Raw genomic sequence first — 55,528 nt, 5'->3', positions numbered from 1 at the left:
GAGGAAGAAGCAGGTCTCACCGGACCTGTTGACGCGCAATACCGGCCCAGCGACGGAAGGACGCAGCGATATCGCCGAAACGGCAAATGTCATGCCCAGGGGTCGTAATTTCCATTGAGATCCAGGGCTTCGCGGCGGCAGCGATGTGCCGCCCGTTTCGCCCGTCGATAAAAATGAATCGTTTCTTTCTTGACAAAGAGCGTCTTCTTTAGCAGATAACAGGACAGCAGATGTCATGTTTGACGGACTGAGCGAAGAATGCTTGTTTGTAGCTGTAATTACATCACCGACAGGGAAATCCGGGACGTCATCAACGAGTTCCTGGATCAGGACTGTTGGCAGCTCATCGTCCCCGCCAAGGTCTATCACGCCATGGAAAAGCGCGGCCGTTGCTGCGGCTGTTTCCCGAATGTCGTTGATATCATTATACAGACAACCGAAGATTATCATGCCCGTCGCCACTCGACGGAAGCCGAAATATTTGATTTCATGTCCCGCCTGAAAAAATTTCATGAAGACAACAGGAGAGCGGACATTGAAAGGCGACAAAAAAGTCATCGAGCGGCTTAACGAGGCGCTGTTTCTCGAGCTTGGCGCAGTCAATCAATATTGGGTTCACTACCGGCTTCTCGAGGATTGGGGCTATACCAAGCTCGCCAAGAAGGAACGCGCTGAGTCCATCGAAGAGATGCAGCACGCCGACCGTCTCGTCGCCCGCATCATTTTCCTAGAAGGACATCCGAACCTGCAGACGCTTGCGCCTCTGCGTATCGGCCAGAATGTCAAGGAAGTGCTGGAGGCAGATCTTGCCGGCGAATACGATGCCCGCACGGCCTACAAGAAGTCCCGCGACATCTGTCATGACGCCGGCGACTATGTGTCGATGAAGCTGTTTGAACAGCTGCTGATCGACGAGGAAGGCCATATCGACTTCCTGGAAACGCAGCTGGAGCTGCTCGGAAAGATTGGCGAAGCCAAGTACGGCCAGCTCAACGCCGATTCTGCCGATTCCGCAGAATAATCGATATATGAATCCGGCCGCCGATCGGTGGCCGGATTTCTTGGTTCAATCTTCGGCCTTCAGGCCCGCAAGATGCTCGAACTCGGCAACGACTTTTTCGTAGACCGGCCGCTTGAAGGCGACGATCAACTCGGGCAGCATTGCCATCGGCTTCCATTCCCAGGCATCGAATTCCGGCTCATGGCCGCCTGGCGGCGGGTTGATGGCGATTTCGCTCTCGTCGCCGTCAAAGCGGAAGGCAAACCAGCGCTGCGTCTGGCCGCGGTATTTCCCCTTGAGGCCGATGCCGATCAGCTGCGGCGGCAGGTCGTAGTTGATCCAGTCCTTCGCTTCCGCCAGCAGGGTCACGGTTTTCATGCCCGTCTCCTCATAGAGCTCGCGATAGGCGGCTTTCAGCGGGTCCTCGCCCTCATCAATGCCACCCTGCGGCATCTGCCAGAGCTGCGGCGAGCCGTCATATTCGGAATTGCCGATCGGAATGCGTTTGCCGGCCCAGACCAGACCATCGCGGTTCAGCACCATGATGCCGACGCAGGGACGGTAGGGCAGGTCTTCGGCTCGCACGGGCGCGTGGGGCTTGCTCATCTTCTTCTCCAGGGGATCATGGATGCTTGGGGTCTTCGGCCAGCGCCGAGACCGCGACGATTTCGATGCCGCGCATGGCGGCTTCCTCGCTCCATTTGCTGATGGCGTCGACGCTTTCGTCGAAGGCGGAGGCAACGCCGATCGCCGAACCATTGCGGCGGGCAATGCGCTCCAGCTCGTCGAGTTTCTTCAGGATGGCATCCTGCTGCAATTCTCCATCAAGCTGCACATCGGCAAAGGCGTGCGGCACCTCCAGCGTCTTGGCGAGGGTTCCGGACTTGGATTGGGCTGACGAACCGTCATCGAGGAAAAGCAGGCCGCGCTTGCCGACATCACGCAACACCGGCTCCATGGCGCCGGCATTCGACAGGAACCGGCCGCCGAGATAGTTCATCACGCCGGTGTAATTGGTGATCTTGCCCATTGCCTTGTGCAGGTTGTCGATATTCTTGGCGGCGGATAGCGAGGTCAGAAGCGTGTCGGGACCCGGATTGTTGCCCGGATAGTCGAAGGGTTCGAACGGAACCTGAATCAAGATCTCGTGGCCGCCGCGACGTGCATCCTGCATCCAGCGCTGCAGGCTGTTGCCGCTGGCTGCGAAGGCAAGCGTTATCTCTTCGGGAAGCTTCTCGATGGCGCGCTGCGTGCCGGTCTGGCTGAGGCCGAGACCGCTGACGACGATGGCGATGCGGGTGCCGCGGGCGCCGGACCAGGGTCGGGCATATTGATCCATCGGCCTCAGGCCGTTCGGCCCGGTGATCGGCAATTTGCCGAAGGGCGAATCCTCGAGCAAGCTGTCGTTCGGCGTTGCCGCCATGCGGGGATCCTGGCCGACCTGATTGGCATTGATCAGGACAGGCCCATTGCCGTCGCGGTTGCTCGGGCTGAACATGGTGACGACGGAACCGTCATCGGTGACGACGCGCGAGGTGTTGGCGCCCGACTGCGGATCGACCTGTGTCAGGCCCGCCTGGCTGTTTGCCGCCGGCTTCGTCTCGTCCGATGGGGCCGGGTCTTCCTTCTTCGCCGCTTCGGTCGGTTGGGTTTTCCTGAGGTCGTCGCGCAACAGCGCCGAATAGAGGGAAAAGCCGGCGATCGCGATCAGGCAGAGGCCGCCAAGAATGCGCCCGAAAGGCGGAAGTCTCCGCTGGCGGCCGGGCCTGCGGTTCTGTCCCAGCGGTGCATGCAAATCCGTTCCCAAAGTTCTCATCCACCCAAGCGGGAAACTGTGCTGGCTCCAGGCATCCCGCTCTCATCGAAGCGAAAAAGATAGCGCAGACTTAAACTGTCAAAACTGACGAAACAGGTTTCGAACAAGGCCGCATTCATCCGGCCGAGTAAAGCGGGACGATACACTCTACCCCGCTCCCTTTCTATTGAAAGTGAAAGCGCCGGGTCTGTTTCCAGCCCGGCGCCATTTCCTTACTTGGAGGAAACCGCTTTTTCCGGGTTCGGCGGGAAGGACGGATCCGTCTTGGCGCCGCGCAGCAGGTCAAGCGCGTAGTTGAGCTGGATGTCGTCCTTCGGATCCGGCGGCACGTAGGCCGAGGAGCCGGAGCCCTTGTCGGTTTCGCTCTGGCCCTTGATGTGGCCCGGAAGGCTGGATTCGCCCTCAGTCGTCAGCTTGCCCTTCAGATCATCCGGCAGCGGCTGGTCGACCTTGACGTCAGGTGTAATGCCGATGCCCTGGATCGAGCGGCCCGACGGCGTGTAATAGAGCGCCGTCGTCAGGCGGAGCGCGCCATTGCCGTCACCCAGCGGGATGATCGTCTGGACCGAGCCCTTGCCGAAGGACTGGGTGCCGAGCACGGTGGCGCGACGCAGATCCTGCAGGGCGCCCGCGACGATTTCCGAAGCCGAAGCCGAACCGCCATTGATGAGCACGATGATCGGCTTGCCATCCGTCAGGTCGCCCGGAGTGGCGTTGAAGCGGCGGGTCTCATCCGGGTTGCGGCCACGGGTCGACACGATTTCACCGCGCTCAAGCACATCGTCGGCAACGTTGATCGCCTGGTCGAGCAGACCGCCCGGGTTGAGGCGCAGGTCGAAGACATAGCCCTTCAGCTTGTCGGCCGGGATATCCTTCTTGATCTTGGCGATCGCGGCTTCAAGGTCTGGCGTGGTCTTTTCCGTGAAGGAGATGATGCGGATATAGCCGACATCGCCGCCTTCCTCGCGGGACTTGATGGCGGCAACCGCGATCACGTCACGAACGATGGTGAGCTCGATCGGCTTGTCGGCGCCCTTGCGCAGCAGTGTCAGCTTGATCGGCGTCTTGACCGGGCCGCGCATCTTCTCGACGGCGTCTTCCAGCTTCAGGCCACGTACGGACTGGCCGTCGATGGCAGTGATATAGTCGCCGGCAAGAACGCCGGCCTTGGCCGCAGGCGTGTCGTCGATCGGCGTGATGACCTTGACGAGATCGTTGTCCATCGTGACTTCGATGCCGAGACCGCCGAATTCACCCTTGGTCTGGGTGCGCATGTCTTCCGCATCCTTGGCATTCATGTAGCTCGAATGCGGGTCAAGCGAGGTCAGCATGCCGTTGATGGCGGCTTCGATCAGCTTGTCTTCCTGTGGCGGCGTCACATACTGGGCGCGCACGCGTTCAAAGACGTCGCCGAAAATCGACAACTCCTTGTAAGTGGAAGTACCCGCGGCTTCCGCCGGCGCGACCGCCGTATAGATAACGCCCATCGCGGTCGCACCCATCAATGCGCCAACGAGAACAAGAGAAGCCCTACGTATCATTGCGTGCCTTTCCAGTGTCTTTAGAGGTCCACCAGGGTCGAGAATCGACCGGCTTTCCATCTTTTCGGAATTCAATGTAAAGCGTTGGCCGATCCGTTTCCAGCGCCAATGCGGTCGCGCTCGCGACTCTTTTTTGGCCCATCGTGGCCAGCGGCTCGCCGGCGAAGACAAATCTGCCCGGACGCGTCTTGATCGCGTCCATTCCCGACAGCACCATGTGGTAGCCGTCGCCCGTGTCCAGGATGATCATCTGGCCGTAGCTGCGAAACGCGCCGGCATAGACCACGGTGCCGTCGGCGGGAGCCGTGACGAGCGCATCCGGGCCGGTCGCAACGGTCAATCCCATTGCCGTGTGGCCCGTGCCGTCGTCGTCGCCGAACTGGCGGAGAATATCGCCCGCCACAGGCAGCTCCAACTTCTGTTTAAGGTCGGAGAAGGCATATGCGGGCGTAATGCGGTTTTTATCGGGCACGCCGTTCTCGGCCAGAGCCTTTGCCTGCTCGCGTTGCTGGTCTGTCAGCTGCCCCCTGCGAGCCTCTTCCGCACGTGCGGCAGCTGCGGCATCGCGGACCGAACCGATCTGACTTTCCAGCGAAGCGACGAGGCCTTCCAGGCTGGTTGCCTGCCCGCCAGCTCCTCGGCGCGCTTGCGCTCGGCCTCGAGCTGGGCGGCATTTTCCTTGCTGTGCTTGTCGTTCTCGGCGACCAGCAGGTCCATGCGCCGCTCTTCCTCCATGCTGTTGGTCACGGTGGTAGTGAGGCTGGCCTTTTCGGCGGCGGCATCGGCATGCAGCTTGCTCAGATCCGTCAGGTCGGCGATGAGCTTATCCGTCTCCTTGCGCATTCCGGGCACGACGGCCCCGAGCAGGATGGCGCTGCGCACCGAGGCGAGCGCGTCATCCGGCGTCACCAGCAGCGCCGGCGGCGGATTGCGGCCCATGCGCTCCAACGCCCCCAGAACCTCGGCGAGCAAAGCGCGGCGATCATGCAGGGAGGCGCGGATCTTGTCTTCCTTGACGGCGAGATCCGTCAGCGTCTTTTCGCTCTGCTGAATCTTGCGGTCCAGATCCTTGCGGCGGGCGGCGCTGTCGATCAGCGCCTGGCGCAGGCTGGCGCTGCTCTTGTCGAGCGCTGCGATGCTGTCTTCCAGCTCTTTCGTCTTGTCGGAGGAAAGGTTGATCGTCTTCGACAGCGTTTCGAGTTCGGCGCGGGTTTGGTCGCGCTTGCGGGCGAGCTCGGCGGCCGGGTCGGGTGGCTGCTGTGCTGTTGGCGCCGTCGTCGAGGAGCGATCGTCGGGTGCTTGCGCAGTGGCATTGTTGGCTTCCTGCGCCTGCGCCAAATCTGTTGCCGAAAAAGGGGCTGCAATGTAGACGCCCGCGCCAAGGCACGCCGCCAGGGTAGGCAGCAGAAGGCGGGAAAGCATGGGCGAGGCTTTTCTCATCCAGTCGGTTCGGGCCTGGTCCCTTCAGATCGCGTGAAAACAAGCCGATTTGCCGCGATCACCTGGGAAGCATCATCAATTTTAAGGCGGGAATCAAAACACGCCTGTGTGAGCGTTTCGTTAACGCAAAAAGCCCGGAAGCCAAACTGTTTTCGAAGGAGCAGCCCACGGCGGCCCGAAGTCACACCCGGTGATAGGGGTGTCCGGACAAGATGGTGACGGCGCGGTACAGCTGTTCGGCGATGAGAATGCGCACGAGCTGGTGCGGCCATGTCAATTTGCCGAGGCATAGGGTCATGTCGGCCTTGTCGTAAAGGGATGGGTCGAGGCCGTCTGCGCCACCGATGGCAATCGTCAGATCGCGCTTGCCCTGATCGCGGAACGTGCCAAGCATGGCGGCAAAGGCTTCGCTGTCCAGAGCCTTGCCACGTTCGTCGAGAAGGATGAGGACGCCGCCTTCGGGATGCGCCTTTTGCAGCAGCCCGGCTTCCTCACGCTTGCGGGTTTCGCCGTTGGATGCGCGGCTTTCGGCAACTTCGGTCATGCGGGCCAGTTCCAGGCCGATAGCCGGCCCGGCTTTGGCAAAGCGGTCGAGATAGCGAGCCGCAAGATCCTTCTCAGGGCCGGTTTTCAACCGCCCCACAGCAAAAAGACCTATTCGCATTCCCGCTCCAAGCATATCCGCCATGATGGCGGCACAAAACAAAACCCTTGCCGGACAGTCATGTCCGGCGATTGAGAGCTGCCAGCCAGGGCCGGGAACGGCGCTTTTTGAGCATTTTCGCATTCCGGATGGAAAACCGCTGTGCGCTTTCCCAGGAAATGCGCGTCGCTCGGCTAGTGCAGCGTGCCTTCGTCGAGATCGGGTGCTGCCCACATCTTTTCGATGTTGTAGAACTCGCGGATCTCGGGACGGAAGACATGAATGATGATGTCGCCGGTGTCGATCAACACCCAGTCACCGCCATCCAGACCCTCGACGCGGGCATTGCCGAAGCCCTCGTCCTTGAGATCGGTCATGAGATGGTCGGCAATCGCCAGGACATGACGGCTCGATCGACCGGAGACGACGACCATATGGTCTCCGAGCGCAGACTTGCCAGCAATGTCGATGGTGACGATATTTTCGGCCTTGGAGTCCTCGAGGCTTACGAGGACGGCTTGCAGGGCGCGGGCAGCGGCATCGACGCCACGTTCCGAGCTCTTCGGGATAACGACAGGCGCTCTCCCCTTGGCGTGTACTGTTGTCAGTGCTCTTCCTTCCTTGAGTAACAGAACAGGCACATATGCGATCTGAGTCGATCACACCATAAAGATAGGCATCAAAGCATAAAGGTTTCAAGACGCAGGCGACGTTCTACAGGCCGCAAAGACAAGGATTTGTGTCTGAATGGGGCGCTTTCGCACCAGATATGGAGAATATTCGCACCGAAAGCCAAAAATCAGCCTTCCGGGCTCACTCCGTCGACAAGAATGAGGTTGCGGCTGAGGGCCTGATCGCGAACCTTAAGGGCAAGGGCATATTCCGGCGAGCGATACCAGATCCGCGCCTGCTCGATGTCGGGAAACTCGACGATGATGATTGCTCGCGGCAACCACTTGCCTTCCAATTGCTCCACATCGCCGCCGCGAACGAGATAGCGGCCGCCATAATGGGCTATGGAGGCGGCGGCGCGGCTTCGATAGGTCTGGAATGCTTCGGCGTCCTTGGCCGTGACGTCGGAGATGATATAGGCCGACATGGCTGCTCCCATCTACATGTTAGAGCATGATCTCGCATCGCTGTTGTTTCGGGCGTGGATGCGCGTGATTCTTCATGTCAGATAGGTCATCTGCGTCCCATGTACAGGCGCGCGAAGGCCGCGTATAGAAAAGTAGATCCAACATCCCAGATGCCATGACCGACACTCCGCAGCCATCGCTAAAGCCCATCCTTCGCATCCATTTTTCGGGGCAGGACCGACTTGGGCGCGGCAAGATGGAGCTTCTCGAGCATATTCGGGAGACGGGCTCGATCTCCGCTGCCGGCCGCGCCATGGACATGTCCTATCGCCGGGCGTGGCTGCTCATCAGCGAGTTGAACCACATGTTCCGGGAGCCGGTTGTCGAATCGCAACGCGGCGGCCAGAAGGGCGGCGGCGCGGCGCTGACGCCTTTCGGCGAGGAACTGCTGCGGCGCTTTCGCGGCATGGAGACGACGCTGCGCGCCGCCATAGCTGACGATCTGGATTGGCTCGAAGCCAATCGCAGTGCCGACGATACCCCGACCGAGAAGCCCTGATCCAACCCTTTATTGTTCGAGCGCCACGGTCTTTATGATCGCATGGACTGGCAGGCCAGCTCGCAGGCCCAGCCGCTCGGCGGAGAATTGCGTGATGCGCGCAAATACGGCGTCCCCGCCGCAATCGACTTTCACCTCCGCCGTTCCATCGGCCATCATGGCGATATCGCGCACCACGCCTTCGAGGATGTTCAGCGCGCTGAGGCCCTCGGGCCTTGCGGTTGCCAGCATGACGTCGCGGGCGGGGATATGGACACGCACTGTCTTGCCGACAGCGGCCGCCTGGCCGGGCACGAAGAGCCTCGCTGCCTTCAAGGCCACGACCGTCAAATTATGCCTGGTATCGATGTCCTCGACGCGGCCTTCCAGCAGCACGCCCGCCTCGCGCCTGTCGGCTGCCAGCGGGCCGGTAAGCTGGCTGAAGATGTCGGTCGCGGCGCCGATCGTTTCCACCTTGCCATCGCGCATGACGACGACGCGGTTCGCCAGCCGCGCCACTTCGGCGATCGAGTGGCTGACATAGATGATCGGTATCTTCGTCTCGTCGCGCAACCGTTCGAGATAGGGCAGTATTTCCGCTTTCCGGGCCTCATCGAGTGCTGCCAGCGGTTCGTCCATCAACAGCAGCCGGGGCGACGACAGGAGTGCCCGGCCGATCGCGACGCGCTGCTTCTCGCCGCCGGAGAGTTTGGTCGGCCTGCGGTCGAGCAATGGGCCGATGCCGAGAAGATCGACCACGCCGTCAAAGCTCTCGCTGCGCTCGCCTCTGGGTGCGAACCAGCGGCCATAGTTGAGGTTCTGCCGCACGGAGAGATGCGGGAACAGGCGGGCCTCCTGGAAGACATAGCCGAAGCGCCGGCGGTGGCGTGGAACGAAAACTTTTTCGTCGGTGTCGGCGAGCACGGCGCCGTCAAGGCTGATGCGGCCATGGTCGGGCCGGATCAGCCCGGCGATAATGCGGATGATCGACGTCTTGCCGGAGCCCGAGCGGCCGAAAAGGGCCGTCACCCCGCCCTCGGAGGTAAACACGGCCTCCAGCGAGAAAGCGCCGAGACGGTGGCGGATATCGACGGAGAGGGTCATTCGAAATCCACCCTCCGGCCGGCGAGATAGGCAAGAAATTCCGAGGCGAGCAGGGCGGCCATGGAAATGATGACGGCGACGATGGTCAGCCGCATCGCCCCGGCATCGCCCCCCGGAACCTGGGTGAAGGTATAGATGGCCGAAGACAGGGTCTGGGTCTCGCCGGGAATATTGGAGACGAAGGTGACGGTGGCGCCGAACTCGCCCATGGCTTTGGCAAAGGATAGGATCATCCCGGCGATGACGCCGGGCAGGATGAGCGGCAAGGTTACCGTCAGGAAGGTCCATGCCGGGTTGGCGCCGAGTGTACCGGCGGCTTCCTCCAGCTTGCGGTCGACGGCTTCGATCGACAGACGGATGCTGCGGACCATCAGAGGAAAGCCCATGACGCCGCAGGCAAGGGCCGCACCCGTCCAACGGAAGGAAAAGACGAGGCCGAGATATTGGTCGAGCAATGAGCCGATCGGCCCCTTGCGGCCGAAGAGGATGAGAAGGATGAAGCCGGTCACGACAGGCGGCAGGATCAGCGGCAGATGAATGATGCCGTTGAGGATCGATTTGCCCCAGAAGCGGCCGCGCGCCAGCAGATAGGCGGCTGCGATGCCGAAGGGCAGGCTGACCAGCATGGCGACGATAGAAACGCGCAGGCTCAGCTCGATCGCCGTCCATTCGTCGCTGCTCAAACCCAATGCGTCCAAATCCCGCCCCTTAAAACATCTCAGGCCCGCCATGGGTCGGCGAGCCTGATGGTTGAACTGTCATGCCTGATTTGCGGTGATGACGCTCACTGCTTCAGGATCGTGAAGCCCTCATGCTCGAAGAAGGGAACAGCCTTAGCCGATTTCAGATAGTCGAAATAGGCCTGGACGTCGGGGTTCTTGCTGCTGGCGGTGATGGCGATCGGGTAGACGATCGGCGGGTGGCTGTCCGCTGGGAAAGTACCGACGACGGCAACGCCCGGATCTGCCGAGACGTCGGTCTGGTAGACGATGCCGTAGGGCGCTTCGCCGCGCGAAACCAACGCGAGTGCGGCACGTACGCTTTCGGCGCCGGCGACCTTCTTTTCAACGGAAGCCCAGACGCCCAGCTTTTCCAGCGCCGTCTTGCCGTATTTGCCTGCCGGCACCGATTCCGGCTGGCCGATCGCCAGGCGGCCATCGCCGAGAAGGGCTGCCAGATCGAAGCCATGCTTGATGTCGACGGGCTTAGCCTTGTCCTTGGCGGCGACCAGAACGAGCTTGTTGCCGAGGAGGTTCACCCGGCTGTCGTCCTTGATCAGCTTCTTGCCGGCGACATAATCCATCCAGTTGGTGTCGGCGGAAATGAAGATGTCGGCGGCGCGCCGTTTTCAAGCTGTTTTGCAAGCGGTCCGCTTGCAGCATAGGAGACGGTGACCTCCTTGCCGGTTTCCTTGGTGAAGGCGGCATCGACATTATCGAGCGCGTTCTTCATGCTGGCGGCGGCAAAAACCACGATCTTGTCGGCGGCGAGCGCCGGCGTCGGGATGACCGACAGGCCGAGCCAAGCGGCTGATACTGCGGCGGTTGCAAGTTTGATCCATCGGCGTCTATTCGTAGCCATCTTATTTCTCCCCAAAGATGTCGACATGTTTCGAGAGATATAACGACGGGCGAAACTTGACTAGGGATGTGTTTGGAAAAATATATCGTGTCATGAATGCGTAACCCCACGAATTTTATGGGTTTTCTATTCTGCGGTGCATATTAAGGCGTCTAGATGCTGCAAAAACGCATGACTGGATTCGCCCACCGGATTGGCGAACGCTCACGAAACAACACGTAACGTTACGAACCGTGGGTTATCGCGATATTTGGTGGATGGCTCGATCATGAGAATGCGCCTCGAACGACGCGCGATTTGTGAAAGAAGCGTTTTTTGGGCAGAAATTTTTTGAAGCCATGTATCTAATGCATTGCTGCATTGCGCAATCGGCGATTTATTATTCGGCGGAAGCTGCTAAAACATAAGCATCGAAGCGGCGATCTCCTCCTCCCAATGCCGCTAGATATGGATCAGCAACTATCCTCCTCCCAGTTGCTGATCAGGATTAAAGCCCGACGGATCCTCCTCCCCCGTCGGGCTTTTCATTTTTAAATCTTCCTAAAAATTTCGTTGGTTATTGTCCTGCGCGCAAGGCTGTCGAGCTGAGTGTCGATCTTGGCCCATGGATGAATGTCCAGGCCGGCGCCTGTCTCTTCCAGAGCACGCGGGCGTCATCCTCGTCGACGCGCGCGTAGTGAAATGTCTTTGCCATCTTGGCGGAGAGGTAGGACAGCGTCGATCCTGGCCGGTCGATGACGGCGATGGGGAAGGTACGAGCGATCTCCTGCCATTTTTGCCAGCGATGGAACGTATTGAGGCTGTCGGCACCCATGATCCAGATGAAATGCACCCGGGTGTTGCGCGCCTTTATATGCGCCAGCGTATTGGCAGTGTAGCTCAGCCCAAGCGTCTGTTCGAACGCCGTCACCTTGATACGCGGATCGCGGGCGACCATTTCGCTGAGTGCAACACGTTCGGCCAGCGGCGCAAGGTGATTATGGTTCTTCAGCGGATTGCCCGGCGTCACCATCCACCAGAGCTGATCGAGGCCGAGTCGGCGAATGGCGATCTCGGCCACAAGCGCGTGGCCGCGATGCGGCGGATTGAAGGAGCCGCCGAAAAGACCGACCACCATGCCGCGCTCGGCATGGGGCATGCGCAGATAGCGTTGATCGATCTCTTCTTTCAGCACGTCAGGGCCGTATCTGTCCGGCGCCGCGCACGCGATATTTGAAGGATGTCAGCTGCTCGACGCCGACAGGGCCGCGGGCGTGCATCTTGCCGGTGGCGATACCGATTTCCGCGCCCATGCCGAATTCGCCGCCATCGGCAAATTGCGTCGACGCATTGTGCAGCAGGATCGCCGAATCGATCTCGGTGAAGAAGCGCCCGACGACATCGGGATCTTCGGCGATGACGGCCTCGGTATGGTTGGACGAATATTTGCCGATGTGATCGATGGCGCCGGAAATGCCGTCGACGAGGGCAACAGAAATGATTGCCGCCAGATACTCCGTCGTCCAGTCCTCTTCCGTTGCAGCCTTGATGTCGGGCTCAAGGCTGAGTACGTCAGCCGAACCCCGGATTTCGCAGCCCGCCGCGGCAAGTCCGTCGAGCAAAGGCTTCAGGTGGGTGGAGGCGACCTTCTTGTCGACCAGCAAAGTTTCCGCAGCACCGCAGACGCCTGTGCGACGCATCTTGGCGTTGACGACGATGGATTTTGCCATGTCCAGATCCGCCGAAGCGTCGATATAGATGTGGCAAATACCTTCGAGATGGGCAAAGACCGGTACGCGCGCCTCGGTCTGCACGCGACCGACAAGGCTCTTGCCGCCGCGCGGCACGATGACGTCGATATTGCCCTCGAGCCCGCGCAGCATGGCGCCAACGGCGGCGCGGTCGCTAACGGGCACGAGCTGAATGGCGTGTTCCGGCAGGCCAGCTGCCTTCAGCCCTTCGACCAGGCATTCATGGATCGCCTGCGAGGAGCGACGCGAATCGCTGCCGCAGCGAAGGATAACGGCATTGCCGGCCTTCAGGCACAATGCGCCGGCATCGGCCGTCACGTTCGGCCGGCTTTCGAAGATGACGCCGATGACGCCGAGCGGCGTACGGACGCGCTCGATCTTCAACCCGTTCGGACGATCCCAGGCGGCAATCGCTTCACCGACCGGATCGGCCAGCGCGGCGATGGCGCGGATACCTTCGGCCATCTCAGTGACGCGCTTGTCGTTCAGCGTCAGGCGATCGACGAAGGAGGCGAGCATATCGGTGCCTTCCACGTCTTTCAGGTCCTTGGCATTTTCGGCGAGGATATGATCCTTGCGAGCGAGAATGGCATCCGCCATGGCGGCAAGCGCCCTGTTCTTGCTTTCTGTCGAGGCGAAGGCCAACGGTCGCGACGCAGCCCGGGCCTTGCGGCCGATATCGTTCATCAGCGCGTCGATGTCGGGGCTTTGTGCGACAGTATCAAGCATGGGCTTCATCCTTATTCAATTTCTCGGCCTTCGCCTTGACGGAAGCGGTCATGACGAGGTCGTCGCGATGCACCATGGCGGCGCGGCCGGCATAGCCGAGGATAGCCTCGATCTCCGCCGACTTGCGACCGGTGATCTGACGCGCCTCTTCGGCGTCGTAGCCGGCAAGGCCGCGGGCGATTTCGCGGCCGGTAGGTCCGATGACGGCAACCGTGTCGCCGCGGCCGAAATGACCGACGACTTTGCGCACACCGGCCGGCAGCAGGCTCTTGCCAGCGCCGAGCGCGGTCACCGCGCCATCGTCGACATGCAGTTCGCCAGCCGGCTGCAGCTGCCCGGCAATCCAGGTCTTGCGGGCAGTAACAGGCGTGCCCGACGGTGCGAACCACGAGGAGCGTGCGCCGTTTTCAATCGAGTTCAGCGGTCGGTCGGTCTTGCCGGAAGCGATAATCATGGCGCAGCCGGCGCCGGTGGCAATCTTGCCGGCATCGATCTTGGTGCGCATGCCGCCACGCGACAGTTCCGAAGCGGCGCCGCCGGCCATGGCCTCGATCTCGGGCGTGATTTCGGCGATGGTATCGAGGAATTTCGCCTGCGGATCGAGATGCGGCGGGGCGGTGTAAAGCCCGTCGATGTCAGACAGCAGCACCAGAAGGTCGGCGCCGGTCATGGTGGCGACGCGGGCGGCGAGGCGGTCATTGTCGCCATAGCGGATTTCGCTTGTGGCGACGGTGTCGTTCTCGTTGATAATAGGCACGGCGCCGATTTTCAGAAGCTGGTTGATCGTGGCGCGGGCGTTCAGGTAGCGGCGGCGCTCTTCGGTGTCGCCAAGCGTCAGCAGGATCTGGCCGGCGACGATATCGTCATGCGACAGGCTTTCCGACCAGGCGCGGGCGAGCGAAATCTGCCCGACGGCTGCTGCCGCCTGACTTTCCTCGAGCTTCAGTGCGCCGGAGGGCAGGTCGAGCACGGAGCGCCCGAGCGCGATTGCGCCCGAGGAGACGACCAGAACATCAATGCCCTTGGCCTTCAATGCGGCGATATCGGCGCACATGCCGTCGAGCCAGGATTTCTTCAAGCCGGTCTTGCGATCGACGAGAAGGGCAGAGCCGATCTTGATGACGATGCGGCGGTAGCGATCGAGCGGCTTGCGGGCGGTCATCCCTGCTGATCCCCGTCCTCGTGATCCTCATCCGCATCGTCGGAGTTCTGCAGGTCGCGATGGCGCACCTTTGGTGCCTTCGCCGGCCTGCCGGCCTCACCCATATTGGCTTCGACGATGACGTCGCGCAGCGCGCGCAGCACTTCGGTCATGCCGCGGCCGGTGATGGCCGAAATCTGGAAAGGTGTCTTGCCGCAGGCCCGCGCCAGCTCGCGCGTCTTCTTCTTCAGCGTTTCCTCGTCCACCACGTCGATCTGCGATAGCGCGACGATTTCAGGCTTGTCGGGAATACTGTTGCCGTAGGCTTCAAGCTCGTGCTTCACGGTCTTGTAGGCCTTGCCGACTTTCTCTTCCTGGGCGGAGACCAGATGCAGCAGCACGCGCGTGCGCTCGACATGGCCGAGGAAGCGGTCGCCGATGCCGACGCCTTCATGCGCACCTTCGATCAGGCCGGGAATGTCGGCCAGGATGAATTCCTGGCCATCGATGGTGGCGACGCCGAGATTGGGATGCAGCGTCGTGAACGGATAGTTGGCGATCTTCGGCCGGGCACGGCTGACGGAGGCCAAAAAGGTCGATTTGCCAGCATTCGGCAGGCCGACGAGACCGGCATCGGCGATCAGCTTCAGCCGCAGCCAGATGGTCTTTTCTTCGCCTGGCAGGCCGGGATTGGCCCAGTCGGGCGCCTGATTGACCGAGGATTTGAAATAGGCGTTGCCGAAGCCACCATTGCCGCCCGGTGCCAGGCGGAAGCGCTGGCCTTCCTGGGTGATGTCGCAGATCAGGGTTTCACCGTCTTCCTCGAAGATCTGCGTTCCCACGGGCACCTTCAGCGTCACGTCTTCGCCCTTGGCGCCGGCGCGGTTGCGGCCCATGCCATGCGTGCCGATGGTTGCCTTGAAATGCTGCTGATAGCGGAAGTCGATCAGCGTGTTGAGACCGTTGACGGCCTCGACCCAGACATCGCCGCCGCGGCCGCCATCGCCGCCATCCGGTCCACCGAACTCGATGAATTTCTCGCGCCGGAAGGAGACGCTGCCTGCGCCGCCGTCGCCTGAGCGAATATAGACTTTTGCTTCATCGAGAAATTTCATCTTACGTCCGTCACCCGGTGTCGGCGCATATCCCTTCGGATCGAATGGGATTTAGAAAAGCCTATGCGCTCTTTAATCGATTTCAGCCGCCCTTTGCGCATCCATAAGCGCGCATTGGCCGGCCATTTACCCGTCATGTCGCCTTCGATATAGGCGCTTCGGGCTGAGGTCAAAGAATATCGTGCAACCGACACGCCATAACATCAAGAACAGCGCGATCGGTGTGGCGCTATCGCCGGTTGGGCCGGCGATAGCGGGTTTTCAGGGCTTCAGGCTGCCTGCGAGAGCCGCAGCGCGCCCGGCCTCAACACGGTTTCGATGTGCGGAACCATGGTGTTGCGGGCGAAGCTGTAGATCTCCGAGCAACCGGTGATCTCGAAGCCGAGCTTCTGCTGCAGCTTGAGCGACGCCGGATTGTCGGCGAAGGCGCCGGAATAGACGGCGACTTCGGGCATGCGGCGGGCAAAACGTTCGAGTGCCGCCTTGACCGCTTCGGTCATGATGCCTTGCCGCCAGTAGAAGCGGTTCAGCCAGTAACCGAGGTGCCAGCGGCCGTGGCGGAGCTCAATACCGACGCAGCCGATATGGGCATCATCCCGCTCGGTGATGGCCAGTTCCCAGTCGATGCCCAGGCCGGAGGTGTGCTCGACCAGCCAGTCGAGCGCATCCTGCCGGTCATAGGGCGCGGGGACACGGGCCAGCATGCGGGTGACGGCGAAATCCGAAAGCGATTCCGCGATCATATCGGCGTCGCTGAGCCGGTGCGGGCGCAGCGTCAGTCGGCCGGTCTGGATGACCGGCGTCGGCCCGGGCGTCAGGATACGGTCGTTGCGACGGGTGAGGGCGAGCGCGTTCATCTCATGCCTCCCCAGCTGCGTAACGATATCCAGGTCTTGCGGTCGAGCCTGTACCATTCGACCGGTACGGTGCTGCCAAGCGCCAGGGATGCGGCCAGGCCAGACCCCTGAAACTGGAAGCCGCACTTCTGCACGACCCGTCTCGACGCGACGTTCATGACCCGGCAACGGGCATCGATCTGCGCGACGTTTTCACGCGTGCGGAAGACCATGTCGACCAGAGCGTGGGCCGCTTCGGTCGTATAGCCCTGGTTCCAGTAGGGCTCGCCCAGCCAGTACCCGATCTCGACCGTGCGTGGATCACCGGTGGGCTCGACCCCGCAGCAACCGAGAAAGGCGCCGTTGTCGGCTTTGGTAATCGCATAGACGCACTTGCCAATCTCGCCAAGCTTCGTGCGTCGCACGAAATCGGCGGCATCATTGGTCGTATACGGGTGCGGCATACGCGATACCATAGTAGCGACATTGGCGTTGTTGGCGAGATGGGCAAGGGCGTCGATGTCTTCTTCGTGGGGCGCGCGCAGAACGAGCCTTTCCGACAGTAAGACGGGGCAATCGGTCCTTAACCTATCCGGCCTCAGCCGTTCTTCGGGAGACCTTGATTGGTCTTCCCTTAACAATTCGCCTTGCATGGTTCAGTCCTCCTTGGTTGAGGGTAAAGAAAAAGGGGAGATGGCGCCCCATCTCCCCTTTTTTCTTGACTGAACCTTTGTAGCGTCAGCCGGGTCGATGAGACGCCGGCTGTTTTAGAGCGCTACCGGCTTATTCCGCTGCTTCCGCTTTCGGCATTACAGACACGTACACGCGGCCATTGGCCTTCGTACGGTAGTTCACGTTGCCCGCCGTAAGCGCAAAAATCGTGTGATCCTTGCCGAGGCCAACGTTGGAACCCGGATGCCACTGCGTACCGCGCTGACGCACGATAATGTTGCCTGCGATGACGGTTTCGCCGCCGAACTTCTTCACGCCAAGGCGCTTGGATTCAGAATCACGACCGTTGCGCGATGAACCGCCAGCTTTTTTGTGTGCCATTGGAGTTCTCCTTTAAACCCTGATCCCGTTACTTACTTGGCAGCCACGATGTCCGTGATACGGACAACAGTGTGGTGCTGGCGATGGCCGCGCGAACGCTTCGAGTTCTGACGACGGCGCTTCTTGAAGGCGATGACCTTCTTGCCGCGGTTGTGCTCGACCACTTCGGCCTTGACGGAAGCGCCCTTGACGAAGGGAGCACCAATCGCAGCGTCGGCGCCTTCGCCGATAACGAGGACTTCGGTGAATTCTACGGTGCCGCCGGCGGTGACTTCGAGCTTCTCGATGGTCAGCACGTCGTTGGCTGCCACACGGTACTGCTTACCGCCGGTCTTGATGACTGCGAACATTTTTTATCCTTTCATGTTCGTTCCGGCTCTCTCGCCTTGAGGACGAGCGGCCGTCTTTTTATCAGTCGAAACTTAGCAGGAATTTCAAAGGCTTGCTGCCCTCGAAAGGATCTGCCGGTGAAACCTTGCGCAAGGCAAGGCTGGCAAGGCACGGACTTATCCACACCTATTGCGCCGCACGGGATATATAAGCATCCCTGATCTGTCAAGGCAAAAGGATGAAAAGCTTTCATATTCGCCCTTGCCATCCCCCCCGACTGTCGCTATGAGACAGCCCGCGCCCGACAGCGCCGACCAGCATAACCGGAGAGGTGGCAGAGTGGTCGAATGCACCGCACTCGAAATGCGGCATGCCTGCAAGGGCATCGTGGGTTCAAATCCCACCCTCTCCGCCATTTTGGCCTTTGTTTCAGGCCGCTATCGATCAAGCTGATTCACTGATAGTCAGCCGAAATGCCTCAAACCTCCGGAAACCGATAGACCACATCCGCAAACGATCCTGTCGGAAACACATAGAAGAATTTCAGATTGGCGGATGATTCGTTGCGGATGCCGTGTTCGGCGTTGCCGGGGATGAAGACTGTCGTGCCTGATTTGACCGTTGTTTCCTCACCGTCGATCTGGACGATGCCGGTTCCTGCGAAGATGAAGTAGATTTCCGATGGGTCGTGCCGGTGTGGCTTGAGTTCGCCGCCGGGTGCGAGGTCGGCGATGCCGGCGCTCATGCTGTCGGTGGGGGTGATGTCGCTGCTCAGCAGCGTGTGCCAGGATATGCGGCCATGGACCGGATCGTCCCATCCGTCGCGCGGGCGTTCTTCGGCCGTGGTGATAACTGCTTGCGATCGCTTGGTCATTTTGCCTCAAAACGCTCTGTCAGCAACTATCCGGAACGGTGTCACAATGGCCGCGAATGTCAATTGGTCCGGCGTGGATATCCGCGTCTTCCGGCTGCGGCTCGCGCGGCTTTATGGCGGCAAGAGGTGGGGCTGATTGATGAGAGGACACCGGGAGCGGAAGGATTTCCCGCTCCTTCGCTTTGGGCTTCCATTTGAGCCGCTCAGGTCCGGCGGATGAAATCCGATATCAGGCCGGAGACAGTGTCCGGGGCATCTTCGAAGCAATAGTGCCCGACGCCGGCAAGCCGCTCGATGGGGGCTGCGGGGAAGATCGTGGAAAAGAGCGACAGGAAGTGTTCTGCGTGGAGCGTCCTGTCGGTCTCTCCCCATATCGCCAAGGCCGGTTTGCTGCGGATGGCGCGGTCGGCCTCGGGAGTAGGCGATTCGAACCTATGGGCATTCGCGGGAAAACCCTTTGCCCAGCCGATTGCGCCGAGACAATCGGCCTGATTTGCGAAGGGCATGCCATAGGCGGCGATCCATGTGTCGGTTATGACGGCGTTGTTCTCGAAGCCGTTGAGCTTGAGGGTGCTGAGGATATTGAAGCCGAGATTGCCGAGCACCAGTTCGAGGGTGCCATCTGTCGCGGCCTTGGCAATCCATTGGAACCAGGGCGATATGGCTGCATTGGCCGTGAGACGATCTATCAGGTCCGCCTGGCCGAAGGGTGTCGGGCCGTTGGCCGAGATGATGCGGCGGATGCGGTGGGGTTGGCGGGCGGCAAAGCCCATGCCGACGGGGCCGCCGAAATCATGCATGACCAGGGTGATATCGGTAAGCCCAAGGGCCGCGACAAAGGCTTCCAGATTGTCGACATGGTCCTGTAGCCAATAGCTGCGCTCAGTGGGCGTTTCGCTCTTGCCGAAACCCATGTGATCGGGAACGACGACGCGATAGTTGCCGCTCAAGGCCGAAACGAGATGGCGGAAGAGATAGCCCCAGGTGGGCTCGCCATGCAGGCAGAGGACGACCTCGCCATCACGCGGTCCTTCATCGACGTAATGCATCCGGAAACCTGGCGCTTCCGTGAAATGCGGTGCGAACGGGAAGGTGCCGGCGAATGTGGCATCAGAGGGGATCATGGTGGGCTCCTATGTGGTTTTAGTTTGCAACCATTATTTCCGTATCTCTTGTGGTTTCAATTTGCAACCGCTATGATGGTGCAATATTGAGATGACCCGATGCCCGGTGCGGTGTCGGCGAAATGCAGGAACGGAGCGAAGCAGAGTGCGATGGCCAAACGAATAAGCCACAAGGATTCGATGTGCGGGGTCGCTCGGCCGCTGGATGCAATCGGCGACTGGTGGTCGCTGCTGATCATCCGCGATGCCTTCGATGGCCTGCGCCGTTTCGGGGAGTTTCAAAAGAGCCTGGGGCTTGCCAAGAACATCCTTTCGGCCCGGCTGCGCAATCTTGTCACGCATGGCATTCTTGATACCGTGCCGGCATCGGACGGCAGCCCCTATCAGGAATATGTGCTGACGCAGAAGGGGCAGGGCCTGTTTCCGCTGCTGGTCGCGCTTCGCCAATGGGGCGAGGATTTCTTCTTCGCGCCGGGTGAGCCGCATGTCACTCTGGTCGACAGGAAGACCCATCAGCCGGTGCGGCGGCTGGAGCTGCGCGCCCAGGATGGGCGCATGCTTATGGCAGAGGATACGATGGTCGTTGTGCCGCCGCTGGTGGATGAGCGCGAATAAATTAGCCGGCGAAAATCTCGCCGGTTGTTTCAGCAGAGTTTATTCGGCGACGAGGCCGCTGCGGCGCAGAAGCGCCAGGAAGATGAGGGGGATCAGCGTCGTGATGATGATCGTCACGAAGGCCATGGCCATGCCGAGGCCGATGGAGCCCTGCTCGAACTGCCGCCAGATGAAGGTGGCGATGGTCTGCATGCCGACGGGCGCGAGGACGATCGAGGCCACGAGTTCGCGCGAAGCCAGCGCGAAGACGAGCAGCATGGCCGATGCCAGGCTCGGCAGCACCAGCGGCAGCAGGATGCGGCGGAAGACGGTCAAGGTGTTTGCGCCTGCGACACGGGCTGCGGCCTCGAGATTGTCGCCGATCTGCTGGAAGGCGGCGGAGGAATAGCGCGCCGTCTGCGGCAGGAGAATGCAGCAATAGGCCAACAGCAGGATGAGAGCGGTATTGTAAGGCGTAAACGGCAGGCCGGGCATGTTCCAGACCAGGATCAGGCCGACGGCGACGACGATGCCGGGCAGGGCATTCGGAAGCACGGTCATTACGTCGATCAGCAGGCGTCCCCGCATTTTCGTTTTCACGACGGTATAGGCAGCAGTGACGCCGATGAGGCCGGTGATGGCGGCTGCGCCGACCCCCAGCGCCAGGCTGTTGCCGAGGGCGGCGAGCGCGCCGGCGCTGTTGCCGAAGACGGCTGCGAAATTGTCCATGCCAAGATTGCTGACGACCAGGCCTTGTGAAACCGTCTTCGACAGCGCGGTTGCCAGAATGGAGAGCATGGGCACGCCGGTTGCCAGGAATGAGACGGTGCCGAATGCCAGTAAAACCGGGATCGTCAGTGCGCCGAGCGGGCGCTTGTCCTTGTTCTGCGGCTTGCCGCTCACCGTCTGATAGGAGCGCCGCGAAAGAATGCGGCGCTGGATGAGAAAGGCGATCAGCGAGATGATGACGAGGGTCAGCGACAGGATGGCAGCACCCGGCAGATCGATCGGCCAGTCGCCGATGCGGGTATCGATCCCGGTCACAAGAACCTGGAAGCCGGCGCGGCGGCCGAGGGCTGCCGGTGTGCCGTATTCCTCGATCGCAGCGGCGAAGACCAGCAGCAGGCTGGCGGCGAGCCCAGGGGCAGACAGCGGCAGCGTGATGCGCCAAAAGGCGCGGGCCGGCGAGGCGCCGAAGACGCGGCCGACATCGGCATAGCGGGCGCCCACGGCCTCGACGGTGCGCGAGACGGCGAAATAGACCACCGGGAAGGTGTTGAAGGTCATGACCACGGTCATGCCGGTAAGCGAGAAGAGGGTCGGGGCGAGATTGAAGCCGACGATCTGCTGGAGATAGCCGCGCGGCTGCAGCGTCATGATCCAGCCGAGCGTGGCGATATAGGGCGGGATCATGAAGGGCGTCAGCAGCAGCACGTCCCATAGCGGCGCGAAGGGCACGCGGTAGAGCGCGCGGACGACGCCGAGAGGAACAGCGATGAGGGCCGAGGCGACGACGACGGCACATCCGAGGATAATGGTATTTGCCGTCATGCCGAGGAGGGCCTCATCGGCCAGTGTCTTGCCGATGGCCGAGAAGGGTGCTGCAAAAGAGCCTTGCCCCAGCGAGGGAAAGACCGCCTGTAGCACGACGGCCACGAAGGGAAAGGCGACGATGATGATCAACCCCAGGAGGGCCAGCCAAGCTGCCGGCACCGGAGCGCCTGTTCCCTTCGCATTCATCGTATCGAGCCTTACTTGCTGCCGAACAGATCGCCGACCTGCTTCAGCGTTTCCTTGCGCTTGCCGTAGACGGCGTTGACGTCGTAATCGAGCAGCTTCAGATCGCCGACCAGCGGACGCGAGGCCGGGATGTCGGCGCGGGCGGGCATCAGGAAGGTGCCGGCGACCAGCTTCTGGCCTTCATCCGACAACATATAGTCGACGAACTTCTTGGCTTCGTCCTGATGCTTGGACCAGTTGAGGATCATGACCGGGCGCGGCGCGATGACCGTGCCGGACTGCGGGAAGATGACGTCGATGGTCTCGCCCTTGGCCTTGGCGGCGAAGGTGATGTAGTCCACCGCGCCGAAGACGGCCGCCTTGGCGCCCTGCAGCACCGGGTTCAATGCTTCGGCATTGGCGCCGGCGATGATGGCGCCGTTATCCTTCAGCTCCTTGAAGAGCTTGTAATTATCCTTGCCGGCGAGGGCTGCCGTCAGTTCGAAAGAGGATCCAGACTGGGCGGGGTCGGGAATATTGACGAGATCCTTGAATTCGGGCTTGGCGAGGTCGGCCCATTCTTTCGGCTCGGTCGTGCCGCTCTTGGTGTTCCAGGCGATGCCGAGGGCAGAAACGCCTTGGGCCACGGCAGTGTCGGTCTTCAGGAAGGCCGGAACCTTTTCGGCATTCGGGCTGGTATAGGAGACGAGCCAGCCGCGCTTGGCGAAATCGGTTGCTGTATCCCAGGAAGCCGAGATCAGCACGTCGACGGCCGGATTGGCGGCTTCGGCTTCGATGCGGGCCATGACCTTGCCGGTCGTTGCCTGGAAGACATTGACCTTGATGCCGCTCTGGGCGGTGAAGCCGGCGGAAAGCTTGTCGATGAGGTTCTGCGGGCCGGCGGTGTAAACGGTGATATCCGCATGGGCAACGCCGCTCAACAGTGCGGTCGAAATGGCAAAAATAGCGATATTCTTCAGTGATTTAAACATGTTTTTCCTCTCTAGGCTCAAGTGATATTCCTGCTAGAACCACAGGATGCTGGCGGCGTCGACCGAAAGGCCGATCTGCTCTCCCGGCCGGATCTTGACCGGGCTCAGAACCTGAAATTCGATGCCTGTCGTGCCATGCGGCGCGGCGGTGACGAGATGGCCGTCTCCGCGGAAGTGCGAGCGCAAAGCCGTTGCCGGCAGGTTCGGCCAGGCGGTCTCGCCAAGCGAAATAGCGCGCGTCGGGATGAGAATTCTGGCCTTCTCCTGCCCCAGGCGCGCCTCATCCGACAGCACATGCGGGCTTCCCGCCAGTCGCCAGCCATCATCGCGCCATTCCAGATCAGCCGTGCTGCCAAGCCGCAGGAATTCGGCGACTTCGGGTGAGGCCGGGCTTTCAATCAGGATATCCGGAGAGGCCAACTGGGCGATTTCGCCCGAGCGCATGATGGCGACTTCGTCGGCAAGCGTCAGCGCTTCGCTATGATCGTGGGTGACATAGATCGCTGTCAGCCCCAGCGTGGCGATGAGTTCGGCCAGTTCGCCGACCATGTTTTCACGCAATTCGCGATCGAGATTGGATAGCGGCTCGTCGAACAGGATCAGCTGCGGTTCGGCAACGATGGCACGGGCAATGGCAACGCGCTGCTGCTGGCCGCCGGAAAGATCGCTTGGGCGCCGATGGGCAAGCGCATTGAGGCCGACGCGTTCCAGCGCTCGCATGGTGCGTTGTTCGCGTTCGGCCTTCGCGATGCCGCGCATTTCAAGCGGAAAAGAGACATTGCCGCCGACCGTCAGGTGTGGCCACAGGGCGTAGTCCTGAAACACCATGCCGAGATTACGCTTCTCGGGCGGTACGAACGTCCTCGATGCTGCATCGGCGACGGTCTGGCCGGAAATGCTGATCGTGCCTTTTGTCGGCGCAAGAAGACCGGCGACGAGGCGCAAAAGGGTGGTCTTGCCGCAGCCGGACGGGCCAAGCAGGGCCAGCGTCTGTCCCTTGGCAAGCGAAAGATCGATGCCGTTGAGGACGATCGCCTTGTCGTAATGGAGTTCCAATCCCGTTGCCGAGACGGCAGCCTGGATTCGGTTTGCGTCACTTGTCATCTAAAAATCAGCGTTTGGAAGCGTTACAAGCCTGAGTAGAGACGCTGCATGACAATGGTGTGACGATTGCGCTGTAGGCGCTTGCACCATGCTGTTGCCCCAATAGTTCGGTCACGGCCGAACTATTGCATGTCGGCGTTGGGGTACACTGCAGCTCGAAAAGGAGAGTTTGCCATGTTGATGAACACAGCTCAATCGAAACCCGCAGAGAATGGTCACGACCATATCGTCATCAAACCCAGCGTGCTCTATGTCGGCACGCCCGTCGTGCTGATCAGCAGCCTCAACCAGGATGGAACCACGAATATCTCGCCGATGTCGTCCGCATGGGCACTGTTCGACCGCATCGTTCTGGGCCTGACATGCACGAGCAAGGGCGGTGAAAATGCCCTGCGCGAACGGCAGTTGGTGTTGAATTTTCCCTCACCCGATCTGTGGCGGAAGATCGAGGCGATCGCTCCGACGACGGGCCGTAATCCCGTTCCCTCACACAAGAAAAAGATCGGATACCGGTTCGAATCCGACAAGTTCGACGTCGGCGACTTTACCCCTCAAGCTGCCGATCTCGTCCGGCCGCTACGCATCGCGGAATGCCCGATTCAAATTGAAGCCGAGGTGATGGCATCGCACGGGCCGGGTGGCGAATGGCCCCAGGAGCGGCCCGAGGCTTTCCGCATCATCGAGGTGAAGGCTGCTCGGGTTCATGCTCATAGGGGCATCGTCGTGCCCGGCACCAATCATATCGATACCAGCCAATGGAGCCCGCTGCTCTACGTATTCAGACACTATTTCGGTGTGGGGCCGGATCTCGGCCGCACATTCAAGGCCGAGGTGTAGCGAGCTCTCCTCTGTCGCGTGTGCAGGTGGGTTAGCTCTTGCTTTCAGCACCGCGAATCAGAAGATCGAGGCCAGCTTCGAAGAGAGCTTCATGCCCGCTCGCGCGGTAATGAGCGATGGCTTTAGCGAGATTCGGGCGGGTTTGCGCGGCGGCATCGAGTGCGGCTTCGCCCGGTGGATCAGCCGTATTCGCCTGTTCCTCCAGCACGCATCCGACCACGTATCGACCGATGGCAATCTGAAGCTCCAGCGCTTGGCCAGGCGTGAAACCGGCCGCAACGAGGCATTCGAGCTGGGCTTCTATGGGATCGAGATCGGTGGACTCGGCTTCCGTTCCGGCGTGAACGCGCGCGCCATCGCGCCATGCCAGCAGAGCGGAGCGGAAGCTTCTGGCGTTGGCGCGCAGGAAGTCCTGCCAGGTCTCGCTGGCAAGCGGCGTGCGGCGCGTATGGCGCCGCTTCAGCATCTCAAGATTCATCGCGGCCAGCAGCGCCTGCTTGCCCTTGAAGTGCCAATAGAGGGCCGGCTGCTGGACGCCAAGGCGCTGGGCGATCAACCGTGTCGACAGGCCGTCGACGCCGACCTCATTCAGAACGGTCAATGCTGTGTCGACGATTTGGTCCCGATCGATTTTCATCGCGTCTCCAATTGACAGCTTCGGAAGCCTGGTTTATCGCCGATAAAGTTATTTATCAACGATAAGCTGCGCACTATGAACAAGATGCTTCTGACTATTCTGGCCGTCGTTGTCCTTGATGCGGCAGGCACGGGGCTGGTGCTGCCGATCCTGCCGGAACTCCTGCAGAGCGTTGCGCATACGCCGGATCTCGGCTGGCGCTACGGCGCGTTCCTGTCGCTCTATGCCGCGCTGCAGTTTCTCGCCGCTCCCATTCTCGGAACGTTGAGCGATCGCTACGGCCGTAGGCCGGTGCTGCTCGTTTCACTGGCGGGCGGGATGATCGACTATGCCTTCATGGCATGGGCGCCCGGCTTCTGGTGGTTGTTCCTCGGCCGCGCTGTGGCCGGCCTGACGGCCGCCAATGCCTCGGTCGCAGCAGCCTGCCTGACCGATGTCACGCCCGACGAAAAGCGCACGCGGGCCTTCGGGCTCCTCAGCGCCTGCTTCGGGATCGGCTTCATTCTCGGGCCAGCCATTGGCGGCTTGCTCGGCACTGTTTCCCTTCGCGCGCCCTTCGTGGCGGCTGGCGTGCTGGTGATGATGAATTTCATTCTTGCGCTGGTGGCGCTGCCCGAAACGCGGGTCGAGAAGCTGGAGCATATCGATCCGGCTGCCTTTCATCCACTGGCGCCGCTGCGCTGGCTCGGGGCGTTTCCAGCGCTGTTGCCGCTGCTGTTCCTGTCCGTCATCCTCAACATCGTCGGACAGATCGGTGGCACCGTCTGGGTGCTCTACAGTCAGGACAAGTTCGGCTGGGATACGGCGGCGGTCGGGCTTTCTCTTGCCTGCATGGGGCTTCTTCATGCCCTCGCCCAGGCCTTTGTCGCCGGCCCCTTGAGCGAGCGCTGGGGCGAGCGTCGTGCGCTCATCGTTGCCATCGTCTGCGACAGCGCGGCCTATATAGCGATTGCCCTGGTTACGCGCAGCTTCATCACCGTCCTGCTGCTTCCGCTTTTCTGCCTGAGCGCAATGGGCGGCATCGGCCAGCCGGCATTGCTGTCGCTGATGACGCAGCGTGTGGGTGCCGATGATCAGGGGCGCCTGCAAGGCGTGCTGGGCAGCCTGACGAGCCTTGCATCCATCATCGCGCCCTTGGCGGTCAGCGAGATCTACTTTGCCTCCAGATATGATTTCCCTGGCCTGATCTGGATTCTCGGCGCGCTGCTTTATGTCACCTGCGTGCCGGTGCTGTTTACGATCCGAAAGAAAACGGCCGGCGCATGAGTGCCGGCCGGGTCGCTTCCATACAGCTCTTCCCGTCGCCTTAATTCAGCGAATCGTCCGGTTCGGGATCCTTGACTTTGCCGAAGAGGCTCTTCAAGGCGCTGGTCTTGGCCTTCGTGACCTTGTTGGCTTTTATCGCCCGCGTCGCGGCCTTGGCCTGCTCCAGCATCATCTCGATCTGGATCTGCTGGATTTCGGTCAGCCGCTCCCACTGGCGATTGAGGAGGTGGTCGACCTTTTCATGCAGGTGGCGGATTTCCAGTTCGGCCTTCAGGTTGACCTTGTAGTCGTTAAGGGCGCGCAGGCGATCCTTCTGTTCCTGGCGGCGCTGGCTCATCATGATGATCGGGGCCTGCAGGGCGGCAATCGTCGAGAGAATGAGGTTCAGCAGAATAAACGGATAGGCATCGAAAGCCGTCTTTTCGCCCATGAGGACATTGATGCCCATCCACACGGTCAGGAACAGACAGAAGGAGATGATGAAGGTCCAGCTGCCGCCGAATATGGCGACGCCGTCGGCCATCCGGTCGCCGATGGAGCGGTGGTCCTCATAGTCCTCTTCAATGTTCTCGGCGAGCGTATCATGCGTCTTCAGGCTCTCGACCACCTCGTCCTCGAGGGTCGAAAGCTCGCCCCGCTCGTCGGTCAAAAGCTCGGCGATATATTGGGCGCGATAGTCGTCCATCACCTTGCGGCTGATATAGTCGTCGGCACGAAGGTCGGGGTGCTTCAGCCGCATGAAATCCGCAAGCGAAGGGCGGAGGTCATCGACGTGCACGGCGTCCTTCTTCTTAAGCGTCTGGCCTGTGATGGCATCAACGAGCTTGACGGACTTGGCCTTCGCCTGGGCCAGGCTTTTGGTATAGTCGTCCATCTCCACCACGGTCGCGGCTTCGCCTTCGCCGGCATCGAAGTCGACGATTCCGTCCGCCGGATCAAAGGTCTTCGTATCTGTCATATGTGAGGGCCTCTTTCACAACTTTCCGCTCGTTTAGCCAATAATGCAAACAGGATTGTGACTGTTAGAAGACTGTCAAAATCGGAACCGCCGTCAAATCGTATTGCCGCGCCGTTTCGATGTCGTCGTTCTGCATGCGCTTGCTCACTCTCTAATAGCGCGATTGTCCTAAGCAACGGCAAATGAAATGTTTCTGGATGTATCAAGTCGGGTGATTTTCGAGCCAGAAAACCCGGAAAACAACTGATCCGTGCGCTCTCAAAAACGTTTTCGAAAGCCCTGCGTGCCAAAGCGGAAAATTCTACCGTTTAAATCAAGATTGTGAATTTCCGCCCCCTTGACCGAGGTCGTCCGGCTTCTATCTGCCGCAGTGCAGCAGAGACCCCACTGCCGCGAATAAATGTTTAGGTTCAAAGAATTAACTCAACAGGATGTTGGGCCTGTTGCCATGGGTTTGCACGTGTGCAGAAAGGATAGCTATGCACAATTCCCCGGCAAAGGACTTGGAGTCCATCGCCAGGCAGGGCGGTCGCTTCAAGCGAATGGCTGTTAGGATACCGACTTACCTGACCGATCTTCGGGAAAATCCGGCCTGGTTGCCGATGTTCCTGCTGGCGCGGACATTGCCGTTTCGGCGGATGCATTGGTTTGCCACCAGACAGCCCGTCACGCTTCCCGTTTCCGGTGCCTCCATGTTCGGCGCGCTCGAACGCAGCGCCGTCGTCAATGCATTGCGGACGGACGGCATCTATTCGGGCCTGATGCTGCCTGATCATATCCATCGTGAAATCACCGAATTCGCCCAGACCACGGGCTGCTTCGGCAATTTCAATCGAAAGCTCGAATTCGTCGCAGGTGAACACACCGAAGCCGAGGCCCGTTTCGAGCGCCCGATCCTTTCCGGGCATTTCTTCGAGCGTTCGCTCGATTGCGCGGCCGTCATGGCGGTTCAGCGGGATCCGTTGCTGATCGATGTTGCCCGGCAATATCTGGGCGGCCAGGCCAAGGTGATCACCACGCGCATCTGGTGGAGCTTTCCGACGCAGGCCTCCGAAGCGGATAGAAGCATGGCGTCGCTCGATAAATATCACTTCGATCTCGACGACTGGCGAATGCTGAAGTTCTTCTTCAACCTGGTCGATGTGGACGAGGGCACCGGTCCGCACGTCTTCCTCAAGGGCAGCCACAGGCGGCGGCGCGTCAAGCATCAGCTTACCCTGCTTGTAGGGCATTCGGCGGACGAAGTGCTCGATTATTATGGCAAAGCGAGTGCGGTGACGCTGACCGGCAAGGCCGGCTCAGGCTTTGTGGAAGATCCCTTTGGCTTCCACATGGGCACAGTTCCCACGCAGAAGCCGCGCTTGATGATGGAAGTCGGCTTCGGCGTCTCGAAGCCGTCGCAGCGACGTTTCCATGGGGAGCCTGTCCTGCGATAGGCTGCGGATTGCTTTATGGAAGCCATGCTGTGGAGCGCCGTCGACCGGCGCTCCTGCCGCTCAGTCTTATGCGGAGCGACCGAACCGCTTTGCGATGAAATGGTCGAGCGCGATACGGCCCGGGCCGCCGGCGATGATCACCAGGAAACAAGTTGCCCATGTACCGTGTGTCGGCCAGGCATCGGGATAGACGAATATCTCGATGACGAGCGTCATGCCCAGCAGGGCCAGCGCCGACAGCCGGCTTGCGAAGCCGATGACCAGCAGGAACGGAAAGAAATGCTCGCTGAAGGCGGAGATGTGGGCGGCGATCCACGGATCGATGAAGGGCAGCTTGTATTCCGTCTGGAACAGATAGACGGCATTGTCGGTCACATGCCAGCCATCCACCTTGGTCTGGCCCGACTGCCAGAAGACGGCGGCAATCGACAGGCGCGCGACAAGCGCGATCAGATCGTGCGGAATGCGGTTGAGAAGCCTGAGGGCGCCATACAGCTTCTGCGGCACGGTTTCGCGTTCGGCCACGCCGGCCGTCATCATATGCTCTTGCATGTCGGTTCTCCCTGACGTTCAGCGAATAGCCATGAATGCGCCGGCCGCGAGCGCGCCGGCGAGGTTGGCGGAAAGATCGAAATCCGGTGTTTCGGCAAGAGCCGCCTCGAACGCGCTGCCCAGATCGGCGCCGGCAACAAGCTCTTCGAGAAAAACAGCGCCGCCGGCGGGCAAAGAGTGGACCTCGACCGTCATCTGAGGTCGGACGACGAGCGCATCCTCTCCCGTCCAGTCCTCGATATCAGCCAGTTCGATTTCGCCGGTGTTCATCGCCCAGATGGTAATTATGGGAAAGGCCGAGCGAATGATCGAGGCTGAGGGATGCGGCACGAAGCGCAAGCGCGCCAGACCCTCCGGCTCGACTGTGGCCAGCAGGGCGGCGTCGAGCGGCGCAGCATCGGCGGCGTGATAGGCCTTGCCACGGGCAACTTCCAGCCTGATGACATCGGGCAGATAGGGGATTTCGCCTGCAGGCTCGAAACTCCCAACGAAATCGCCAAAGTTGTCGCCGTAAGCCAGCAGCAGGGGCGAGTGCGGCGGATGCAGGCGGATGAATTCATGCGCCATGGCGGCGAAAAATTCCTCGCCGACGATCTTTTCGGCAGCCGGAAAGCGCGAGGTCAGCGCACCGATCAGCCCGACGGCGACGTTGTTGCGGTAGACGCCGAAGCGGCGCTCCGGCCGCGGGCCGTTCCAGGCTTCAAGTCCTTCCGGAACCGCTCGATCGAGATCGACGAGCGCTGCGGCGAATTCGGTTTGCGTCGAGAGAGACATGGCTGCTCCTATGCCGCCCGGCGTTCGGCCGCGCGCCGAAGGATAGCGTCGGCGCCCTCCGCCTCGGCCCTCAGAACTGGCCATTCCGGCACGTCATTATCCCATTCGACCAGGCTGGCAACCGGGCCAGTGCGGGCGATCAGCTCTTCATAGAGCTCCCACACCGGGTCTTTCACCGGCGTATCGTGGCTGTCGATCAGAAGCGGTGCGCCGGCATCGTCGACGGTTTCGGAATGGCCGCTCAGATGGATCTCGCGCACCCATTGCACCGGAAAGCGGTTGAGGTAAGCGCGGGCATCCATGTTGTGATTGGTGGCGGCAACGAAGACGTTGTTGACATCGAGCAAAAGGCCGCAGCCGGTGCGGCGGACGGTTTCGGCAAGAAACTCCGTCTCTTCGATCGTGCTTTCCTCGAAGAGCAGATAGGTAGCCGGATTCTCCAGCAGCATCTGGCGGCCGAGCAACATCTGCACCTCATCGATATGGGCGCAGACCTGGGCGAGGGTTGCCTCTGTATAGGGGAGCGGCAGGAGATCGTTGAGGAAGGTCGTATCGTGGGTCGACCATGCCAGATGCTCGGAAAAGCTTTCGGGCTCGTAGCGGTCGCAGACGATCTTCAGGCGGGCCAGGTGATCGGCATCGAGCGGTTGCATCGAGCCGATGGAAAGGCCGACGCCGTGAATGGAGAGAGCATAGTCCTGGCGCAGCCTACCAAGCTGGGCATGCGGCGGTCCGCCGGCACCCATGTAGTTTTCGGCGTGGACCTCGAAGAAGCCGATCGGCTGGCTGGCGGCGTTTATGGTCGCAAAATGTTCCGGCTTGAAGCCGACGCCGGCACGGCGGGGAAGTTCTGACGGTTTCATTGCAAGCCTCCGCTTGGACATGCTTGATCGGGAAGGAGGGCGGCGCGCAGACCATGCGCCGCCCCGCGTCACTGCAGTCTGGTCAGACAGGCGCCGGACCTTGCATCAGCGTGCCGTGGCCGTTCGGCGTCTTGATCGTTTCGCAGGTTCCGGCGGGAACCAGCTTCCACGAATTGCGCTGATAATCGACTTTCGACGTACCGGCGCAGGTGGTGCCGGGACCGGCTGCGCAATCATTCTGGCCTTTCAGGGCAACGCCGTAGCATTTGTCCTTGGCGTCGGCCGCCGAAGCGGTGGTGACGCCGGCGGCCAATGTCATTGCCGTCGCGACCGAGGCGGCGAGGGCGACTGCTGAAATCCTGCTCATGACAAACTCCTTGCAACAGATAATGGATCGATGATCTGAGCTCAGATCAGGCCGGGGTCAGCGAGCCATGGCCCTTCGGGGTCTTCATGGAGGTGCAGGTGCCTGTGGGAACGAGCTTGAAGGACATCTTATCATAGCTCATGGTCGACTTGCCGGCGCAATCATGCTTGCCGGCGGCGCAATCGTTCTGGCCCTTCAGCGCGACGCCATAGCATTTTTCCTTGGAATCGGCAGCGGCAGCGGGGACGGCGATGGATGCAAGCGCCGAGGCGAGCGAACCGGCAATGGCCAGGGTGAGGATGCTGTTCTTCATGGATCTGTCTCCTAGGTGGATGCGAGCCGTCATTGGCTTGCATCAGGGTCTACGGAGCGTCCGTGGGCGACGTTACAGCCGACGCGAAATTTTTTCGAACGATACGAAATTATTCTGTGCCGGCTATATGTTTCACCTCGATTGCCTGCCGGACAGGGACTTTTGGCCAAAAGCCGAAAAGACTTGAAAAAGATGGACAGTTGCCGGTAACGAAAGGCTGCGGTCCTGCGTAGAGGAGATGTCGGGTGAGTCATTCGGCGCGCGAAGAGGAATGGGCAGTCTGGATGCGCGCCGCCATTGGCGGCGATGCGCAGGCCTACCATCGTTTCCTGTCCGCAGTGACGCCCTATCTGCGCGCCATGGCGCGCCGGCGCTGCGATCAGTTCGGGACGCCGGCCAGCGAAGCCGAGGACGTGGTTCAGGAAGTGCTGCTTGCCATCCACCTGAAGCGCGGAACCTGGGACGCATCGCGCCCGATCGGGCCGTGGATATCGACGATCGTGCGCAACAAGCTGATCGACGGTCTCAGGCGGCGTGGACGGCATGTGAGCGTACCGATCGACGATGTGATCGATATCCTTGAGGCGGAAGAACAGACCGATGCCTTGGAGCGATTGGACGTCGATCGTATGCTGGAACAATTGAAGGATCCGCAGAAGACGATCGTGCGCTCGATTTCCGTCGAGGGAACCAGCGTACGGGAAACGGCGGATCGGCTGAAGATGACGGAAGGCGCCGTGCGCGTGGCGCTGCATCGCGCGCTGAAAGTGCTTGCGGCATTGTATCGGAGTGAGACCAGTGAAAACCGATGACCTCATCAATCTTCTGGCGCAGGACGCGCCGGTCCGCACGCGGATCGGCAAGGCCCTCGCCTTGGCGGTCGTCGCGGGTATCCTGATCAGCGGCGGCATTTTCTTTGCGATGATCGGCTTCCGCGCCGATATAGACACCGCAATGCAGACCATTCGTTTCCTGTTCAAATTCGTCGTGACCATCGCGCTCGCCGCGACCGCTTGCGCCGTCGTCTTCCGTATCGGCCGGCCCGGTGTGCCGTTGCGCATATGGGGTTGGGCGTTGCTGGCGGCACCGATCCTGCTGCTTGCAGCCGCAGCCGTCGAAATGGCGGTCATGCCGGCGGACAGCTGGAGCGCGCGGATGATCGGGCACAATGCCCGCTTTTGCCTGACGCTTATTCCGCTGCTGTCGATCGGGCCGCTTGCCTGCTTCCTGTTTGCATTGCGCCACGCGCGCCGGAAAGGCCTGGTGTTGCCGGTGCTGTTGCGGGGCTTGCAGCCAGCGGTATCGCCGCAACCTTCTACGCATCCAACTGCACGGACGACAGCCCGCTCTTCGTCCTGCTCTGGTATCCGATCGCGATCGCCATGGTGACGGCTGTCGGATATGGTCTCGGCCGGCGCATTCTGCGTTGGTGACGCGGTCGAAAAGCCAGCTTTAACGGATTGGGAATATCCCGCGTTGATCCTATCGGCCGGCGCGAACATCGATCGCCGCGAAAGCAGTTGGAAGCGCCTGCTTTCATCGGCTATCCCGGACCCGCTCCTTGTTTTCAAAAAATTGCATTTGTCCGCTTTAAAGTATTTGCATCCGCGGCGAATTCTATTATAGAGGCGCAACCTTCGCCGCGAACGATTTCATCGTCTGGCGGTCGTTGGGGAATAGTTCAATGGTAGAACGACGGACTCTGACTCCGTTAATCTTGGTTCGAGTCCAGGTTCCCCAGCCAAACACTTTCAGAAACTATATCAGATAGACAATGCCGCGAAGGCTTGGCGATTGCGCGACTTCAATGTTGCGTCGCGTGCCGCTTCTCCTGATTTTCAGGAATTTTCATTCGGATACGGCAAATCCCACTCGCTCTCGAGCAACCCGAATCCAGATCATAGAGCTGGTGATCGGATTGCCTCGTCATGACTCTCGGTCATGTCCTCTCTTCGCGTCGACGGATCACCCTCTCGCAGCGATTTCCGTCTGCATGGGTGGCTTTGCGGCCGCAAGATATTCGCCCTTCAGCCGCATGTGGCACCAGCAGGCGAAGGCCGAGGAGGCGAAGGCCAGGCTTTCGCCGATGGCGAGGCGGTTGTTGGAATTGCTGAGCAAGGTCAGCGAGAAGAAGAACAGGCACATGATATAGGCGTGCCAGGCGGCGCGCGGAATGATGCCTGCCTTGCGGGCGCGCCAGACGGCGCGGATGAAGACGCCGAGCATGAAGGCCATCACGGCGGCGCCGAACAGGCCGTAGCGCACCAGGATTTCCAGATAGCCATTGTGCAGCAGCGTGTACTGAATGTGCGAGTAGCGCGTTTCGGCCCAGCGCTCGAGCCATCTGTTGCCCCAGCCGAAAATCGGCGCGGAGGAGAAGACTTCCCAGCTGTTGGACCAGAGCTGCAGGCGCTCATCCATCGATACCGGGGTGTTGGTCGAGCTGATGGCGCTTGAGACCACGTCGCCGACATCGTGGCTGCCGGTTACCTTTTCGACCATGGACAATGCTGCCGCCACGGTCGGGCCGGCCGTCTTATCGAGATTGTGCCGGACGCCATAGATGCCGGCGATCAGCAGCGCCGCCACGACGACGATGGCGATGAGGCCGCTCTTCATGCGCAGATAGGTCAGCGTGACGAGCGCCAGGACCGGGATGGAAATGCCGAGCGCCAGCCAGACGCCCTTCGATTTGGCGCCGTAAATAGCGATGAAACAGAGCGCGAAGATGAAGGGCGAAACAATATAGGCGAAACGGGCGATGCGCCGGTCGCTGGATTTTTCCGTCAGGTAATGCAGCAGCCAGAACAGCGTGAAGATGACGATCATGCCGCAGGCGACGGCGCCGTGGATCTGATTGTTCATGATCAGCGGGCGGATGGTTTCGCCGGCAAAAACCTCGCGCAGATGCTGGGTTGCCACAAGCATGACGAGGACCATGGCGAAATAGGCCGCGACGATCTTTTCCATCACCTCTTCATAGAGCAGGAAAGCGACGCCCATGATCGGAAAGAAGAAGGGGAAGGCATAGAGCCAGTCCGAAGCGCCGATATCATGCTGCGGCGTCAGCCAAAGGGTGATGCCGAAGCGGGCCATGACATAGAAGGCCCAGCCCATGCAGAGCCAACCGACCCAGTCCGTGCGTGGCCGCAACGGTGCCTTCATGTAGTAATAGAGGGCGATCAGCGAGAGGAGCGCGGTTGCATAGCGATAGGCGTCGCTTTCGACGACGGTGGGCGAGGCCACCAAAAGCCAGAGTATGCCACCGATGATAGCGACGGCTTTCGGCATCGCGCCCGCAGCCTTGGTCACGCCTGAGGGGCGGGTTGCGAGATCAGCATGCGATTTGTTCATGCGCGAGTCGTCCAATGTCGTCGTCCGCCTTCGTTCACATTTGTTGTATTGCCCGGCATTGCGACGCCCCCATGAAGGCCGTTAGGGCCGCAAGGGGGCAGGAATGCGGCATTTTTCCCCTGCCGGCGCCTCGGCGACATCGATTTCGTCGGGTGCTTGCTAATGGGTAACGCCATCGCGCCGAACCACCTTCAAAACCGTCAGAAAGATGATCTTGAGATCGAAGAGGAAGGATCGCCGGTGCAGATAGTCTTCGTCCAGCGCCACCTTCTGCGGGATCGGCAGTTCATCGCGGCCATTGACCTGCGCCCAGCCGGTGAGGCCGGGCAGCAGTGCGTCGACGCCGCGTTCGGTGCGCAACGCGATCAGGTCGTGCTGGTTGAAAAGAGCGGGTCGCGGACCGACGATGCTCATCTCACCCTTCAGGATACAAAGGAGTTGCGGCAACTCGTCCAGGCTGGATTTGCGCAGGAAGGAGCCGATCGGCGTCAGATAGATCTTGGGGTCCTTCAGCAGATGCGTCGCGACGGCGGGCGTGTCGGTGCGCATGCTGCGGAATTTCGGCATGCGGAAAATCCTGTTGCCGCGCCCGACACGATCGGACCAGTAGAGGATGGGGCCGCGAGAGGTGAGACGCACGGCAATGGCGACGATCAGGATCGGAATGGAAAGGACGATGGCCGCGGCAAATGCGGCAAAGAAATCGAAAAGGCGCTTGGCGATCGTATAAAGCATCGTCTCTTGTCGTTGCGTCGCCACCGGTTCGGGCGGCGGCGATGGCGGTTTGGGTGTTTTGTGCATCTCATATTGCGGATTGGTGCACAACCGTCCGGCATGAGATTCCCCGGCCTTGTTCTCGGCAGATATCCCATGCAAAGCATGTTTGAACACAACGAGCAGAGGCAATGAACCCATGATCCTGGTCACCGGCGCAACGGGTTTTGTCGGACAGACGCTTTGTGCCGAACTGTCTCGCCGGCAGATGGAGTATCGGCCGGTCAGCCGTGCGCCGCGGCCGGGCTACGTTGCCACCGGCGCGATCGATGCCGCGACGGATTGGTCCGGAGCGCTTGCCGGCGTCGATGCCGTCATGCATCTGGCCGCCCGCGTGCATGTCATGAACGAGAGTGCGGCCGATCCGCTTGCGGCCTTTCGCGCCGTCAATGTCGATGCCACGGTCAATCTGGCGCGGCAGGCGGCGCGGGCTGGGGTCCGGCGCTTCATCTTTCTGAGCTCGATCAAGGTCAACGGCGAGGAAACCGGACCGGGGAGGCCGTTCAAGGCTTCGGATGCGCCGCACCCGGAAGATGACTATGGCCGCTCGAAGCTGGAGGCGGAAAAGGCGCTGCTGACAATTGCCGCCGAGACCGGCATGGAGGTCATCATCATCCGGCCGCCGCTGGTTTACGGACCTGGCGTCAAGGCCAACTTTGCGAGCCTGATGAAATGGGCGGCCCGGCCATTCCCCTGGCCGTTCGGCATGGTCCGCAACCGCAGATCGCTCATTTTCGTCGGCAATCTCGTCGACTTCATGCTGCTCTGCGTCCGTCATCCGGCTGCTGGAAATCGTGTTTTTCTCATCAGCGACGGCACGGATCTTTCCATCGGCGCGTTGATTGGCAAGCTGTCGTCGGTCCAGGGGAAAAAGGCGATGATGCTGCCGGTGCCGTCTCTCTTGCTGGAGGGGCTTGCGGCACTCTTAGGCCGCCGGGCAGCGGCCCAGCGTCTGCTCGGCTCGCTCCAAGTCGATATTGACGAGACGATGGCGACCACCGGTTGGTCGCCGCCCTATTCGATCGAGGAAGGGCTGGCGGCAACTGTCGACCGTTGACGACAGCAGGGCCGGCATTGCCGTGAGCCCTTACAGGCTCCAGACCGAATGACCTTCCAGCAGGGGATTGGCTGGATCAAGCGCCGCTTTCACATCAACGACCACACCGTTTTCGCTGAGCAGATTGAGGATATGGGCAGCACCGCCAGCCAGATAGGATTTATGGGGAACGGCGAGGATGAGAGCGTCGAGCTTGCCGAAATCCTCCAGCGCCGCCAGGCGTATGGCGTATTCTTCTTCCGCTTCCGCAGGGTTCGCCATCGGGTCATGCACCAGCGGTTCCAGGCCGAATTGATGCAGTTCACTTATAATATCGGGCACGCGACTGTTGCGCAGGTCGGGCACATTTTCCTTGAAGGTCAGGCCGAAGATGCCGATGCGGGCGCCGTTGATCGGCCTCTTTGCAGAGACCAGCATCTTGATGAGCTTCTGGGCGATGAATGCGCCCATGCCGTCATTGATGCGGCGGCCGGAAAGTATAACCTCCGGGTGATAGCCGAGTTCTTCCGCCTTGGCTGTGAGATAATATGGATCGACGCCGATGCAATGGCCGCCGACGAGGCCGGGCGTGAAGGGCAGGAAATTCCATTTCGTCCGTGCCGCCTTCAGCACGTCGGCGGTGCGGATGTCCATCTTTTCGAAGATGATCGACAGCTCGTTCATCAGGGCGATGTTGACGTCGCGCTGGGTGTTTTCGATCACCTTGGCGGCTTCGGCGACCTTGATGCTGGGGGCGCGGTGAATACCGGCCTCGACCACGGCGCCATAGATGGCGGCAATCCTCTCCAACGTCTCCTCGTCGTCGCCGGCGACCACCTTCACGATGCGCTCGAAGGTGTGTTCCTTGTCGCCGGGGTTGATGCGTTCCGGCGAATAGCCGACGTGAAAATCCTCGCCCTGGCGCAGGCCCGAGACTTCCGCGAGCACCGGGCCGCATACTTCCTCGGTCACGCCGGGATAGACGGTGGATTCGTAGACGACGACCCCGCCTTGGCGCAGCACCTTGCCGACCGTGCGCGAGGCGGAGATCATCGGCCTCAGATCCGGCTGCCGGTTGCGGTCGATCGGCGTCGGCACGGCGACGATGAACATATTGCGATCCCGCAGATCCTCGATGTCGCTGCTGATGCGCAATCCGCTTGCTCTCAGCTTTTCGGCCGAAACCTCGCGAGTATCGTCGTCACCAGCCTTCAGTGCGGCGACACGGGAGGCCTTGATGTCGAAACCGACAACATCGTGGAATTTTTCGGCGAGCGCGATCGCGACAGGCAATCCGACATAACCCAAGCCGATAACGGCAATCTTTTCATTCAACACAGCATACCTCGAACACTCCACCTGAATTAGCCCAAACCCAAGGCTCATGTCAGCGTCAATATTTGCCACAGGCGCGGTTTCTGCTGCGGGTCGCGTGAATGTGAATATCGGCTGCCGGCTTTGCAATAGGCTGGAGATAAGGGGTTGCGGCCGGTTATGGAGCTGGTTTTGGCGACGCGCCTGATATGGGCATCGAAACTTTCTCGTCCCGAACCTATTTATAGGGGTGAGAGTTATTTTCTCGGAAAGGGTGGTTCGCGATGCGAAACAGCCATCTCAAATATCTACGCTCACAACGAGAGGATCTCGAAGCCAAGCTTGAGCTGCATATAGCACGCTATTGTTTCGGTGACGGCGAGGTCGAAGACGGTACCGAGGCGGAGTTGCGGCAGCGGATCGCGGAATTGTCTGACGAAATCACCGTGCTTGAAACCCAATGGGGTGAATAGTCTGACGGCTTCTGGGCACAGGCGCCAGCTTGCTGATTCCGGTCGGCGTGATCGGTGACAGAAGGTCCAAGGAAATCCTGAACCTGGTTCAGCTGCCAATCCGCAAAAGGCGGGTTAGCGACAAGAGCCGTCGAATCCGTCGATATGGGCGCCAAGCAGGCCGAAAACGGCTGGCCGGCGGCGCAAGCGCCGGCTTTGATCAAGTCGTCGGTGGTCGCCTTGTCAGTCACCAGGTTGATTTTCGTCGCCTCATCCGGCGTGATAAGCCGTATCGAACTTGGAACGGTACTCATCGCCATATCCAGTATCGACCGATCAACGCCCATTTTCTTGAAGTAAGCGAGCATCTTCGATCGCTGCGATTTCGACAGTTTCGTACTGTCGTGCAGCCCGACAAACTTGCGGCTGATTTCCTGGCGACTGATGAGGCGCTTCTTGCCGTTAACGATCTGATACTTCATTCGGTAGATGATCCGCTCCTGATCGTAGGTCGTCTTGACCTGATGGACTCCGACGATAGCGAAGGGGCTGACGACGCGCCTGACGCCGGCAGACAGCACGAAGGGGCAGGCCGAAAGACATCTGCTACCTGCGGAATAGGCAATAGCTTTTGCCCCGGCGCGCCAGCCGTCGGCACAGAGCGGCTGGTTGCTTGGACAGGATTGCAGCCGGGTTCCGCCCACGGCAACGGACAGGCCGCGCTTGCGGATGATCTCACCCATTTCCATCGCGGCTTCTACATTCCCGCCCGGTGAGTTTACGATTATAGGCAGCTTCCTGTTGCCTGTGCTTGCAAGAAGCTTGCGCAGGTCGTCGGGGGATCTTGCATCGATCATGCCTTCGGCTGCAATCCAGTCCATGCAGCCCTCGGGCCGACAGTTGCCGGAGCCGGGAGCCGCGTGAACGAGCATGAATTGCATTGGCGTGCCGGGCACCTGGGCCATGGCAGCCGCCGTCAGCCCCGTCAGTGCAAAACCCGCCGTGGCTGCCGGCAGGCAAATCTTCAGCGCGCAACGCAAAAGACGCCTGAAAACTGCAAAATTCATGAAGTGAAACCCCCGCACCCTCTGGATGGAAGCTAGCAAAGTGCAATCCAATTAAGCAAGGGGCACAACCTCGATCAGCACCGCGTCACGAGACTGCCACCGGGTTAAAATATGAGGCATCGATAGGCACGCAAACATCTCGACATCGGCAGCTGTTCAGCGCGATATGGTCGAAGATGATCGACGCGAGCGAGGAGCCGATGAAGCCGAGCCTGTCTACCCTTCTCAGCATCAATGGCGGCTATGTCGATACCGCCGGCTTTCTTGCCCTGCATGGCCTGTTCACCGCGCATGTTACCGGTAATTTCGTGACGCTTGGTGCCACTTTGGCGCTCGGCACGTCGGGTGCCGTTGCCAAACTTCTGGCGCTGCCGGTTTTCTGTGTCGTGGTCGTTCTCGCTCGCCTGCTTGGAGGAGATTTGTCGCGGCGTAATCTGCCGACATTGCAGATCGTCTTGACGCTGAAATTTTTCCTGCTGGTGCTTGCGGCGTTTTTCGCCATGCGGTTTGGCCCGTTTGCCGATGGCGACGGCTGGCAGGCGATCGTGACCGGAATGACGCTGATTGCGGCGATGGCGATCCAGACAACGGCGCACCGCATCCATCTCGGCTCGACACCGCCGACGACGATGATGACGGGTACGACGACCCAGATCATGATCGATATCGCCGATCTCCTGCGCGGTGCCAAGCCCGAGGAGAAAGCCGCAACGACAGCGAGACTCCGCCGCATGGGGGCCGCTGTCGGTGGCTTTGCTTTAGGCTGCGCATTGGCGGCAACGCTTTTCCTGCTTGTCGGCATGGCCTGCTTCCTGCTGCCGCCGGTTCTGGCGCTTGCGGGAATTCTCATGCATGCCGGCAGCTCGGCAAAGCCGGCTTAGCTTTTCGTCTCCATCCATTTCTGATCGTGCCAATCTTGCTTCTTTCTCCAGCCTTGCAAGTCGGCTACAGCTCTCTAAGTGTACGCGTCGGATCGAAGCCGGTTCGCCGCATTTGAGGCGGCAGATTGTTGGTGAATTGAGAAGGGGTGATCATGGCAGGAGAAACGGTGCTCGTGGTCGGCGGAGCCGGCTATATCGGTTCGCACACATGTCTGGATCTGGCGAACAAGGGGTTCAAGCCCGTCGTCTATGACAATTTCTCCAATGGACACCGTGAGTTCGTCAAATGGGGCCCGGCTGAGGAAGGCGATATTCGCGATCGGGCGCGCCTCGATGAAGTCCTTGCCAAGCACAAGCCGGCCGCCATTCTGCATTTCGCCGCGCTGATCGAAGTCGGCGAGTCGGTCAAGGATCCCGTATCCTTCTATGAAAACAACGTCATCGGCACGCTGACGCTGCTGTCGGCGGCGCAGGCGGCGGGCGTCAATGCCTTCGTCTTTTCCTCTACCTGCGCGACCTACGGCCTGCCGCAGAGCGTGCCGCTCGATGAGAGCCACCAGCAGGTGCCGATCAATCCCTACGGCCGCACCAAGTACATCGTCGAGCAGGCGCTTGCCGATTACGATCAGTACAAGGGCCTGCGCTCCGTGGTGCTGCGCTATTTCAACGCTGCCGGCGCCGATTTCGAGGGGCGCATCGGTGAGTGGCACACGCCGGAAACCCACGCCATTCCGCTCGCGATCGATGCTGCGCTCGGCCGTCGCCAGGGCTTCAAGGTGTTCGGCAGCGACTATGATACCCGCGACGGCACCTGCGTTCGCGATTACATCCATGTGCTCGACCTTGCCGATGCCCATGTCCGCGCCGTTGAATATCTACTGCGCGGTGGTGACTCCGTTGCCCTCAATCTGGGCACCGGCACGGGTACGACGGTCAAGGAATTGCTCGGAACAATCGAGACCGTCTCGAAGCGGCCGTTCCCGGTCGAATATGTCGGCCGTCGCGAGGGCGATTCGACGACGCTCGTCGCCAATAACGACAAGGCCCGCGATATCCTTGGCTGGTCGCCGCAATATGATCTGACCGGGATCATCGAATCCGCATGGAACTGGCATGCCAAATCCAACCAGCACTGAGCAGTCTTCGCCTCCGCGTAGCGTCAAGGGCAAGCGCCCGAATGTGATGCTGATTTCAGCCGATCAATGGCGGGGCGATTGCCTCTCCGCCGTTGGCCATGATTGTGTCAAGACGCCGAATGTCGATGCCTTGGCGCGGGAGGGCGTGCTCTTCCGCCGGCATTATGCGGGGGCCGCGCCTTGCTCACCGGCGCGGGCGACGCTCTATACCGGCCTCTACCAGATGAACAATCGCGTTTGCCGCAACGGGTCGCCGCTGGATGCCCGTTTCGACAATCTGGCGCTTGCGGCCCGGCGGGCAGGCTATGATCCGACACTATTCGGCTACACGGATACGGCGCCCGATCCGCGCAGCAAGGACCCCAGCGATCCGCATCTGACGACCTATGAGGGTGTGCTGCCCGGCTTCACGGCACGGCAACTTCTGCCCGAGCATGAGAAGCAGTGGCTGTCCTGGTTGCGGTTGCGCGGTCACGCCGATGCCGTCAACCGCGATATCCATATCCCCGTCGGTGCCGCACCCGGCGAGATTTCCAATAATGCGCCCGCCTATTCCAAGGATGAGACGCAGACGGCCTTCATGGCTGGGGAATTCATCCGCTGGCTTGGCGAGCAGGACGCGCCCTGGTTTGCGCATGTTTCCTTTCTGAGGCCGCATCCGCCGTTTTCGGTGCCGGAGCCCTATAATCGCATGTTCTCCGCCGCCGATGGCCCCGCCTTTGCGCGGGTAGCCAATCGCGAGGCGGAGATGGCAGTGCATCCGCTGCTTGCTTTTGCCCTGCCGCAGATCGGCAAGGGCGGGTTTATGTATGGTGGCGAAGGTTCCATCGCGGATTGGTCTGCGGAGGACCTTTCAGCGATCCGCGCCATCTATTATGGCATGATTTCAGAAGTGGACGCGCAGCTCGGCCGGATCTGGCAGGCATTGAAGGATGCCGGTGCGTGGGACGATACGCTGATCATCTTCACCTCGGACCATGCCGAGATGATGGGCGATCATTGGATGCTCGGCAAAGGTGGCTTCTATGACGCCAGCTATCATGTGCCGCTCGTTATTCGCGACCCTGCCCAACCTGCGGCGGGTGGCAGCGAGGTGGAGCATTTCACCAGCTCCGCCGATATTTTTCCAACGCTATGCGACCGGCTTGGCATTGTGCCTGAAAACCATGTCGATGGCGAAAGCCTTCTGCCGTTCATCGAGGGCTCTGCCCCGGATAGCTGGCGCGACGCCGCGTTCTGGGAGTTCGATTTTCGCGACATCGCCAATGAAAGCCCCGAGCGGCATTTTGGCCTGAAATCCAATGCCTGCAATCTCGCCGTTATCCGCGACGAGCGGTTCAAATATGTCCACTTCGCCGGTCTTCCACCTGTCCTGTTCGATCTGGCGAAAGATCCGATGGAGCTTTCGAACGTCGCAGACGATAGCGCTTACATGGCCATCCGGCTTGCCTATGCCGAAAAGCTTCTCTCATTGCGAGCGGAGCATCTGGATCAGACGCTCGCCTATACGGAATTGACGGAAGAAGGGCCGGTTTCGCGCCGGCCCTGAGTCGTTCCGGCTATTTGCTTTTACGCAATTTTCCTGATGTCACTCTTCAGGCAAACGATCCGAGATAGGTCATCTTGCCCACAGGCAGGCCGCGGCTGCGCAATATTCCGTGCGCCGTGGTGATGTGGAAGAAGAAGTTCGGCAGCGCGAATTTTGCCAGATAATCCTCGCCCTTGAAGACGGTCTTATTGCCGCCCGGGGAGATCGTGACCTCCCTGACATCGCTGCCTTCCATAGTCTCCGGCGTCACCGTCGCCAGGAAATCCTGGGTTTTCTTCAGACGTTCGCGCAGGTCGGCGACGGTTGTCTCATTGTCTTCGAAGCTCGGGGCATTGATGCCCGCGAGCCGGGCGATGGTGAGCTTCGCCGTATCGGAAGCGCGCTGGTACTGACCGGAAAGCGGTAGCATGTCGTCAAAGAGGCGTGCGGCGACGAGCTCGTTCGGCTCGATACCCTTCTCAGTGGCATAGGCTTCGATCTTGTCGAGATAGGCCGAAAGGTTTTGCAGGCCGCGTTGAAAGACGGGGACCGAGAAACTGTACATCGAGGGCATGTTTGTTCTCCATTGCGGGCCGCTCGGGCGGCCGGGATCGGCGGCATTCTAACCCGCTCCTGTGGCGATGAAATAACCGTTCCATCGGGCGGGGTGCCCCTATGTAGGTTCGACGGCCGAATCTTGCAGTAGCAGCGACAATAAATCCGCCTTCGCTCCCTCCTGCGATGCGGCCTGAAATTACTGTTGACGTTTGTCATGAAAAATGGAATGAATATTCCGCATATAGAATTTTACGGTTTGTTTGTTCCGTTTTTAGCGTGGCCACCATGGGAGTGGTGGCCGAATTGAATAGACGCCCTGCGGTCGAGGCCGAGGGTTCCGGCATTTAGGAGGGGTGTGGCCGGGCACCGTATCTGGGAGGAAAACATGAAGAAATTTATTCTTGGCTCGGCGATGGCGCTCATGTTGTCGACCGCGGCTCATGCCGAAACCATCGGCGTGTCGATGGCGCTGTTCGACGACAACTTCCTCACCGTTCTGCGCAACGGCATGCAGGACTACGCAAAGGGCCTGAACGGCGTGACGCTGCAGGTCGAAGACGCTCAGAACGATATCGCCAAGCAGCAGAGCCAGGTCCAGAACTTCATCGCCAGTAAGGTCGATGCCATCATCGTAAACCCGGTCGATACCGACGCGACGGCCGCGATTTCCAAGCTCGCCGCCGATGCCAAGATCCCGCTCATCTACGTCAACCGCGAGCCGGCAAACGTCGACAGCCTTCCGGAGAAGCAGGCCTTCGTAGCCTCCAACGAGCAGGAATCCGGCACGCTGGAAGCCAAGGAAGTGTGCAGGCTTCTCGGCGGCAAGGGCAAGGCCGTCGTCATGATGGGCGAACTGTCCAACCAGGCAGCCCGTATGCGCACCAAGGACGTACATGACGTTCTTGCCACCGATGAATGCAAGGGCATCACCATCGTCCAGGAGCAGACCGCCAACTGGCAGCGTACCCAGGGCGCCGACCTCGTCACCAACTGGCTTTCCAGCGGCCTCGAATTCGATGCCGTGATTTCCAACAACGACGAAATGGCGATCGGCGCCATCCAGGCGCTCAAGGCTTCGGGCAAGTCGCTCGACAAGATCGTCGTTGCCGGTGTCGACGCGACGCAGGATGCTTTGGCTGCAATGCAGGCCGGCGACCTGAAGGTCACCGTGTTCCAGGATGCTGCCGGCCAGGGCAAGGGCGCCGTGGATGCCGCGCTGAAGCTTGCCAAGGGCGATAAGGTCGACAAGAAGGTCTACATTCCCTTCCAGCTCGTGACGCCCGCGAACGTCAAGGACTTCGTCAAGAAGAACTGATGCCGCGATGATCGACGGATGCGGGCGCCTGATCCCGCATCCCCACAAATCTGATCTGCCCGGGAGGGAAAAATGGTTGTAAGCCCATCGACCATGGCTGCGGTGCGCGCCAGCGGCGCCGTCCCCAATTCGGCCTTTCTGCTGAGCGCAGACGGCATCCGCAAGGAATTTCCAGGCGTTCTGGCCCTCGACGATGTTTCTTTCCATCTGAAGCGCGGCACGGTGCATGCACTGATGGGTGAAAACGGCGCCGGCAAGTCGACGCTGATGAAGATCCTTGCCGGCATCTATATTCCCGACCAGGGCGAGGTGCGCCTCAAGGGCGTCGAAATCCGGCTGAAATCGCCTCTGGATGCGCTGGAAAACGGCATTGCCATGATCCATCAGGAACTGAACCTGATGCCCTTCATGACGGTGGCCGAGAATATCTGGATCCGCCGCGAGCCGAAGAACCGCTTCGGCTTCGTCGATCACACCGAGATGAGCCGCAAGACGGAAGAGCTCTTCAGCCGCCTCAACATTTCCATCGACCCTGAAATCCAGGTGAGCGAGCTTTCGGTCGCCAGCCGGCAGATGGTCGAAATCGCCAAGGCGGTTTCCTACAATTCCGACGTGCTGATCATGGACGAGCCGACCTCGGCTCTGACCGAGCGCGAAGTGGCGCATCTGTTCGAAATTATCCGAGGCTTGCGCGAGCAGGGCATCGGCATCGTCTACATCACCCACAAGATGAACGAGCTGTTCGAGATCGCCGACGAATTCTCGGTGTTCCGCGACGGTAAATATATCGGCACCCACGCCTCTACGGACGTCACGCGCGACGACATCATCCGCATGATGGTCGGTCGTGAGATTACGCAGATGTTTCCGAAGGAAGAGGTGCCGATCGGTGATACCGTCCTCTCGGTCAAGGATCTCAGCCTCGACGGCGTCTTCTCGAATATTACCTTCGATGTCAGGGCCGGCGAAATCCTCGGCGTTGCCGGGCTGGTGGGATCGGGCCGGTCGAATGTCGCCGAGACGCTCTTTGGCGTGACGCCTGCTTCGTCCGGCACCATCGAGCTGTTCGGCAAGACGGTCGAGATTTCCTCGCCGGCGGCGGCGATCCGTCACGGCATGGCGTTCCTGACCGAAGACCGCAAGGATACCGGCTGTCTTCTCATCCTCAGCGTGCTCGAAAACATGCAGGTTGCCGTGCTGCACGACAAGTTCGTGCGTGGCGGCTTCGTGCAGGAGGGCGCGATCGAGCAGGTCTGCGAGGAGATGGCCAGGAAGTTGCGCGTCAAGACGCCGAACCTCGATGAGCGCATCGAAAACCTGTCCGGCGGCAATCAACAGAAGGCGCTGATCGGCCGGTGGCTGCTCACCAATCCCCGCATCCTGATCCTCGACGAACCGACCCGCGGCATCGATGTCGGCGCCAAGGCGGAAATCCATCGCCTGGTCACCGAAATGGCGCGCAACGGCGTCGCCGTCATCATGATCTCCTCGGAAATGCCCGAGGTGCTCGGCATGAGCGACCGCATCATGGTGATGCATGAGGGGCGGGTTACCGGATTCCTGGATCGCGCGGACGCAACTCAAGTGAAGGTGATGGAGCTGGCCGCGCAGTGACGCCGCCAACCGTCGCAAGGGAGGACTGAACCATGGTTAGCAAAGCAGCAGAGGCCGCCGCACCGGCATTGACCCGTCCGAGACGCCGCCGCGTTCCTCCGGAACTCGGCATCTTCCTCGTGCTGATCGGCATCGCGCTTCTCTGTGAAGTCTTGGGCTGGATCTTCGTCGGCCAGAGCTTCCTGTTGAATCTGCAGCGCCTGAAGATCATGATCCTGCAGGTCTCCGTCATCGGCATCATCTCCGTCGGCGTGACGCAGGTCATCATTACAGGCGGCATCGATCTATCGTCCGGTTCCGTCGTCGGCCTGACGGCCATGGTCGCCGCCAGTTTCGCCCAGTCTTCGACATGGGCCCGCGCCGTCTATCCGGCACTGACCGACATGCCTTTCTTCGTTCCGATTGGCATCGGTTTGCTGATCGGCCTTCTCGCCGGCTATATCAACGGCCAGCTCATCACCCGGACGAAAATCCCTCCTTTCATCGCCACGCTCGGCATGATGGTCTCGGCGCGGGGCCTGTCGAAGCTCTATACCAAGGGGCAGCCGATCTCGGGCTTGACCGATCAGTTCAATTTCATCGGCTCCGGCATCTGGCCCGTCGTCGTCTTCCTGATCATCGCGGTCATTTTCCATGTGGTGCTGCGTTATACGCGCTACGGCAAGTTCACCTATGCGATCGGCGCCAATGTGCAGGCGGCGCGCGTCTCGGGCATCAATGTCGAGGGACACCTGGTCAAGGTCTATGCAATTGCAGGCCTTCTGGCCGGTCTTGCCGGTATCATCACCGCTGCCCGCGTCCAGACGGCGCAGGCCGGCATGGGCGTCACCTATGAGTTGGACGCAATTGCAGCGGCCGTCATCGGCGGCACCTCGCTCACCGGCGGCGTCGGGCGCATCGCCGGCACGGTGATCGGCACGATCATTCTCGGCGTGATGATTTCCGGCTTCACCTTCCTGAATGTGGATGCCTATTACCAGGAAATCGCCAAGGGCGTCATCATCATCGCCGCCGTCGCCATCGACGTCTATCGCCAGAAGAAGCGCGCCAAGCGCTGAGCTGCCTGAAACATCATTGGTAAATTTGAGGCGGGGTTTTGCCCCGCCTTTTGCATTTGACTGCGGCATTGCATGCAAATGCAAATTTTTTTCTTTTGGCTATGGCGAATCCTGTCAGCTTTTCTATTCTGGCCGCTTTCCATTCGCCCTCGAGGGCGCTTCATCCAGGATAGACGATGCAATCCGTATTCGATGGTCATAACGACGTTCTTCTGAGACTTTGGCATCACCAGCGCGATGGCGCCGATCCGATCGCCGAGTTCAGGGACGGGATATCGAGCGGCCATATCGATGCACCCCGCGCCAAGGCGGGTGGTCTCGCCGGCGGTCTCTGCGCCATCTACATTCCATCGGGCGATCTCGTCTTTGCCGATCCGGACAGCAACGGTCACTATGCGACGCCGCTGGCTGCTCCTCTGGAACGGGCACAGTCGCTCGATATCGCCCTCGAAATGGCGGCGATTGCGCTCAGGCTCGATCGCGCCGGCGCCTGGAAGCTTTGCCGCACCACCGCTGATATCCGCGATTGCATGGAAAAGGGCATCTTCGCGGCTGTCATGCATATGGAAGGCTGCGAAGCCATCGATGCCGATCTCGTCGCGCTCGAAACCTTCTACGCTGCCGGGCTGCGCTCGCTCGGTCCCGTCTGGAGCCGCAACAATGTCTTCGCTCATGGCGTTCCTTTCGCCTATCCAAGCTCTCCCGATACCGGACCCGGCCTGACGGATGCCGGCTTCGCGCTGGTGCGCGCTTGCAACCGGCTCGGCATCCTCGTCGATCTCGCCCACATCACCGAGAAGGGCTTCTGGGATGTCGCCAAGACATCGGACCAGCCGCTCGTAGCCAGCCATTCCAATGCGCATGCTCTGACGCCGGTTGCGCGCAACCTCACCGACAAGCAGCTGGACGCGATCAAGGAAAGCCACGGCATCGTCGGCCTCAACTACGCGACGGCCATGCTGCGCGAGGATGCCCGCTCGGATGCCGATACGCCGCTGGAGGCGATGGTGCGCCACGTCGATCATCTTGTTTCGCGTGTCGGCATCGATTGCGTCGGCCTCGGATCGGACTTCGACGGCGCCACCATTCCTGAGGAAATTAGCGATGCAGCAGGTAACCAGAAGCTGATTGCCGCTCTTCGGAACGTTGGCTATGGTGAGACAGATCTTGCAAAGCTGTGCAGGGAGAACTGGCTTCGCGTCCTGGCGTCCGCCTGGAAGGAAGGCAACTCAACGAGTGCGTCCTGACATTGCTTCGAGTTTTTAAAAAAGGGGAATGACAATAATGATTATCACCAAGATGAATGGCCGTTTTCGGGCGCTTTCCGCCGGCGTGGCTCTGTCGCTTCTGCTGATGGCCGCGCCGAATGCCTATGCCGCAACGCCCAAGGACACGCTGGTCGAAGGCTTTGCCTTCGACGATATTCTCAGCATGGATCCGGCCGAAGCCTATGAGCTCTCCACGGCTGAAATCACCGGCAACACCTATAGCCTGCTCGTCCGCCTCGACATCAACGACACCTCCAAGATCAAGGCCGATATCGCCGAGAGCTGGTCTGTCTCCGACGATCACCTGACCTATACGTTCAAGCTCAAGCCCGGCCTGAAGTTCGCTTCCGGCAACCCGATCACCGCTGAAGACGTCGCATGGTCCTTCGAGCGCGTCGTCAAGCTCGACAAGAGCCCGGCCTTCATCCTTACCCAGTTCGGCCTCACCGGCGACAATGTCACGGAAAAGGCCAAGGCGACCGATCCAAACACCTTCACCTTCACCGTCGACAAGCCCTATGCGCCGAGCTTCGTGCTGAACTGCCTGACGGCAACGGTCGCCGAAGTGGTCGACAAGAAGCTGACGCTGCAGCACGTCAAGCCGGTGACGCCGTCGGCCGACTACAAGTATGACAATGATTTCGGCAATGGCTGGCTGAAGACCGGTTTCGCCGGCTCCGGCCCGCTGAAGCTGCGCGAATGGCGCGCCAACGAAGCTGTCGTGCTTGAGCGCAACGACAATTACTACGGCGAAAAGGCGAAGCTGAACCGCGTCATCTATCGCTTCATGAAGGAAAGCTCGGCACAGCGCCTGGCGCTCGAGAACGGCGATATCGATATTGCCCGCAACCTGTCGCCGACCGATCTCGAGGCCGTGGAAAAGAACCCGCAGCTGGCTTCGACGAGCGCGCCGAAGGGCACGATCTACTATATGAGCCTCAACCAGAAGAATCCGAACCTTGCCAAGCCGGAAGTGCAGCAGGCGTTCAAATATCTGGTCGACTACGACGCCATCGGCAAGACGCTGATCAAGGGCATCGGCGAGATCCATCAGACCTTCGAACCGAAGGGCATGCTCGGCTCGCTGGATGAAAACCCGTTCAAGCTCGACGTTGCCAAGGCCAAGGAGTTGCTGGCCAAGGCAGGCCTGCCGAATGGTTTCTCGATCACCATGGACGTGCGCAGTATCGAGCCGGATACGAGCATCGCAACCGCGATCCAGCAGACGCTCGGCCAGGCCGGCATCAAGGTCGAGATCATCCCCGGCGACGGCAAGCAGAAGCTGACCAAGTACCGTGCGCGCAACCACGATATCTATTTCGGCAACTGGGGCCCGGACTATTGGGATCCCCATTCCAACGCCGATACCTTCACGACCAACGACGACAATTCCGATACCAGCAACAACAAGACGCTGACCTGGCGCAATACCTGGACCTCTCCGGAGCTGGAGAAGGAAGCCAAGGCTGCCCTCTTCGAGAGCGATGCCACCAAGCGCGGCGCCATGTATCAGGAAATCCAGAAGAAATTCCTGGAAGCGAGCCCCTTCATCATCCTCTACCAGCAGACGGAAGTCGCCGGCTATCGCAAGGATGTGGAGAACTTCAAGCTCGGTCCGAGCTTCGACAACAACTTCGTCTGGCCGATCTCGAAGCGATAATCCGGTAGGATTGGATCTTTGAGCACCGTCGAACGGAAAATGCAGGTGCGGCCCAAGAAGGGCCGTGCCGCTCCTTTCTTCATGGGTCTGCTGCGATTCCTCATCGTTGCGGTCACGACCTATCTTGGCCTTCTGGCCGTCACCTTCTTTATCGGACGCGTCATACCGATCGATCCGGCACTGGCGATCGCCGGCGACCATGCCCCGACGCAAGTGGTGGAGCGTCTGCGCCGCGAGATGCATCTCGACCAGCCGCTTTATCAGCAGTTCTATTATTACCTGTTGAGTGCGCTCAGCGGTGATTTCGGCACGTCGGTGCTGACCACCAATCCCGTCATGGACGATATCAAACGGGTCTTCCCCGCGACGATGGAGCTCGCGACAGTGGGTACGATCATCGGCGCGTTGTTCGGCGTCCCCTTCGGCGTTCTCGCCGCAGTGAAGCGCAACAGCTTCATCGACCAGATCGTGCGCGTCATCGGCCTTGTCGGCTATTCGCTGCCGGTCTTCTGGCTGGCGATGGTTTCGCTCCTCATCTTCTATGCGAAGCTGAACTGGGTCGCCTATCCCGGTCGTATCGACATCGCCTTCGAATATACATTCACCCCGGTTACCGGCTTCTTCCTGCTCGACAGCGCCATGCAGGGACAGTGGGACGTCTTCTGGGACGTGTTCCGCCATATCATCCTGCCGGCCTCGCTTCTCGGCTATTTCGCGCTTGCCTATATCAGCCGCATGACGCGCAGCTTCATGCTGAACGAGTTGGGGCAGGAATATATCGTTGCCGCGCGCGCCAAGGGTCTTTCCGAGACGCGGGTGATCTGGGGACATGCCTTGCGCAGTGCCATGGTGCCGCTGATCACGGTGATTGCGCTTTCCTACGCGTCGCTGCTGGAAGGCTCGGTGCTGACGGAGATCGTCTTCTCCTGGCCGGGCATCGGCTTCTACATCACCAGTTCCCTGCGCAATGCCGACATGAACGCCGTGCTCGGCGGCACGATCGTCATCGGCACGGTTTTCATCGCCATCAACCTGATTTCCGATCTGCTCTATCGGACCCTGGATCCAAGGACGCGACGTAAATGACGGCTGAGATCACCCAACCCAGCCTGAGGGATTGGCTGCTGTCGGACCGGCCGCAATCGCGCCGGCAGGCAAGACTGGGGCGTGCCTACGTCACGTGGCGGCAATTCTCCGCCAATCGCCTGGCCGTCGTCGGATTGCTGATCATCATCGCGCTGGTGCTGGTGGCAGCACTTGCCGATGTCATCGCACCGCATTCGCCCGTCATCGGCGATCTGACCAACGCCTATCTGAAGCCGCCGGGCACGCCGGGCTATCTTCTCGGCACGGACGATCTCGGGCGCGATATCCTGTCCCGCCTGATCTACGGTTCGCGCTGGACGCTCTACATCGTCGTGCTGGTTGCGATCATATCGGCGCCGATCGGGCTGATCATCGGCATGGTTGCCGGCTATCTCGGCGGTTGGACCGATACGATCCTGATGCGCATTACCGACATCTTCCTCGCCTTCCCGAAACTGGTGCTGGCGCTCGCCTTCGCCGGCGCGCTCGGCGCCGGCATCGAGAATGCCGTCATCGCCATCGCCATTACCTCCTGGCCGCCTTATGCGCGTCTGGCCCGTGCCGAAACGATGACCGTCAGGCGCTCCGACTATATCGCCGCGGTGCAGCTGATGGGCGCCTCGTCGCTGCGCATCATCTTCCGCCACGTCATGCCGCTTTGCATCTCCTCGGTGATCGTCCGCGTCACGCTCGATATGGCGGGCGTGATCCTGACCGCCGCCGGTCTCGGCTTCCTCGGCCTTGGCGCGCAGCCGCCCTTGCCGGAATGGGGCGTCATGATTGCAAGCGGCTTCAAATACTATCTCGATCAATGGTGGGTGGCGGCCATGCCCGGTATCGCGATCCTGATCGTCAGCCTCGGCTTCAACCTGCTCGGCGATGGCCTGCGCGACGCGCTCGATCCCAAGGAGAGTGGCCAATGACAGAGCTGCTGACCGTAGAGAATCTCAGGGTCCGCTATCCCACTCGCACTGGTATCATCGAGGCCGTGCGCGGTGTGTCCTTCACGCTCGGCCGCGAAAGGCTCGGCATCGTCGGCGAAAGCGGCTCGGGCAAATCGCAGACCGGCCGCGCCATCATGGGGCTGACGCCGCCACACGCCCTCATCAGCGCCGACAAGTTGAATTTCAGCGGCATGGATCTCCTGTCGATTTCCGCCAAAGAGCGCCGGTCGCTGCGCGGCAAGCGCATCGCCATGGTATTGCAGGATCCGAAATATTCGCTCGATCCGGTCATGCCCATCGGCAAGCAGATCACCGAGACGCTGCGCACGCATGAGAAGGTCGGCAGGGGCGAAGCGCGCGACCGTGCCATGGCCATGCTCGAAGCCGTGCAGATCCGCGACCCCGCCCGTGTCTACAACCTGCATCCGCACGAGGTCTCCGGTGGCATGGGCCAGCGCGTGATGATCGCCATGATGCTCATCGCCGGGCCGGAACTGCTGATCGCCGACGAGCCGACATCGGCGCTCGACGTCACCGTACAGCTCGATGTGCTCGGCATCATGGACAAGCTGGTTTCCGAGCGCGGCATGGGGCTGATCTTCGTGTCGCACGACCTGCGGCTGGTGTCGTCCTTCTGCGATCGGGTGATCGTCATGTATGCAGGCAGGGTCGTGGAGGAAATCAAGGCTTCCGAACTGAACAATGCCCAGCATCCCTATACGCGCGGCCTGCTGAACTGCATGCCCGTTATCGGTGAGAACCGTCATCCGTTGCCGGTTCTCGATCGCAAGCCGGAGTGGGCGGCATGACGGCAACGCTTGCAGTTGATGGCCTCAGCGTCGTCTATGACGGCTACTATGCTCTCGATGCCGTCAGCGTCGAGGTGAACAAGGGCGAATCCTTCGGCCTGGTCGGCGAATCCGGCTCCGGCAAGTCGACGCTGCTGCGCGCCGTCGCGGGCCTTGCGCCCGTCACCGACGGCACGATCCGCGTCGGCGGCGAGCAGTTGAAGGGCGCGCGACGCAGCAGGACCTTCTATCGCCAGGTGCAGATGGTGTTCCAGGATCCCTATGGCTCCCTGCATCCGCGTCAGACGATCGACCGGCTGCTGCTGGAGCCGCTGGCGATCCATGGTATCGGCGACAGCGAGACACGCATTGCCAGGGCGCTTGATGAAGTGGGTCTCGGCAGCGGTTTCCGCTTCCGCTATCCGCACCAGCTCTCTGGCGGCCAGCGCCAGCGCGTCGCCATTGCCCGCGCGCTGATCGTCGAACCGTCGATCCTGCTGCTTGACGAGCCGACCTCGGCTCTCGATGCCTCAGTGCAGGCGGAAGTGCTCAACCTGCTCGAACAGGTGCGCAGAGATCGCAATCTGACTTTCGTCATGGTGAGCCACGATCTCGGCGTCGTCACGCATATGTGCGAGCGTCTGGTGGTCATGCGCAACGGTGCGGTCGTCGAGCGGCTGAGTGCTCAGCAATTGGCGGCAGGCGACGTCAGCCAAGACTATACGCGCAATCTGATGATCGCCAGCAAGGGTTTCGTCCGCGCTTGAGCGGACGATATCCAACCCTCGGGCGGCATTAACGAATCGCCCTTGAAACACGACCAATCCTGTAGACTATTGACACCTGCCGCAATTCTGTCATGATCTCGTTAATGGCGGTTAACTTTCGTGATCCCGATTAAGGGTCACACGCAAGTGGAGGCAGGCATGTTTTTCATGGGTGGCATGACCATGGGATATCTTCATCCGCCAGTTCCGGCGAAGCAGGAAGGTGCACGGTCCGCTTCTCATTGCGAAGACAATAGCCGCCGCCAGGCCGGACCTGCCGAAGAGCAGGCCGCCGATACCAGCGCCATCGAGCGCAGCTTGATTTGGGCTCGCCGCATTCTCTGCTGATTTGGCTTCGCCGATCTTTTGAGCCCTTTGCAATCCAGTGGTTTATTTTTTCTCGAGCGATGTTCTGGACGGAAATTCATCTCTACCTAATTGATAGGAAATGTATGAATATTCGTTTCTGCGCTTAAGCCGAGATAGATAAGAAAAACGAACGGAGGCAACACATGGCGAATTTGGGTATGTCGAATACGCATGTGAATCAGTTCGATGGTTCCAAGCGAGCTGCCAAGACGCGGCACAAGATCCAGACAGCGATTCACGTCGTTCTGTTTTCCGCGGCATTTTTATTCGTTGCGGCCATTGTTTGCGGCATCGTCGTCTGATTGGTGAGTTCTGTGTGGAGAAGGCGGATCTGATCGCCTTCTGCCAATAGACTCCCGTTAAATCCATTTCCTCACATGACGGATATTGAAAGCGCGGTTGACCGAGTTGTCGATGCCGCGTTTTTCCACATGGACTCCCTCGTCATTTTCACCCGTGACATCCCTCCTTGT

59 protein-coding genes, 2 tRNA genes and 2 pseudogenes (1 of these 63 cut by a window edge) are annotated in these 55,528 nt (G+C 60.5%); 29 read left to right on the top strand and 34 right to left on the bottom strand.

Annotation, left to right across the window (positions count from 1 at the left end; translation table 11 throughout):
• The 3 genes from BSK43_RS03385 to bfr all read left to right on the top strand — a co-directional run.
• On the top strand, positions 1–118 hold the final stretch of the coding sequence (locus BSK43_RS03385; RefSeq protein WP_077470443.1) for an error-prone DNA polymerase. The gene continues 3,353 nt to the left of window position 1, outside the view; only the last 118 of its 3,471 coding nucleotides appear in the window; its start codon lies off the left edge, out of view; the stop codon is at positions 116–118.
• A gap of 140 nt (positions 119–258) precedes the next feature.
• Positions 259–570, top strand: coding sequence for a (2Fe-2S)-binding protein (locus BSK43_RS03380; RefSeq protein ID WP_077470444.1), 312 nt, complete (start codon positions 259–261; stop codon positions 568–570).
• Positions 536–1,021 carry a bacterioferritin gene (bfr, locus tag BSK43_RS03375; protein ID WP_068390272.1) on the top strand — a complete coding sequence of 162 codons (486 nt, stop codon included), beginning with the start codon at positions 536–538 and terminating at the stop codon, positions 1,019–1,021. The genes BSK43_RS03380 and bfr overlap by 35 nt, the downstream gene beginning before the upstream one ends.
• Positions 1,022–1,066: 45 nt before the next feature.
• Here bfr and BSK43_RS03370 read toward each other — a convergent pair whose 3' ends face one another.
• The 7 genes and pseudogenes from BSK43_RS03370 to BSK43_RS03340 form a co-directional block, all read right to left on the bottom strand.
• A complete protein-coding gene (locus tag BSK43_RS03370; RefSeq protein ID WP_077470445.1) occupies positions 1,067–1,606 on the bottom strand; it encodes an RNA pyrophosphohydrolase in 540 nt (179 codons plus the stop codon).
• Between the two features lie 16 nt (positions 1,607–1,622).
• Complete coding sequence (locus BSK43_RS03365; protein ID WP_077470446.1) at positions 1,623–2,807, bottom strand: divergent polysaccharide deacetylase family protein; 1,185 nt, start codon at positions 2,805–2,807, stop codon at positions 1,623–1,625.
• 221 nt (positions 2,808–3,028) lie between these two features.
• Complete coding sequence (locus BSK43_RS03360) at positions 3,029–4,357, bottom strand: S41 family peptidase (protein WP_077470447.1); 1,329 nt, start codon at positions 4,355–4,357, stop codon at positions 3,029–3,031.
• Positions 4,347–5,797, bottom strand: a pseudogene (locus BSK43_RS03355) (murein hydrolase activator EnvC). Before BSK43_RS03355 ends, BSK43_RS03360 begins: the two are co-directional and overlap by 11 nt.
• A 181-nt stretch (positions 5,798–5,978) precedes the next feature.
• Positions 5,979–6,461, bottom strand: coding sequence for a 23S rRNA (pseudouridine(1915)-N(3))-methyltransferase RlmH (gene rlmH, locus BSK43_RS03350; RefSeq protein ID WP_077470448.1), 483 nt, complete (start codon positions 6,459–6,461; stop codon positions 5,979–5,981).
• Positions 6,462–6,634: 173 nt separating this feature from the next.
• A complete protein-coding gene (gene rsfS / locus BSK43_RS03345) occupies positions 6,635–7,081 on the bottom strand; it encodes a ribosome silencing factor (protein ID WP_068390257.1) in 447 nt (148 codons plus the stop codon).
• 158 nt (positions 7,082–7,239) lie between these two features.
• Positions 7,240–7,539 carry a DUF1330 domain-containing protein gene (locus tag BSK43_RS03340; RefSeq protein ID WP_077470449.1) on the bottom strand — a complete coding sequence of 100 codons (300 nt, stop codon included), beginning with the start codon at positions 7,537–7,539 and terminating at the stop codon, positions 7,240–7,242.
• Between the two features lie 155 nt (positions 7,540–7,694).
• Here BSK43_RS03340 and BSK43_RS03335 point away from each other — a divergent pair, with 155 nt between their 5' ends.
• Entirely contained in the window at positions 7,695–8,078 is a 384-nt protein-coding gene (locus BSK43_RS03335; protein ID WP_077470450.1) for a winged helix-turn-helix domain-containing protein, read from the top strand.
• 9 nt (positions 8,079–8,087) lie between these two features.
• On the opposite strand, the gene modC is transcribed toward BSK43_RS03335, so the two are convergent.
• The 11 genes and pseudogenes from modC to rplU form a co-directional block, all read right to left on the bottom strand.
• Entirely contained in the window at positions 8,088–9,161 is a 1,074-nt protein-coding gene (modC, locus tag BSK43_RS03330; RefSeq protein WP_077470451.1) for a molybdenum ABC transporter ATP-binding protein, read from the bottom strand.
• Positions 9,158–9,859, bottom strand: a complete 702-nt coding sequence (modB, locus tag BSK43_RS03325) for a molybdate ABC transporter permease subunit (protein ID WP_077470452.1) — start codon at positions 9,857–9,859, stop codon at positions 9,158–9,160. Before modB ends, modC begins: the two co-directional genes overlap by 4 nt.
• A gap of 86 nt (positions 9,860–9,945) precedes the next feature.
• Positions 9,946–10,742 (bottom strand): annotated as a pseudogene (gene modA, locus BSK43_RS03320) (molybdate ABC transporter substrate-binding protein).
• 556 nt (positions 10,743–11,298) lie between these two features.
• Complete coding sequence (locus BSK43_RS03315; RefSeq protein ID WP_246662488.1) at positions 11,299–11,880, bottom strand: nicotinate-nucleotide adenylyltransferase; 582 nt, start codon at positions 11,878–11,880, stop codon at positions 11,299–11,301.
• A 37-nt stretch (positions 11,881–11,917) separates the two neighbouring features.
• Entirely contained in the window at positions 11,918–13,201 is a 1,284-nt protein-coding gene (locus BSK43_RS03310) for a glutamate-5-semialdehyde dehydrogenase (RefSeq protein ID WP_077470454.1), read from the bottom strand.
• The gene (gene proB / locus BSK43_RS03305; RefSeq protein WP_077470455.1) at positions 13,194–14,363 is read right to left on the bottom strand and encodes a glutamate 5-kinase; all 1,170 of its coding nucleotides are present in this window, start codon (positions 14,361–14,363) and stop codon (positions 13,194–13,196) included. Before proB ends, BSK43_RS03310 begins: the two co-directional genes overlap by 8 nt.
• On the bottom strand, positions 14,360–15,457 hold the full coding sequence (obgE, locus tag BSK43_RS03300; RefSeq protein WP_077470456.1) for a GTPase ObgE: 1,098 nt from the start codon (positions 15,455–15,457) through the stop codon (positions 14,360–14,362). The genes proB and obgE overlap by 4 nt, the downstream gene beginning before the upstream one ends.
• 269 nt (positions 15,458–15,726) lie before the next feature.
• On the bottom strand, positions 15,727–16,314 hold the full coding sequence (locus BSK43_RS03295) for a GNAT family N-acetyltransferase (protein WP_068390235.1): 588 nt from the start codon (positions 16,312–16,314) through the stop codon (positions 15,727–15,729).
• Positions 16,311–16,946, bottom strand: a complete 636-nt coding sequence (locus BSK43_RS03290) for a GNAT family protein (protein ID WP_068390233.1) — start codon at positions 16,944–16,946, stop codon at positions 16,311–16,313. The genes BSK43_RS03295 and BSK43_RS03290 overlap by 4 nt, the downstream gene beginning before the upstream one ends.
• Positions 16,947–17,076: 130 nt before the next feature.
• Positions 17,077–17,346: a 50S ribosomal protein L27 gene (gene rpmA / locus BSK43_RS03285; protein WP_007790980.1), complete on the bottom strand. Its 270-nt coding sequence runs from the start codon at positions 17,344–17,346 to the stop codon at positions 17,077–17,079.
• A 32-nt stretch (positions 17,347–17,378) separates the two neighbouring features.
• Complete coding sequence (gene rplU / locus BSK43_RS03280) at positions 17,379–17,696, bottom strand: 50S ribosomal protein L21 (RefSeq protein WP_004127263.1); 318 nt, start codon at positions 17,694–17,696, stop codon at positions 17,379–17,381.
• A 305-nt stretch (positions 17,697–18,001) separates the two neighbouring features.
• On the opposite strand from rplU, the gene BSK43_RS03275 reads away from it, so the two are divergent.
• Positions 18,002–18,091: transfer RNA gene (locus BSK43_RS03275), tRNA-Ser, on the top strand.
• A 63-nt stretch (positions 18,092–18,154) separates the two neighbouring features.
• Here the strand turns inward: BSK43_RS03275 and BSK43_RS03270 are convergent.
• Positions 18,155–18,550, bottom strand: coding sequence for a cupin domain-containing protein (locus BSK43_RS03270; RefSeq protein ID WP_077470457.1), 396 nt, complete (start codon positions 18,548–18,550; stop codon positions 18,155–18,157).
• Positions 18,551–18,753: 203 nt separating this feature from the next.
• Positions 18,754–19,674: an alpha/beta fold hydrolase gene (locus tag BSK43_RS03265; RefSeq protein ID WP_077470458.1), complete on the bottom strand. Its 921-nt coding sequence runs from the start codon at positions 19,672–19,674 to the stop codon at positions 18,754–18,756.
• Between the two features lie 150 nt (positions 19,675–19,824).
• Here BSK43_RS03265 and BSK43_RS03260 point away from each other — a divergent pair, with 150 nt between their 5' ends.
• A complete protein-coding gene (locus tag BSK43_RS03260) occupies positions 19,825–20,289 on the top strand; it encodes a helix-turn-helix domain-containing protein (RefSeq protein ID WP_077470523.1) in 465 nt (154 codons plus the stop codon).
• 39 nt (positions 20,290–20,328) lie between these two features.
• Here the strand turns inward: BSK43_RS03260 and BSK43_RS03255 are convergent, their stop codons facing one another.
• From BSK43_RS03255 to BSK43_RS03245, 3 genes are read right to left on the bottom strand one after another with little or no spacing between them, the layout of a single operon-like run.
• Complete coding sequence (locus tag BSK43_RS03255; protein ID WP_077470459.1) at positions 20,329–22,008, bottom strand: iron ABC transporter permease; 1,680 nt, start codon at positions 22,006–22,008, stop codon at positions 20,329–20,331.
• 11 nt (positions 22,009–22,019) lie between these two features.
• Entirely contained in the window at positions 22,020–22,979 is a 960-nt protein-coding gene (locus tag BSK43_RS03250) for an ABC transporter substrate-binding protein (RefSeq protein ID WP_077470460.1), read from the bottom strand.
• A 33-nt stretch (positions 22,980–23,012) separates the two neighbouring features.
• The gene (locus BSK43_RS03245) at positions 23,013–24,083 is read right to left on the bottom strand and encodes an ABC transporter ATP-binding protein (RefSeq protein WP_077470461.1); all 1,071 of its coding nucleotides are present in this window, start codon (positions 24,081–24,083) and stop codon (positions 23,013–23,015) included.
• 174 nt (positions 24,084–24,257) lie between these two features.
• Between BSK43_RS03245 and BSK43_RS03240 the strand changes: the two genes are divergently transcribed.
• A complete protein-coding gene (locus BSK43_RS03240; protein WP_077470462.1) occupies positions 24,258–24,920 on the top strand; it encodes a flavin reductase in 663 nt (220 codons plus the stop codon).
• Between the two features lie 31 nt (positions 24,921–24,951).
• Here BSK43_RS03240 and tetR read toward each other — a convergent pair whose 3' ends face one another.
• Positions 24,952–25,557, bottom strand: a complete 606-nt coding sequence (gene tetR / locus BSK43_RS03235; protein ID WP_077470463.1) for a tetracycline resistance transcriptional repressor TetR — start codon at positions 25,555–25,557, stop codon at positions 24,952–24,954.
• A 75-nt stretch (positions 25,558–25,632) separates the two neighbouring features.
• Here tetR and BSK43_RS03230 point away from each other — a divergent pair, with 75 nt between their 5' ends.
• On the top strand, positions 25,633–26,823 hold the full coding sequence (locus tag BSK43_RS03230) for a TCR/Tet family MFS transporter (protein ID WP_077470464.1): 1,191 nt from the start codon (positions 25,633–25,635) through the stop codon (positions 26,821–26,823).
• A 40-nt stretch (positions 26,824–26,863) separates the two neighbouring features.
• On the opposite strand, the gene BSK43_RS03225 is transcribed toward BSK43_RS03230, so the two are convergent.
• Positions 26,864–27,781 carry a DUF1003 domain-containing protein gene (locus tag BSK43_RS03225; RefSeq protein ID WP_077470465.1) on the bottom strand — a complete coding sequence of 306 codons (918 nt, stop codon included), beginning with the start codon at positions 27,779–27,781 and terminating at the stop codon, positions 26,864–26,866.
• Between the two features lie 479 nt (positions 27,782–28,260).
• Here BSK43_RS03225 and BSK43_RS03220 point away from each other — a divergent pair, with 479 nt between their 5' ends.
• Positions 28,261–29,217: a phytanoyl-CoA dioxygenase family protein gene (locus BSK43_RS03220; RefSeq protein ID WP_077470466.1), complete on the top strand. Its 957-nt coding sequence runs from the start codon at positions 28,261–28,263 to the stop codon at positions 29,215–29,217.
• Between the two features lie 66 nt (positions 29,218–29,283).
• Here BSK43_RS03220 and BSK43_RS03215 read toward each other — a convergent pair whose 3' ends face one another.
• The 5 genes from BSK43_RS03215 to BSK43_RS03195 all read right to left on the bottom strand — a co-directional run bounded on the left by BSK43_RS03215 (position 29,284) and on the right by BSK43_RS03195 (position 32,086).
• Positions 29,284–29,769 (bottom strand): DoxX family protein, encoded by a 486-nt coding sequence (locus tag BSK43_RS03215; RefSeq protein ID WP_077470467.1) that lies wholly within the window; start codon positions 29,767–29,769, stop codon positions 29,284–29,286.
• Positions 29,770–29,787: 18 nt separating this feature from the next.
• Positions 29,788–30,543, bottom strand: a complete 756-nt coding sequence (locus BSK43_RS03210; protein WP_136686698.1) for a DNA-binding domain-containing protein — start codon at positions 30,541–30,543, stop codon at positions 29,788–29,790.
• Positions 30,544–30,551: 8 nt separating this feature from the next.
• Positions 30,552–31,406 (bottom strand): DUF692 domain-containing protein, encoded by an 855-nt coding sequence (locus tag BSK43_RS03205; protein WP_077470468.1) that lies wholly within the window; start codon positions 31,404–31,406, stop codon positions 30,552–30,554.
• Positions 31,407–31,488: 82 nt separating this feature from the next.
• The gene (locus BSK43_RS03200; protein WP_068390192.1) at positions 31,489–31,773 is read right to left on the bottom strand and encodes a DUF2282 domain-containing protein; all 285 of its coding nucleotides are present in this window, start codon (positions 31,771–31,773) and stop codon (positions 31,489–31,491) included.
• A gap of 46 nt (positions 31,774–31,819) precedes the next feature.
• The gene (locus BSK43_RS03195; protein ID WP_068390187.1) at positions 31,820–32,086 is read right to left on the bottom strand and encodes a DUF2282 domain-containing protein; all 267 of its coding nucleotides are present in this window, start codon (positions 32,084–32,086) and stop codon (positions 31,820–31,822) included.
• Positions 32,087–32,331: 245 nt separating this feature from the next.
• Here BSK43_RS03195 and BSK43_RS03190 point away from each other — a divergent pair, with 245 nt between their 5' ends.
• From BSK43_RS03190 to BSK43_RS03180, 3 genes are all read left to right on the top strand, one after another.
• Entirely contained in the window at positions 32,332–32,898 is a 567-nt protein-coding gene (locus BSK43_RS03190; protein WP_077470469.1) for a sigma-70 family RNA polymerase sigma factor, read from the top strand.
• A complete protein-coding gene (locus BSK43_RS03185) occupies positions 32,885–33,475 on the top strand; it encodes an NrsF family protein (protein ID WP_348641739.1) in 591 nt (196 codons plus the stop codon). The genes BSK43_RS03190 and BSK43_RS03185 overlap by 14 nt, the downstream gene beginning before the upstream one ends.
• Positions 33,476–33,756: 281 nt before the next feature.
• Positions 33,757–33,830, top strand: a tRNA-Gln gene (locus tag BSK43_RS03180).
• A gap of 221 nt (positions 33,831–34,051) precedes the next feature.
• Here BSK43_RS03180 and BSK43_RS03175 read toward each other — a convergent pair.
• Positions 34,052–35,440, bottom strand: coding sequence for an O-antigen ligase family protein (locus BSK43_RS03175; protein WP_077470470.1), 1,389 nt, complete (start codon positions 35,438–35,440; stop codon positions 34,052–34,054).
• A 159-nt stretch (positions 35,441–35,599) separates the two neighbouring features.
• The gene (locus BSK43_RS03170) at positions 35,600–36,175 is read right to left on the bottom strand and encodes a sugar transferase (RefSeq protein ID WP_077470524.1); all 576 of its coding nucleotides are present in this window, start codon (positions 36,173–36,175) and stop codon (positions 35,600–35,602) included.
• Positions 36,176–36,353: 178 nt separating this feature from the next.
• Here BSK43_RS03170 and BSK43_RS03165 point away from each other — a divergent pair, with 178 nt between their 5' ends.
• Positions 36,354–37,271 (top strand): SDR family oxidoreductase, encoded by a 918-nt coding sequence (locus tag BSK43_RS03165; protein ID WP_077470471.1) that lies wholly within the window; start codon positions 36,354–36,356, stop codon positions 37,269–37,271.
• A 30-nt stretch (positions 37,272–37,301) separates the two neighbouring features.
• On the opposite strand, the gene BSK43_RS03160 is transcribed toward BSK43_RS03165, so the two are convergent.
• Positions 37,302–38,588, bottom strand: a complete 1,287-nt coding sequence (locus BSK43_RS03160; protein ID WP_077470472.1) for a nucleotide sugar dehydrogenase — start codon at positions 38,586–38,588, stop codon at positions 37,302–37,304.
• A 260-nt stretch (positions 38,589–38,848) separates the two neighbouring features.
• Between BSK43_RS03160 and BSK43_RS35560 the strand changes: the two genes are divergently transcribed.
• The 5 genes from BSK43_RS35560 to BSK43_RS03135 all read left to right on the top strand — a co-directional run bounded on the left by BSK43_RS35560 (position 38,849) and on the right by BSK43_RS03135 (position 43,649).
• A complete protein-coding gene (locus tag BSK43_RS35560) occupies positions 38,849–39,037 on the top strand; it encodes a hypothetical protein (protein WP_077470473.1) in 189 nt (62 codons plus the stop codon).
• 29 nt (positions 39,038–39,066) lie between these two features.
• Positions 39,067–39,792 (top strand): hypothetical protein, encoded by a 726-nt coding sequence (locus BSK43_RS35555; protein WP_136686696.1) that lies wholly within the window; start codon positions 39,067–39,069, stop codon positions 39,790–39,792.
• A gap of 491 nt (positions 39,793–40,283) precedes the next feature.
• Positions 40,284–40,964 (top strand): DUF1275 family protein, encoded by a 681-nt coding sequence (locus BSK43_RS03145; RefSeq protein WP_077470525.1) that lies wholly within the window; start codon positions 40,284–40,286, stop codon positions 40,962–40,964.
• A gap of 152 nt (positions 40,965–41,116) precedes the next feature.
• Positions 41,117–42,100 carry a UDP-glucose 4-epimerase GalE gene (galE, locus tag BSK43_RS03140; protein WP_077470476.1) on the top strand — a complete coding sequence of 328 codons (984 nt, stop codon included), beginning with the start codon at positions 41,117–41,119 and terminating at the stop codon, positions 42,098–42,100.
• Positions 42,078–43,649: an alkaline phosphatase family protein gene (locus BSK43_RS03135; RefSeq protein WP_077470477.1), complete on the top strand. Its 1,572-nt coding sequence runs from the start codon at positions 42,078–42,080 to the stop codon at positions 43,647–43,649. Before galE ends, BSK43_RS03135 begins: the two co-directional genes overlap by 23 nt.
• Positions 43,650–43,695: 46 nt before the next feature.
• Here the strand turns inward: BSK43_RS03135 and BSK43_RS03130 are convergent, their stop codons facing one another.
• Positions 43,696–44,202 carry a DUF1993 domain-containing protein gene (locus BSK43_RS03130; protein WP_077470478.1) on the bottom strand — a complete coding sequence of 169 codons (507 nt, stop codon included), beginning with the start codon at positions 44,200–44,202 and terminating at the stop codon, positions 43,696–43,698.
• A 369-nt stretch (positions 44,203–44,571) separates the two neighbouring features.
• Between BSK43_RS03130 and BSK43_RS03125 the strand changes: the two genes are divergently transcribed.
• From BSK43_RS03125 to BSK43_RS35000, 11 genes are all read left to right on the top strand, one after another.
• A complete protein-coding gene (locus tag BSK43_RS03125; RefSeq protein ID WP_068390096.1) occupies positions 44,572–45,501 on the top strand; it encodes a sugar ABC transporter substrate-binding protein in 930 nt (309 codons plus the stop codon).
• 72 nt (positions 45,502–45,573) lie between these two features.
• Positions 45,574–47,115, top strand: a complete 1,542-nt coding sequence (locus BSK43_RS03120; protein WP_068389783.1) for a sugar ABC transporter ATP-binding protein — start codon at positions 45,574–45,576, stop codon at positions 47,113–47,115.
• A 32-nt stretch (positions 47,116–47,147) separates the two neighbouring features.
• On the top strand, positions 47,148–48,173 hold the full coding sequence (locus BSK43_RS03115) for an ABC transporter permease (protein WP_068389786.1): 1,026 nt from the start codon (positions 47,148–47,150) through the stop codon (positions 48,171–48,173).
• Between the two features lie 176 nt (positions 48,174–48,349).
• Entirely contained in the window at positions 48,350–49,420 is a 1,071-nt protein-coding gene (locus BSK43_RS03110) for a dipeptidase (protein ID WP_077470479.1), read from the top strand.
• 37 nt (positions 49,421–49,457) lie between these two features.
• Entirely contained in the window at positions 49,458–51,101 is a 1,644-nt protein-coding gene (locus BSK43_RS03105; protein WP_077470480.1) for an ABC transporter substrate-binding protein, read from the top strand.
• 18 nt (positions 51,102–51,119) lie between these two features.
• Complete coding sequence (locus BSK43_RS03100) at positions 51,120–52,187, top strand: ABC transporter permease (protein WP_077470481.1); 1,068 nt, start codon at positions 51,120–51,122, stop codon at positions 52,185–52,187.
• Positions 52,184–53,110 carry an ABC transporter permease gene (locus BSK43_RS03095; protein ID WP_077470482.1) on the top strand — a complete coding sequence of 309 codons (927 nt, stop codon included), beginning with the start codon at positions 52,184–52,186 and terminating at the stop codon, positions 53,108–53,110. The genes BSK43_RS03100 and BSK43_RS03095 overlap by 4 nt, the downstream gene beginning before the upstream one ends.
• Positions 53,107–53,940, top strand: coding sequence for an ABC transporter ATP-binding protein (locus BSK43_RS03090; protein ID WP_077470483.1), 834 nt, complete (start codon positions 53,107–53,109; stop codon positions 53,938–53,940). The genes BSK43_RS03095 and BSK43_RS03090 overlap by 4 nt, the downstream gene beginning before the upstream one ends.
• Complete coding sequence (locus BSK43_RS03085; protein WP_077470484.1) at positions 53,937–54,686, top strand: ABC transporter ATP-binding protein; 750 nt, start codon at positions 53,937–53,939, stop codon at positions 54,684–54,686. Before BSK43_RS03090 ends, BSK43_RS03085 begins: the two co-directional genes overlap by 4 nt.
• 159 nt (positions 54,687–54,845) lie before the next feature.
• The gene (locus BSK43_RS03080; RefSeq protein WP_068390101.1) at positions 54,846–55,034 is read left to right on the top strand and encodes a hypothetical protein; all 189 of its coding nucleotides are present in this window, start codon (positions 54,846–54,848) and stop codon (positions 55,032–55,034) included.
• A gap of 164 nt (positions 55,035–55,198) precedes the next feature.
• The gene (locus BSK43_RS35000; protein ID WP_167343891.1) at positions 55,199–55,357 is read left to right on the top strand and encodes a hypothetical protein; all 159 of its coding nucleotides are present in this window, start codon (positions 55,199–55,201) and stop codon (positions 55,355–55,357) included.
• The last annotated feature ends 171 nt before the right edge of the window (positions 55,358–55,528 follow it).

The sequence above is a fragment of the Rhizobium sp. P44RR-XXIV genome, from assembly GCF_001999485.2.
In the GTDB taxonomy this organism is placed as follows: Bacteria; Pseudomonadota; Alphaproteobacteria; order Rhizobiales; family Rhizobiaceae; genus Rhizobium.
This window is presented reverse-complemented; position numbering and strand designations above follow the sequence as displayed.

Coding starts and splice junctions, on each gene's coding strand:
- BSK43_RS03090 (WP_077470483.1), top strand. CDS start 53,107: ATGACAGAGCTGCTGACCGTAGAGAATCTCAGGGTCCGCTATCCCACT.
- BSK43_RS03085 (WP_077470484.1), top strand. CDS start 53,937: ATGACGGCAACGCTTGCAGTTGATGGCCTCAGCGTCGTCTATGACGGC.
- galE (WP_077470476.1), top strand. CDS start 41,117: ATGGCAGGAGAAACGGTGCTCGTGGTCGGCGGAGCCGGCTATATCGGT.
- BSK43_RS03135 (WP_077470477.1), top strand. CDS start 42,078: ATGCCAAATCCAACCAGCACTGAGCAGTCTTCGCCTCCGCGTAGCGTC.
- BSK43_RS03260 (WP_077470523.1), top strand. CDS start 19,825: ATGGCCAAACGAATAAGCCACAAGGATTCGATGTGCGGGGTCGCTCGG.
- tetR (WP_077470463.1), bottom strand. CDS start 25,557: ATGAAAATCGATCGGGACCAAATCGTCGACACAGCATTGACCGTTCTG.
- BSK43_RS03220 (WP_077470466.1), top strand. CDS start 28,261: ATGCACAATTCCCCGGCAAAGGACTTGGAGTCCATCGCCAGGCAGGGC.
- BSK43_RS03080 (WP_068390101.1), top strand. CDS start 54,846: ATGTTTTTCATGGGTGGCATGACCATGGGATATCTTCATCCGCCAGTT.
- BSK43_RS03240 (WP_077470462.1), top strand. CDS start 24,258: ATGTTGATGAACACAGCTCAATCGAAACCCGCAGAGAATGGTCACGAC.
- BSK43_RS03290 (WP_068390233.1), bottom strand. CDS start 16,946: ATGCAAGGCGAATTGTTAAGGGAAGACCAATCAAGGTCTCCCGAAGAA.
- BSK43_RS03255 (WP_077470459.1), bottom strand. CDS start 22,008: ATGAATGCGAAGGGAACAGGCGCTCCGGTGCCGGCAGCTTGGCTGGCC.
- BSK43_RS03110 (WP_077470479.1), top strand. CDS start 48,350: ATGCAATCCGTATTCGATGGTCATAACGACGTTCTTCTGAGACTTTGG.
- BSK43_RS03170 (WP_077470524.1), bottom strand. CDS start 36,175: ATGCTTTATACGATCGCCAAGCGCCTTTTCGATTTCTTTGCCGCATTT.
- BSK43_RS03340 (WP_077470449.1), bottom strand. CDS start 7,539: ATGTCGGCCTATATCATCTCCGACGTCACGGCCAAGGACGCCGAAGCA.
- BSK43_RS03380 (WP_077470444.1), top strand. CDS start 259: ATGCTTGTTTGTAGCTGTAATTACATCACCGACAGGGAAATCCGGGAC.
- BSK43_RS03360 (WP_077470447.1), bottom strand. CDS start 4,357: ATGATACGTAGGGCTTCTCTTGTTCTCGTTGGCGCATTGATGGGTGCG.
- BSK43_RS03095 (WP_077470482.1), top strand. CDS start 52,184: ATGACGGCTGAGATCACCCAACCCAGCCTGAGGGATTGGCTGCTGTCG.
- BSK43_RS03205 (WP_077470468.1), bottom strand. CDS start 31,406: ATGAAACCGTCAGAACTTCCCCGCCGTGCCGGCGTCGGCTTCAAGCCG.
- rplU (WP_004127263.1), bottom strand. CDS start 17,696: ATGTTCGCAGTCATCAAGACCGGCGGTAAGCAGTACCGTGTGGCAGCC.
- BSK43_RS03210 (WP_136686698.1), bottom strand. CDS start 30,543: ATGTCTCTCTCGACGCAAACCGAATTCGCCGCAGCGCTCGTCGATCTC.
- BSK43_RS03245 (WP_077470461.1), bottom strand. CDS start 24,083: ATGACAAGTGACGCAAACCGAATCCAGGCTGCCGTCTCGGCAACGGGA.
- BSK43_RS35000 (WP_167343891.1), top strand. CDS start 55,199: ATGGCGAATTTGGGTATGTCGAATACGCATGTGAATCAGTTCGATGGT.
- BSK43_RS03195 (WP_068390187.1), bottom strand. CDS start 32,086: ATGAAGAACAGCATCCTCACCCTGGCCATTGCCGGTTCGCTCGCCTCG.
- BSK43_RS03130 (WP_077470478.1), bottom strand. CDS start 44,202: ATGCCCTCGATGTACAGTTTCTCGGTCCCCGTCTTTCAACGCGGCCTG.
- BSK43_RS03120 (WP_068389783.1), top strand. CDS start 45,574: ATGGTTGTAAGCCCATCGACCATGGCTGCGGTGCGCGCCAGCGGCGCC.
- BSK43_RS03200 (WP_068390192.1), bottom strand. CDS start 31,773: ATGAGCAGGATTTCAGCAGTCGCCCTCGCCGCCTCGGTCGCGACGGCA.
- BSK43_RS03145 (WP_077470525.1), top strand. CDS start 40,284: ATGAAGCCGAGCCTGTCTACCCTTCTCAGCATCAATGGCGGCTATGTC.
- BSK43_RS03175 (WP_077470470.1), bottom strand. CDS start 35,440: ATGAACAAATCGCATGCTGATCTCGCAACCCGCCCCTCAGGCGTGACC.
- modC (WP_077470451.1), bottom strand. CDS start 9,161: ATGACCCTCTCCGTCGATATCCGCCACCGTCTCGGCGCTTTCTCGCTG.
- BSK43_RS03295 (WP_068390235.1), bottom strand. CDS start 16,314: ATGAACGCGCTCGCCCTCACCCGTCGCAACGACCGTATCCTGACGCCC.
- BSK43_RS35560 (WP_077470473.1), top strand. CDS start 38,849: ATGCGAAACAGCCATCTCAAATATCTACGCTCACAACGAGAGGATCTC.
- BSK43_RS03250 (WP_077470460.1), bottom strand. CDS start 22,979: ATGTTTAAATCACTGAAGAATATCGCTATTTTTGCCATTTCGACCGCA.
- BSK43_RS03265 (WP_077470458.1), bottom strand. CDS start 19,674: ATGATCCCCTCTGATGCCACATTCGCCGGCACCTTCCCGTTCGCACCG.
- BSK43_RS03165 (WP_077470471.1), top strand. CDS start 36,354: ATGATCCTGGTCACCGGCGCAACGGGTTTTGTCGGACAGACGCTTTGT.
- BSK43_RS03310 (WP_077470454.1), bottom strand. CDS start 13,201: ATGCTTGATACTGTCGCACAAAGCCCCGACATCGACGCGCTGATGAAC.
- obgE (WP_077470456.1), bottom strand. CDS start 15,457: ATGAAATTTCTCGATGAAGCAAAAGTCTATATTCGCTCAGGCGACGGC.
- BSK43_RS03315 (WP_246662488.1), bottom strand. CDS start 11,880: ATGCCCCATGCCGAGCGCGGCATGGTGGTCGGTCTTTTCGGCGGCTCC.
- BSK43_RS03335 (WP_077470450.1), top strand. CDS start 7,695: ATGACCGACACTCCGCAGCCATCGCTAAAGCCCATCCTTCGCATCCAT.
- rlmH (WP_077470448.1), bottom strand. CDS start 6,461: ATGCGAATAGGTCTTTTTGCTGTGGGGCGGTTGAAAACCGGCCCTGAG.
- BSK43_RS03230 (WP_077470464.1), top strand. CDS start 25,633: ATGAACAAGATGCTTCTGACTATTCTGGCCGTCGTTGTCCTTGATGCG.
- proB (WP_077470455.1), bottom strand. CDS start 14,363: ATGACCGCCCGCAAGCCGCTCGATCGCTACCGCCGCATCGTCATCAAG.
- BSK43_RS03125 (WP_068390096.1), top strand. CDS start 44,572: ATGAAGAAATTTATTCTTGGCTCGGCGATGGCGCTCATGTTGTCGACC.
- BSK43_RS03225 (WP_077470465.1), bottom strand. CDS start 27,781: ATGACAGATACGAAGACCTTTGATCCGGCGGACGGAATCGTCGACTTC.
- rpmA (WP_007790980.1), bottom strand. CDS start 17,346: ATGGCACACAAAAAAGCTGGCGGTTCATCGCGCAACGGTCGTGATTCT.
- BSK43_RS03370 (WP_077470445.1), bottom strand. CDS start 1,606: ATGAGCAAGCCCCACGCGCCCGTGCGAGCCGAAGACCTGCCCTACCGT.
- BSK43_RS03270 (WP_077470457.1), bottom strand. CDS start 18,550: ATGACCAAGCGATCGCAAGCAGTTATCACCACGGCCGAAGAACGCCCG.
- BSK43_RS03115 (WP_068389786.1), top strand. CDS start 47,148: ATGGTTAGCAAAGCAGCAGAGGCCGCCGCACCGGCATTGACCCGTCCG.
- BSK43_RS03105 (WP_077470480.1), top strand. CDS start 49,458: ATGATTATCACCAAGATGAATGGCCGTTTTCGGGCGCTTTCCGCCGGC.
- BSK43_RS03215 (WP_077470467.1), bottom strand. CDS start 29,769: ATGCAAGAGCATATGATGACGGCCGGCGTGGCCGAACGCGAAACCGTG.